Annotated in this window: 44 protein-coding genes (1 of these 44 only partly in view); 27 read left to right on the forward strand and 17 right to left on the reverse strand. The window is 59.5% G+C overall.

Going from position 1 to position 57,671, the window contains the following annotated elements:
- The 3 genes in view from ACYQ6M_RS18520 to ACYQ6M_RS18530 are tightly spaced (at most 51 nt apart) and all read right to left on the reverse strand, a layout consistent with a single transcriptional unit that may run on beyond the window.
- Positions 1–486: the 5' portion of an N-acetyltransferase family protein gene (locus ACYQ6M_RS18520; RefSeq protein WP_460074907.1), read on the reverse strand. The gene continues 147 nt to the left of window position 1, outside the view; the window shows 486 of its 633 coding nt (coding positions 1–486); its start codon is at positions 484–486; its stop codon lies beyond the left edge, outside the window.
- A gap of 51 nt (positions 487–537) precedes the next feature.
- Positions 538–1,860, reverse strand: coding sequence for an NAD(P)/FAD-dependent oxidoreductase (locus tag ACYQ6M_RS18525; RefSeq protein WP_460074909.1), 1,323 nt, complete (start codon positions 1,858–1,860; stop codon positions 538–540).
- A 1-nt stretch (position 1,861) separates the two neighbouring features.
- Positions 1,862–3,187 carry an NAD(P)/FAD-dependent oxidoreductase gene (locus ACYQ6M_RS18530; protein ID WP_062490063.1) on the reverse strand — a complete coding sequence of 442 codons (1,326 nt, stop codon included), beginning with the start codon at positions 3,185–3,187 and terminating at the stop codon, positions 1,862–1,864.
- Between the two features lie 202 nt (positions 3,188–3,389).
- Here ACYQ6M_RS18530 and ACYQ6M_RS18535 point away from each other — a divergent pair, with 202 nt between their 5' ends.
- Both ACYQ6M_RS18535 and ACYQ6M_RS18540 read left to right on the forward strand, forming a co-directional pair.
- Entirely contained in the window at positions 3,390–3,620 is a 231-nt protein-coding gene (locus ACYQ6M_RS18535) for a hypothetical protein (RefSeq protein ID WP_208984440.1), read from the forward strand.
- On the forward strand, positions 3,610–5,982 hold the full coding sequence (locus ACYQ6M_RS18540) for a fatty acid cis/trans isomerase (RefSeq protein WP_460074911.1): 2,373 nt from the start codon (positions 3,610–3,612) through the stop codon (positions 5,980–5,982). The genes ACYQ6M_RS18535 and ACYQ6M_RS18540 overlap by 11 nt, the downstream gene beginning before the upstream one ends.
- A gap of 303 nt (positions 5,983–6,285) precedes the next feature.
- Here the strand turns inward: ACYQ6M_RS18540 and ACYQ6M_RS18545 are convergent, their stop codons facing one another.
- Positions 6,286–7,215, reverse strand: a complete 930-nt coding sequence (locus ACYQ6M_RS18545; protein WP_460074913.1) for a LysR substrate-binding domain-containing protein — start codon at positions 7,213–7,215, stop codon at positions 6,286–6,288.
- 179 nt (positions 7,216–7,394) lie between these two features.
- Between ACYQ6M_RS18545 and ACYQ6M_RS18550 the strand changes: the two genes are divergently transcribed.
- From ACYQ6M_RS18550 to ACYQ6M_RS18560, 3 genes are read left to right on the forward strand one after another with little or no spacing between them, the layout of a single operon-like run.
- Positions 7,395–9,011 (forward strand): GMC family oxidoreductase, encoded by a 1,617-nt coding sequence (locus ACYQ6M_RS18550; RefSeq protein WP_460074915.1) that lies wholly within the window; start codon positions 7,395–7,397, stop codon positions 9,009–9,011.
- Positions 9,008–10,495, forward strand: coding sequence for an aldehyde dehydrogenase family protein (locus ACYQ6M_RS18555; protein WP_460074917.1), 1,488 nt, complete (start codon positions 9,008–9,010; stop codon positions 10,493–10,495). The genes ACYQ6M_RS18550 and ACYQ6M_RS18555 overlap by 4 nt, the downstream gene beginning before the upstream one ends.
- Positions 10,496–10,505: 10 nt before the next feature.
- Positions 10,506–11,717 carry a mandelate racemase/muconate lactonizing enzyme family protein gene (locus ACYQ6M_RS18560; protein WP_460074919.1) on the forward strand — a complete coding sequence of 404 codons (1,212 nt, stop codon included), beginning with the start codon at positions 10,506–10,508 and terminating at the stop codon, positions 11,715–11,717.
- A 93-nt stretch (positions 11,718–11,810) separates the two neighbouring features.
- Here ACYQ6M_RS18560 and ACYQ6M_RS18565 read toward each other — a convergent pair whose 3' ends face one another.
- Positions 11,811–13,913 carry a putative bifunctional diguanylate cyclase/phosphodiesterase gene (locus ACYQ6M_RS18565; protein ID WP_082809826.1) on the reverse strand — a complete coding sequence of 701 codons (2,103 nt, stop codon included), beginning with the start codon at positions 13,911–13,913 and terminating at the stop codon, positions 11,811–11,813.
- Positions 13,914–14,211: 298 nt separating this feature from the next.
- Positions 14,212–16,374, reverse strand: coding sequence for a malate synthase G (locus tag ACYQ6M_RS18570; RefSeq protein WP_075283297.1), 2,163 nt, complete (start codon positions 16,372–16,374; stop codon positions 14,212–14,214).
- A 229-nt stretch (positions 16,375–16,603) separates the two neighbouring features.
- On the opposite strand from ACYQ6M_RS18570, the gene ACYQ6M_RS18575 reads away from it, so the two are divergent.
- From ACYQ6M_RS18575 to ACYQ6M_RS18585, 3 genes are all read left to right on the forward strand, one after another.
- Complete coding sequence (locus ACYQ6M_RS18575) at positions 16,604–17,515, forward strand: DMT family transporter (protein WP_031269674.1); 912 nt, start codon at positions 16,604–16,606, stop codon at positions 17,513–17,515.
- A 109-nt stretch (positions 17,516–17,624) separates the two neighbouring features.
- Positions 17,625–19,163 carry a hypothetical protein gene (locus tag ACYQ6M_RS18580; protein ID WP_460074922.1) on the forward strand — a complete coding sequence of 513 codons (1,539 nt, stop codon included), beginning with the start codon at positions 17,625–17,627 and terminating at the stop codon, positions 19,161–19,163.
- A gap of 96 nt (positions 19,164–19,259) precedes the next feature.
- Positions 19,260–22,253 carry a cation:proton antiporter gene (locus tag ACYQ6M_RS18585; protein WP_460074924.1) on the forward strand — a complete coding sequence of 998 codons (2,994 nt, stop codon included), beginning with the start codon at positions 19,260–19,262 and terminating at the stop codon, positions 22,251–22,253.
- Positions 22,254–22,313: 60 nt separating this feature from the next.
- Here the strand turns inward: ACYQ6M_RS18585 and ACYQ6M_RS18590 are convergent, their stop codons facing one another.
- The 3 genes from ACYQ6M_RS18590 to ACYQ6M_RS18600 form a co-directional block, all read right to left on the reverse strand.
- Positions 22,314–23,120, reverse strand: coding sequence for a mechanosensitive ion channel family protein (locus tag ACYQ6M_RS18590; protein ID WP_023001850.1), 807 nt, complete (start codon positions 23,118–23,120; stop codon positions 22,314–22,316).
- A 96-nt stretch (positions 23,121–23,216) separates the two neighbouring features.
- Positions 23,217–24,764, reverse strand: a complete 1,548-nt coding sequence (locus ACYQ6M_RS18595; RefSeq protein ID WP_460074926.1) for an ankyrin repeat domain-containing protein — start codon at positions 24,762–24,764, stop codon at positions 23,217–23,219.
- A gap of 170 nt (positions 24,765–24,934) precedes the next feature.
- Entirely contained in the window at positions 24,935–25,345 is a 411-nt protein-coding gene (locus tag ACYQ6M_RS18600; RefSeq protein ID WP_023001852.1) for a winged helix-turn-helix transcriptional regulator, read from the reverse strand.
- A gap of 135 nt (positions 25,346–25,480) precedes the next feature.
- Between ACYQ6M_RS18600 and ACYQ6M_RS18605 the strand changes: the two genes are divergently transcribed.
- The gene (locus tag ACYQ6M_RS18605) at positions 25,481–26,047 is read left to right on the forward strand and encodes an NADPH-dependent FMN reductase (protein ID WP_023001853.1); all 567 of its coding nucleotides are present in this window, start codon (positions 25,481–25,483) and stop codon (positions 26,045–26,047) included.
- A gap of 67 nt (positions 26,048–26,114) precedes the next feature.
- Here the strand turns inward: ACYQ6M_RS18605 and ACYQ6M_RS18610 are convergent, their stop codons facing one another.
- From ACYQ6M_RS18610 to ACYQ6M_RS18620, 3 genes are all read right to left on the reverse strand, one after another.
- Positions 26,115–26,978, reverse strand: a complete 864-nt coding sequence (locus tag ACYQ6M_RS18610) for an SDR family oxidoreductase (RefSeq protein ID WP_460074929.1) — start codon at positions 26,976–26,978, stop codon at positions 26,115–26,117.
- A 73-nt stretch (positions 26,979–27,051) separates the two neighbouring features.
- Positions 27,052–27,795, reverse strand: coding sequence for a crotonase/enoyl-CoA hydratase family protein (locus ACYQ6M_RS18615; RefSeq protein ID WP_173017451.1), 744 nt, complete (start codon positions 27,793–27,795; stop codon positions 27,052–27,054).
- Between the two features lie 21 nt (positions 27,796–27,816).
- Positions 27,817–29,598 carry an acyl-CoA dehydrogenase gene (locus ACYQ6M_RS18620; protein WP_460074931.1) on the reverse strand — a complete coding sequence of 594 codons (1,782 nt, stop codon included), beginning with the start codon at positions 29,596–29,598 and terminating at the stop codon, positions 27,817–27,819.
- Between the two features lie 314 nt (positions 29,599–29,912).
- Here ACYQ6M_RS18620 and ACYQ6M_RS18625 point away from each other — a divergent pair, with 314 nt between their 5' ends.
- The 14 genes from ACYQ6M_RS18625 (at position 29,913) to ACYQ6M_RS18690 (ending at position 45,763) form a co-directional block, all read left to right on the forward strand.
- Positions 29,913–30,908 carry an L-threonylcarbamoyladenylate synthase gene (locus ACYQ6M_RS18625; protein ID WP_460074933.1) on the forward strand — a complete coding sequence of 332 codons (996 nt, stop codon included), beginning with the start codon at positions 29,913–29,915 and terminating at the stop codon, positions 30,906–30,908.
- An 830-nt stretch (positions 30,909–31,738) separates the two neighbouring features.
- Positions 31,739–32,668 (forward strand): histone deacetylase family protein, encoded by a 930-nt coding sequence (locus ACYQ6M_RS18630; RefSeq protein ID WP_460074935.1) that lies wholly within the window; start codon positions 31,739–31,741, stop codon positions 32,666–32,668.
- A 139-nt stretch (positions 32,669–32,807) separates the two neighbouring features.
- Complete coding sequence (locus ACYQ6M_RS18635; RefSeq protein ID WP_006933521.1) at positions 32,808–33,056, forward strand: exodeoxyribonuclease VII small subunit; 249 nt, start codon at positions 32,808–32,810, stop codon at positions 33,054–33,056.
- Positions 33,057–33,509: 453 nt separating this feature from the next.
- Positions 33,510–34,676, forward strand: coding sequence for a helix-turn-helix transcriptional regulator (locus ACYQ6M_RS18640; RefSeq protein ID WP_460074937.1), 1,167 nt, complete (start codon positions 33,510–33,512; stop codon positions 34,674–34,676).
- Between the two features lie 346 nt (positions 34,677–35,022).
- A complete protein-coding gene (gene dxs, locus ACYQ6M_RS18645) occupies positions 35,023–36,984 on the forward strand; it encodes a 1-deoxy-D-xylulose-5-phosphate synthase (RefSeq protein ID WP_055658032.1) in 1,962 nt (653 codons plus the stop codon).
- A 225-nt stretch (positions 36,985–37,209) separates the two neighbouring features.
- The gene (locus tag ACYQ6M_RS18650) at positions 37,210–38,607 is read left to right on the forward strand and encodes an MFS transporter (protein WP_460074939.1); all 1,398 of its coding nucleotides are present in this window, start codon (positions 37,210–37,212) and stop codon (positions 38,605–38,607) included.
- A gap of 523 nt (positions 38,608–39,130) precedes the next feature.
- Positions 39,131–39,649 (forward strand): copper chaperone PCu(A)C, encoded by a 519-nt coding sequence (locus ACYQ6M_RS18655; RefSeq protein WP_460074941.1) that lies wholly within the window; start codon positions 39,131–39,133, stop codon positions 39,647–39,649.
- A 124-nt stretch (positions 39,650–39,773) separates the two neighbouring features.
- A complete protein-coding gene (locus ACYQ6M_RS18660) occupies positions 39,774–40,400 on the forward strand; it encodes an SCO family protein (protein WP_075283310.1) in 627 nt (208 codons plus the stop codon).
- A 27-nt stretch (positions 40,401–40,427) separates the two neighbouring features.
- The gene (locus ACYQ6M_RS18665; RefSeq protein WP_006933515.1) at positions 40,428–40,562 is read left to right on the forward strand and encodes a hypothetical protein; all 135 of its coding nucleotides are present in this window, start codon (positions 40,428–40,430) and stop codon (positions 40,560–40,562) included.
- A 7-nt stretch (positions 40,563–40,569) separates the two neighbouring features.
- Positions 40,570–41,310, forward strand: a complete 741-nt coding sequence (locus ACYQ6M_RS18670) for a TlyA family RNA methyltransferase (protein WP_460074943.1) — start codon at positions 40,570–40,572, stop codon at positions 41,308–41,310.
- A gap of 127 nt (positions 41,311–41,437) precedes the next feature.
- Positions 41,438–42,670: a class I SAM-dependent RNA methyltransferase gene (locus ACYQ6M_RS18675; RefSeq protein ID WP_460074945.1), complete on the forward strand. Its 1,233-nt coding sequence runs from the start codon at positions 41,438–41,440 to the stop codon at positions 42,668–42,670.
- A 14-nt stretch (positions 42,671–42,684) separates the two neighbouring features.
- Entirely contained in the window at positions 42,685–43,794 is a 1,110-nt protein-coding gene (locus ACYQ6M_RS18680) for a class I SAM-dependent methyltransferase (protein WP_460074947.1), read from the forward strand.
- Between the two features lie 71 nt (positions 43,795–43,865).
- Complete coding sequence (gene ribB / locus ACYQ6M_RS18685) at positions 43,866–45,185, forward strand: 3,4-dihydroxy-2-butanone-4-phosphate synthase (protein WP_031269683.1); 1,320 nt, start codon at positions 43,866–43,868, stop codon at positions 45,183–45,185.
- A gap of 23 nt (positions 45,186–45,208) precedes the next feature.
- Positions 45,209–45,763 carry a hypothetical protein gene (locus ACYQ6M_RS18690; protein ID WP_055658017.1) on the forward strand — a complete coding sequence of 185 codons (555 nt, stop codon included), beginning with the start codon at positions 45,209–45,211 and terminating at the stop codon, positions 45,761–45,763.
- A 133-nt stretch (positions 45,764–45,896) separates the two neighbouring features.
- Here the strand turns inward: ACYQ6M_RS18690 and yghX are convergent, their stop codons facing one another.
- Together yghX and aroC are read right to left on the reverse strand one after the other, a co-directional pair.
- Positions 45,897–46,784 (reverse strand): YghX family hydrolase, encoded by an 888-nt coding sequence (gene yghX / locus ACYQ6M_RS18695; protein ID WP_460075713.1) that lies wholly within the window; start codon positions 46,782–46,784, stop codon positions 45,897–45,899.
- Positions 46,785–46,924: 140 nt separating this feature from the next.
- A complete protein-coding gene (gene aroC / locus ACYQ6M_RS18700) occupies positions 46,925–48,010 on the reverse strand; it encodes a chorismate synthase (protein WP_023001871.1) in 1,086 nt (361 codons plus the stop codon).
- Between the two features lie 312 nt (positions 48,011–48,322).
- Between aroC and ACYQ6M_RS18705 the strand changes: the two genes are divergently transcribed.
- Positions 48,323–50,596, forward strand: coding sequence for a putative bifunctional diguanylate cyclase/phosphodiesterase (locus tag ACYQ6M_RS18705; protein WP_460074950.1), 2,274 nt, complete (start codon positions 48,323–48,325; stop codon positions 50,594–50,596).
- Here the strand turns inward: ACYQ6M_RS18705 and ACYQ6M_RS18710 are convergent.
- Complete coding sequence (locus ACYQ6M_RS18710) at positions 50,587–51,771, reverse strand: DUF3095 domain-containing protein (protein WP_075283314.1); 1,185 nt, start codon at positions 51,769–51,771, stop codon at positions 50,587–50,589. The genes ACYQ6M_RS18705 and ACYQ6M_RS18710 overlap by 10 nt on opposite strands.
- Positions 51,772–51,984: 213 nt before the next feature.
- Between ACYQ6M_RS18710 and ACYQ6M_RS18715 the strand changes: the two genes are divergently transcribed.
- Positions 51,985–52,638, forward strand: coding sequence for a hypothetical protein (locus ACYQ6M_RS18715; protein ID WP_460074952.1), 654 nt, complete (start codon positions 51,985–51,987; stop codon positions 52,636–52,638).
- 152 nt (positions 52,639–52,790) lie between these two features.
- Here ACYQ6M_RS18715 and ACYQ6M_RS18720 read toward each other — a convergent pair whose 3' ends face one another.
- Together ACYQ6M_RS18720 and fabI are read right to left on the reverse strand one after the other, a co-directional pair.
- Positions 52,791–53,435 carry a histidine phosphatase family protein gene (locus tag ACYQ6M_RS18720; protein ID WP_460074954.1) on the reverse strand — a complete coding sequence of 215 codons (645 nt, stop codon included), beginning with the start codon at positions 53,433–53,435 and terminating at the stop codon, positions 52,791–52,793.
- Positions 53,436–53,522: 87 nt separating this feature from the next.
- Positions 53,523–54,341 carry an enoyl-ACP reductase FabI gene (gene fabI, locus ACYQ6M_RS18725; protein ID WP_023001876.1) on the reverse strand — a complete coding sequence of 273 codons (819 nt, stop codon included), beginning with the start codon at positions 54,339–54,341 and terminating at the stop codon, positions 53,523–53,525.
- A gap of 169 nt (positions 54,342–54,510) precedes the next feature.
- On the opposite strand from fabI, the gene ACYQ6M_RS18730 reads away from it, so the two are divergent.
- Both ACYQ6M_RS18730 and ACYQ6M_RS18735 read left to right on the forward strand, forming a co-directional pair.
- A complete protein-coding gene (locus tag ACYQ6M_RS18730; RefSeq protein WP_370199819.1) occupies positions 54,511–55,923 on the forward strand; it encodes an FAD-binding oxidoreductase in 1,413 nt (470 codons plus the stop codon).
- Positions 55,924–56,228: 305 nt separating this feature from the next.
- Positions 56,229–57,509: a glycoside hydrolase family protein gene (locus tag ACYQ6M_RS18735; protein ID WP_460074957.1), complete on the forward strand. Its 1,281-nt coding sequence runs from the start codon at positions 56,229–56,231 to the stop codon at positions 57,507–57,509.
- Positions 57,510–57,671: the final 162 nt, after the last annotated feature.

Below are 57,671 nucleotides of genomic sequence, written 5' to 3' on the forward strand. Positions count from 1 at the left end.
TTTGGCAGCGGCAATCCAGGCGTCCAGCAGCCTGGTGCCAACTCCTCTCCCGCGCGCACGCGGCAAGAGGTTCATGTGAATATGCGCCGGATATTCATCGATGACGGCCTGTGGCACGGGCGACGGATTGTGGATCGTGCGGATCCGCTGATCATCTGCTGACTGCTCGGTTTCCTGCTGCACCGGTTTCGGGTAACGTTCCCGCAAAGCCGGCCACCATTCCCGCTCCAGTTCGTGCTCGAAAGCCCGTGTATCGCTCACGCCGACGGCATAGCCGAACACGCCGAGATCATCTTCAGCGACAAAGCTGATCGGACCTTTCAAGGCCACATAGGGCCCTGCATAGATATGGCCGATCAATGCGGGGTCAGAATAAAGATCCGTGGCGTCGCGCCCGGCATGGCCGGTTTTCAGGCAGATATCGTAAACGGCTTCCAGGTCTCGAAGCTCGGCCCGCCGAACGATCATGGTATCAGTCATAAGCATCCGATTTCTGTCTTCAATGGTCCCGGATCATGGCGAATGCAGATCTGCGGTTTACCTGTCCTGCCAGCCGTACCACCAGTAAGCGCCCTGAAGATAGAGTTTGCGCAGTGACGGTAGGGGAAACCTTGCAAAAGGCCGGCGCAGGGCAACCGGCAGATCTTCCGGCTGAAGCTTGCCCAGGATCAGTCCGGCGACCTTCTCCCCCGAGATCGATGCCATTGCTATGCCGCTGCCATGCCACCCCATTGCGGCATAGACGCCGCCGAGACCGGGCACTTCCCCAACAAAGGGGGTCAGATTTCGCGCCAGGCACACATGTCCATACCAGCTGTGTTCGGCCTCAATGCCCGCCCAGGCAGGAAACATCTCGTCGAAATCCGACCTTGCACGCTTGTACATCGCCGTGAGCGACTGGGCATTTTCGAAAATGCCGCCGCGCGTTCCGAACAGGAACCGCCGGTCAGGCAACAGGCGGAAATAATGCAACAGGTAACGAGTGTCGGCAGCCATGGTGTCGGAGGTCCAGCCCTGTGCGGCGAGTTCACCCTCGCTCAGGGGGCGGGTCACCAGGATTGACGACATGACCGGCAGCGTACGCCCGTGCAGCCATTTGGGTGCATCCTCGCGTGCATAGCCATTACCCGCCAGGACAACCTTCCGGGCCCGGATGAAGCCGTGTTCGGTCTCCAGTTGCCAGCGGTCATTGTCCCGGGTCATCCCTGTCACCGGCGACTTGCCGAAGATCTTGCCACCGGCTCGGCGCACCTGATCCGCCAGAGCCTGGACATAGGCCATAGGATTGAGTGCAAAGCCGTAGGGTACTTGCAGTCCGCCGTGGAATGTTGGCCCACCATAGCCTTCCGCGTCCAGGTCCGTCTTGGAAAGCACCCGGGCCTTGATACCGAAGTTCTCCTTCAGGAACGCTGCTTCCGCCTGAAAGCCGGCGAAATCCTTCTGCCGGTGGGCAAGATAGATTTCCCCATTGGAATGGCGGTCGGCGTCAACACCCCAGCTGTCGAGCCTCTGGGCAACCAGATTGACGCCCGCGACCTGATAGGCAACGAAACGGCGCGCTTCCTCGAGGCCGAATTTCTTGATGAGGCGGCGCTCGTCGAGCTTGGTACCACCCAGGCAACAAAATCCGCCGTTGCGGCCCGAGGCGCCGTAACCAACGTGTTCCGCTTCCAGAACGCACACGGAAACGCCTGCCTGCGCGAGCCGTAGCGCAGCGCTCAGCCCGGCGAACCCAGCGCCGATAATCGCCACGTCGAAAAGCGCGTTGCCGATGAGCTGCCGGTCCTGCTTGACCTGCGGAACACTGGCTTCCCAGTAACTGCCGATCGTCCGGCGCGCTTCTGTGCGGCTCTGCGGCATCTCAGAACCCGAGCCTGTCCCGCAGAGAGAACCACGTCATGGCAAGTACCAGAAGCGGGAAGCGGAGCCGGTCTCCACCGGGGAATGCCGGTACGTTCAGTTTTTCAAAGACATCGAAGCGACCCGCAGTTCCCGTTACGGCTTCCGCCAGCACCTGACCACCGAGGGTTGCCATGGCAACGCCGTGGCCGGAGTACCCACCTGCGGTCAGCATGTTGGGCGCAATCCTTGCGAAATAGGGCATGCGCTTGGGCGTAATCGCCAACGTACCGCCCCAGCCGTAATCGATGGCCACGTCGCTGAGCTGGGGGAAGATTTCCAGCATCGGTTCGCGCACGAAGGCCTTGATGTCTTCCGGAAAGCGATAGCCGTAGTTCTCACCGCCACCGAAAAGCAGCCGGCGGTCTGCCGACAGACGGAAGTAGTTGATGACGAACTTGCTGTCGGCCACGGCAACGTTGTTGCGGATGATCTTTTGCGCCTCGTCTTCCGAAAAGGGCTCCGTTGCGACAATGAAATTGTTGATCGGCATGACGTGCGCGGCGGTCTGCCGGTCAAGGCGGCCGAGATAACCGTTGCACGCCAGAATGACGTGCTCTGCACGAACGTCGCCCTGCCCCGTCCTCACGGTGATCCGTCCCGTGCCCTGGCCGTCAATGCCGGTGACTTTGGTTTCCTCGAAAATCCTGGCCCCTGCAGCTTCGGCTGCCTGCCCGAGACCCAGTGCGAAATTGAGCGGATGCAGATGGCCTGCGCCCGTGTCCAGAGAGCCGCCGTAGTACCGGGGACTGCCGACCTGCTCGCCGATTTCATCCGGACCGACAAAGCGAATGTCCTCATAGCCGTAGACGAGCCTGAGATGCTCGACATAGTCCCGGCTTTCCTCGACAAAACTCTTGCGGTGATCGGCATGCAGTATCCCCGGCGTGTAGTCGCAGGCGATCTGGTGCTTGATGATCAGGTCCTTGACCAGTGCCTTGGAATCCTCGGCAAGGTCCCACAGCAATCTGGCGTGAGACTTGCCGTGGCGTTCTTCCAGAACCGTCTGGTCCATGCGCTGGCCGGAACCGACCTGGCCGCCATTGCGGCCCGAGGCGCCCCACCCGATCCGGTTGGCTTCCAGGAGGATGACGTCAACACCCCGTTCAGCCAGATGCAATGCAGCCGATAGCCCCGTATAACCGCCACCGATGACGCAGACCGTGCAGGTGTGTGAGCCATCGAGAACCGGGTGAGCCGTTTGCCTGTTGGCAGTTGCAGCGTAATAGGAAGGTGGGTGTTGACCTGGCGTGTCATTAGCTGTCAGGAGATCAAGCGCAGTCAGCATGTCGGAAGCCAGGCTCCTCTTATCAACATGAAATTCCGTGGCCGGGAGTGGTACGCCACATTCCCTTGTTCAGCAGCCAGTTTCAAGGTGTAATCAGGTGATGGCAGGCAAGTTTTGCCTGATTTTGCAAGCTCTTGAGGCTCCCGCTACGTCAGCAAGCCCGGGCAGCTCGGCTCAGATGACGCAAAAGGAAGGCAAAACTGTGTTTGGTCCCGTAGAACATCCCTGGTTTGATGCGCTTTGGCGCAGAATTGTTCTGGTCGCTTTTTGCGCCGGCTGGACCGGAGTGGAATATGCATTCGGCAATATCACCTGGGTCTACATCATGGCGGCAATCACCGCCTATGCCGCCTGGGCGTACCTGTTCAACTACAAGGGGCCTGACGACCCGAGCCGGGTGACCCGTCCACGGATGGAAGACGATGAAGGTTGATGCCTCTGGCATGAGTGCGGCCGGCCGCCTTCAGGCTCTCTGGTCCCGGATCCTGAAACAGGCGTTTCGCGCCATACTTCTGATTTGCTGTGCCGGTGCTGCATCGGCGCAGGAGGATACGTCAGCTCTCGATGTCCTCAACAAGCGCTGCGTCGTCTGCCACGGCTGCTATGACGCGCCCTGTCAGCTCAAGCTGTCATCCGCCGCGGGCTGGATGCGCGGAGCAAGCAAGCAGAAAGTCTACGATTCCTCGCGTCTGGAAGATGCTCCGATGACACGCCTGGGGATCGACGCAAAGTCTGTTCCGGGCTGGCGCGCCAAGGGTTTCTTCGACGTTGTCGGTGCACAGGACGGGCCATCCGTTCTGGAACAACTGCTGCTGGCCGGCCGCAAGAATTCGTTCAAGCTCGGAGCGCCGCTTCCTGACGACATCGACATTTCGACGCTGCGTGCAAACACCTGCGCCATGCCCGGCAAGGTGAAGGACTATCTCAAGGAACACCCGCAGGGCGGCATGCCGTTTGCCATGGCGCCGCTTGCAGATGGCGACTACGAGACCCTGCTGTCCTGGGCCAGGGATGGGGCACCTGCACCGGACGCCGGCAAAGGATTGCCACAGAGTGTCGAACAGTCGGTGCACACCGTCGAAACGTTCTTCAACCGCGGCGACAAACGGTCGAAACTTGTCGCGCGCTATATCTATGAACATCTGTTCCTGGCCCATCTGCACCTGGAAAGCGATGACCCGAACCGCTTCTTCCGCGTAATCCGTTCCAGAACCGCGACCGGCTCGCCTCCAGATGAGATTGCCTCGCGCCGCCCCTTTGACGATCCAGGTGGCCCCTTTCATTACAGGCTCATCCCGATTGACGGCACCATCCTGCACAAGGAGCACATGGTCTATGAGATCGGCCCCAAACGCCTGAACCGCTATGAAGACCTGTTCCTGAAAAGCGACTGGGAGATTGCGAGCCTGCCGCCCTATTCAACGGCTGCAGGCGGCAACCCGCTGTCGACCTTCCGCGCCATTCCTGCGCGCAGCCGCTACCAGTTCCTGCTGGACGAAGCGCTTTATTTTGTCCGCTCTTTCATTCGTGGTCCGGTCTGCTACGGCCAGGTCGCGGTGAACGTGATCGAGGACCGTTTCTGGGTCTCCTTCCTGACACCCGACGCCGATCTCTCCGTCACCGACCCGAGCTTCCTGGAAGCCGCGACCCCGATCCTCGAACTGCCGGTTGCCCAGTCAAAGGGAAAACTGTCCAAGCGTCTGGAAGGCTTCCTGTCGCTCGGACCGGTCAAGTATCAGGAGTTTCGCAAGGGGCGGTATGAACGCAAGTTCCTGGCGGAAGGCGGCCCCGACTACGGTGACATCTGGCAAGGTGATGGCTCCGAAGTCGATGCCCGTCTGACCGTCTACCGTAATTTCTCTTCCGCCTCGGTGGTGACAGGCTTCGTCGGCGCGGTGCCCGAAACCGCCTGGGTAATCGATTTCCCGCTGTTCGAGCGGATCTACTACAATCTCGTTGCCGGGTTCGATGTCTTCGGCAACGTGGAACACCAGCTCACGACACGCCTTTACATGGACAGCCTGCGCCGTGAAGGAGAGCGAACCTTCCTGTCGTTCCTGCCGCCACAAGTGCGCAAACCCATGCACGAAAGCTGGTATCAGGGTCCGCTAGTCAGCATGGTCGATCTCTGGAAGGAAAGCGCGCTCGACACCAGGTCTCCGACGGGTATCGCCTTTTCCACCAGCGATCCCAAGGAGGAGTTCCTCACCGAGCTGCTGCGCGAACCTGCTGGCCTGTGGGCTGAACAAGACCCTATAAACCGCTGCACCGGCAATGCCTGTGCGTCCAGTGACACGCCTGCCGGGCAACTACGCCCGCTTGCCCAGAAACCTGCGCCATATGCAAAGTTCCTGCCTGATATCTCTGTTCTGCTCGTGGAAACGGAACGGGACACGCAGGTCTTTACCCTGGTGCATGACATGGCCCACAGCAACGTTGCCTTCATCTTCAACGAGGATCTGCGCCGCGAACCCCAGAACGACAGCGTGACGGTCGTGCCCGGCCAGTTCAGCAGCTATCCGAATTTCATGTTCAAGGTGAAACAGGATCACCTGCCGGCCTTCGTGGAAACGGTTCGGGAGATCAGGTCACAAGATGATTTCCTCAAGCTCGTCGACCGTTTTGGCGTCCGCAGAACCGACCCGGAATTCTGGACCGACTTCGACCGGATCCAGACCGCCCTGAAAGACCAGGATGAACTTCAGGCAGGCCTGCTAGACCTCAATCGATACCGCGATCCCAAACCGCTCGACCCGATTGACCGGTTGTTCGAGTTCACCTTCTCGCTGGATTAATCTTGCAGCTTGAGCGGGTGAGCTTTTGCTCAGCCAAACTCACTTCCTTATCCTGAGTGTCTGATCCGAAAGTGGTTCCCGCGGCGACTGCCACAACCACACTTGTCATTCCCGCGAAGGCGGGAATCCAGTACACCGTGAGGTGAGAATTATATTTCCAAAGCAAATTCATGTTGTTACTGGATCCCCGCCTTCGCGGGGATGACAACTGAGGAGGGCGGAAGTTCGTTACACGAACCACGTCAACTGCGCCCTCTGACACTTTCAGTCCAGACGTCCAGTTTGAACCGGAGTTTGTCGTGGTCAGTCCGACAAACTTCTCATATCCTTGATCCTCCCTTCCCCCGCTTCGCCGCCAAGTTCCCGGAACATCCAGTCGCAAAAGATCTGGGCGTCGGGGCCGAGTGCCTGACGCGAGCCGTCGGTGACGAGATAGTAGCTGTGCCGGCTCTTTATCTTCTTGTCCGATGAACGGATCAGCCGGCCGCTGTCGAGATACGGTTGGGCCAGCGTTTCCAGAACCAGAGCGTGTCCATGGCCGAGAGCAGCCAGTTCCAGGGCAGAGAGGGTCTGGTCGACCTGCAGGCCGTTGCGTTTTGGAACCGCATGACCGTGGCTGCGGAAGAAGCTCTCCCAGGTGTCGATCACGCCCATGATGTCGAGCCGGGTTGCTTCCGCCAGCGCCTCGATTTCACGCTTGCCAGGGTCAAGCGCCAGATCCGGATGACAGACCGGGATGATCGGGTCGTTCAACAGAAACGCCACCATTCCGTCAGTCCAGCTGCCGTCGCCGAAGCGGATATCTATGTCGAACAGTTCCGGGCTGAGAGTTTCCGCCCAGGAGGCCGAGATCATCTGCAGGTCGATGCCCGGATGTGCCTCCTGAAAAGAGCGCAGACGCGGGATCATCCAGAGCTGGCCGAAGCTGTTGAGGCAGCGAAAACGAACCGGCTGCCTGTCCCGCTCGCCAAACACCGAGACGGTGGCGATGGAAAGATCCGAAAACGCCTTCTCGACCGTCGGCAGGTAAGTCTGCCCCAGTCTGGTCAGGGCCAGTTCCCTGTGAACACGGTCGAACAGCGGGTAGCCGAGGAGCTGTTCCAGCTGGCGAACCTGGTAGCTGACAGCAGCCGGAGTGATCAGCAGCTCCTCCGCCGCCCGGGTGAAGTTCCCCAGGCGCGCAGCCGCCTCGAAGGCGCGCAGCCATGTGAGCGGTGGCAGGCTGTAGGCCATTTCGTCTTCCTTCCATCATCAGGTGCGGAAGCTGTTTGCATTTTCTGAAACGAATTCGCACCTGTGCAACAAGCGTCTCCTTCAAATTTTTTCAAAGTTATACCAAATATTTTTTCGTTTCAGGAATTTTCGATCCTCGCAGACACTTCTCCGAAACAGCGGTCAACCGGCAGCGCATCATGGACAAGGTCGATTACATCATCGTGGGAGCCGGCTCGGCCGGATGTATCCTGGCGGAACGCCTGAGCGCAGATCCGCAGACGCGTGTTCTGCTGCTGGAGGCCGGTGGGTCCGATGCCTCACCCTGGGTGTCGCTGCCACTCGGCTATGGCAAGCTGAATTCCGACCCAAAACGCACGTGGCGCTTCATGACCGAACCAGACGAAGGCCTCGGCGGGCGCAGTGTCTACTGGCCCCGCGGTCGATTGCTGGGTGGCTCCGGCTCGATCAACGCCATGGTCTATTGCCGAGGTCTGCCTGGCGATTTCGAAGACTGGGAGGCCTCCGGCGCGGCAGGTTGGGGCTGGGCGAATGTAAAGGCAACTTACGAGCGCCTTGAAACCCGGGTGACCTGCGAGGGTGTGAAGCAAGGCGAGGGACCGATCCATATCCAGAATGTGTCCGACCAGATCCACAGGGTGAACCGGCACTTCTTTGCCGCGATCCGCGAAGTGGGCCTGCCCTGGAGTGACGACTTCAACGGTGATGCTCCTGAAGGTGGCGGCATTTACCAGATCAACACGCAAGATGGCCGCCGGTGCTCGTCCGCACGCGCCTATCTCCATCCTGCCCTTGCCCGCAAGAACCTAAGCGTCCGGACACAGGCCCAGGTTGCCCGCATCCTGTTTGAAGGAAGAACGGCTGTCGGCGTCGAACTCCTGAGCGGGGAAACCCTGCTTGCCAGCCGAGAGGTCATCCTGGCGGCAGGCGCAATCGGTTCGCCGCAACTGCTTCAGGTTTCCGGCATCGGCCCGGGAAGGTTGCTGAATGAGCTCGGCATTCCGGTGATCCAGGCCAATGACAATGTCGGCGGCAATCTGCAGGATCATCTGGCTGCGAATTTCACCTTCCGCGCCAAGGAACCGACACTCAATGCGATCCTGCGCCCCTTGCTGGGCCAGGCCCTGTCCGCCATGCAATACGCAGCAACCCGCAAGGGTCCTCTGGCTTTATCCGTCAACCAGTGCGGCGGGTTCCTGCGCTCGCGTCCCGAGCTGAGCCGGCCGGACCAGCAGCTCTATTTCAATCCGATCAGCTATCGCCTGAGGCCTTACAAGGACAAGACACGGCTGAGCATCGATCCGTTCAACGGCTTCATCATCTGCGCACAGCCGGCCCGCCCGACAAGCCGCGGCCGCATCGACATCAAAAGTGCCAATGCCAGTGCAGCGCCTTCGATCCAGCCCAATTCGCTGGCGACCGAGGAAGACCGCCAGACCGTGATCGACGGCGGCAAGCTCTGCCAGAAGCTGATGGCAAGCCAGGCCTTGAGCGCACTTGTCGAAAACCCCATCGCTCCGAACCTCGGAGACCTTGACGGCGACGGCATCCTGGCGGACTTCCGCGCCCGGGCCAGCACCGTCTTCCATCCGGTATCGACTTGCCGCATGGGCGAGAACCGCGAGACAACCGTCGTCAACAGCCGGCTGCAGGTGCACGGAATTGAAGGGCTTCGCGTTGCCGACGCCTCCGCCTTTCCGAACATAACCTCCGGCAACACCAACGCCCCGACCATGATGCTGGCTCTCAAGGGAGCCGATCTCATTCTAGAAGACCAGAAGCGAGCCCTCTCATGACCGTTCAGGACATCGCCCAAGACTATCTGACAACCGGCAAGCTGGATGCCTTGCCCGACGGGCATTTCATAGCCGGCAAACGCACTCCGGCCTCGAACAAGAAGATGGAAAGCTTCGATCCGGGCCGGGCGGAAGCCTTTGCCGAATTTTCTCTCGGGTCCGACACCGATATGGATAACGCCATCGACGCTGCCGAGAAAGCAGCCCTGCATTGGCGGCAAGTCTCAACGGCAGAGCGCTGCCGTATCCTCAACAATGTTGCCCGGGTCTTCCGAGACAACGCAGACCGGCTGGCCGTGATAGAGGTGGTCGACAGCGGCAAGACGCTGGCGGAGGCCCAGGGTGACGTTCAGTCCTCCGCGCGCCTTTTCGAATATTACGCCGGCGCTGCCGACAAGCTCGATGGCCGATCGGTCAATCTTGGTCCGGCCTATACCGCCTTCACCGTGCGCGAACCGGTCGGCGTTACAGGACACATCATTCCCTGGAACTATCCCACCTCGACCTTCGCGCGCGGTGTCGCCCCTGCCCTTGCCGCGGGCTGTTCCGTTGTTGCCAAGCCGGCCGAGACCACGCCCTTTACCGCGCTGGTCATGGCGGAACTGCTTTGCGAGGCCGGGGTGCCGGAAGGGCTGGTGAATGTGGTCACCGGCCTGGGCAGTGATGTCGGCGCGCAGATGGCGCGCGATCCACGCATCAAGCAGCTGACCTTCACTGGCTCCGTCACCACCGGTATCAATGTTGCCCAGATGGCTGCCCCGAATGTGACCCGCCTGACGCTGGAACTTGGCGGCAAGTCACCGCTGATCGCCTTTGCCGACGCCGATCCGGAAAAGGTCGCCGACGGAGCCTACTGGGCAATCTTCTCGAACGCCGGTCAGATCTGTTCGGCCGGATCCCGGCTGATCCTGCATAAATCGATCCGCGACGAAGTGCTTTCCATGCTTGCCGAACGAGCCGCCAAGATCAGGACCGGTCACGGACTGACGGCTCCGGACATGGGGGCCATCAATTCCGAGCTGCACCTGTCCCGCATCAAGGCCCATGTGGATGCCGCAAAGGCGCGCGGTGCCAACATCCTGACCGGCGGCGACGCTACCGGCGACGCGGAGACGGGCAAAGGCTGGTTCTTCCAGCCAACGGTAATTGCGGACCTTGCACCGAACGATCCGGCGGTTCAGGAAGAGATTTTCGGCCCGGTCCTGTCGGTGCAACTGTTCGAAAGCGAAGAAGAAGCCGTCGCCCTTGCCAACGGCACAGACTTCGGCCTGATTGCCAGCGTCTATACCAATGATGTCGGGCGGGCGATGCGGGTTGCCGGCGCAATGGATTGCGGCCAGGTGTCGGTCAACGATTACTGGGCCGGGGGGCTTGAGCTGCCTTTCGGCGGCAACAAGAAATCAGGTTACGGCCGCGAAAAAGGCTGGGAAGGCCTCGATGCCTATACCAAGGTAAAGTCCATCACGATCAGCAACGCGAGCTAAGCGGACCACCATGAAACTCGACCAAATCGAGACCTTCGTCGTCGAAAACGCCCCGCCGCGCCATGGCGGGCGCTACTTCATCTTCGTCAAGCTGGTGACCGCTTGCGGCATCACAGGCTATGGCGAGATCTACAACGCCACCTTCGGCCCGCACCTGGTGGCCGAGATGGCGAAGGACGTGTTCCAGCGCCAGTTCGAGGGCGAAGATCCGCATCATATCGAGAAGCTGTGGAACAAGACCTATGGTGCCGGATATACGCAACGTCCTGATGTGACCGTGATGGGCGTTTTGTCAGGTCTGGAAATGGCTTGCTGGGACATCATCGGCAAAGCTGCCGGCAAGCCGGCGTATCAGCTTCTGGGCGGCAAGGTGCATGAGCGCCTGCGCTCCTACACCTACCTTTATCCCTCCGATGGCGATGTCTATCCGGACCCGTCGAAACCCAATGTCTACAACGATCCGGACATGGCGGCCGAAGCGGCGGTCAAGGCCGTCAGCCAGGGTTTCACGGCGGTGAAGTTCGATCCGGCTGGTGCCTATACGATCTACGATGGCCACCAGCCGAGCCTTGACGATCTGGAACGCTCGGAAGCCTTCTGTCGGCAGATCCGCAATGCCGTCGGCACGAGGGCCGACCTTCTTTTCGGTACCCACGGACAGTTCACCGTTTCCGGGGCCAAGCGGCTTGCACGCCGGATCGAAGGATATGATCCGCTCTGGTTTGAAGAACCGATTCCGCCCGAAAAGCCGGAAGACATGGCCGAGGTTGCGCGGTTTACATCCATGCCAATTGCGACGGGTGAGCGTCTGTGCACCAAGTATGAATTCGCCCGCGTGCTTGAATCCGGTGCGGCCAGTATCCTGCAGATGAACCTTGGTCGCGTCGGCGGCCTTCTGGAAGCCAAGAAGATTGCCGCCATGGCGGAATGCCGATCAGCGCAGATCGCCCCTCACCTTTATTGCGGTCCGCTGGTGGCGCTCGCAAACATCCAGCTGGCAACCTGCAGCCCGAATTTCCTGGTGCTGGAATCGATCCGGACCTTCGACGGTTTTTATGCCGACCTCTTGAAGACGCCTATTCGATGGGAAGACGGCTATGTCATTCCTTCAAGCGAACCGGGCCTCGGGCATGATCTGAACGAAGACGTCGCGCGGGCCCATCCCTATACCGGCAACGAATTGCACCTCGGGTTTCAGGAAAGCCCGGCTTTGCCGCTATAAAGGGATCAGGGTCGGCAAGGCGGTTTTCTTTACCCGGCCCATGCCCTTGTCATCTCATGGTCAAGCCATGGGATGACGGGAATGAAGGTTGCCTCAGGCCACCTTGCTGATCAGCGTCATGTCCTGCGCGGGCTCAGCGGGCGGAACCGGTTCTTCGACCCGGATGGCGGTTGATGCCATCAAGGCACGGCGGACGTCGGCCACCGGCATGGGCCTGCCAAACAGGAAGCCCTGAACCTCGTTGCACCCTTGCGAAGCAAGAAAGCCGAGATGGTCTTCCGTTTCCACACCTTCGGCCAGCACCGGAATATTGAGACTTTCACCCAGAATGATCGTTGCCTTGATGATCGCTTCTGACTGCTTGTTGCCCCCGAGATCCTTGACGAACTCCCGGTCGATCTTGATCTTGTCGAACGGAAAGGCCTGCAGTGTGGCAAGCGACGAATAGCCGGTGCCGAAGTCGTCCATGGCGATGCGAATGCCGAGACGTTTCAGCTGGTGGATGATCTGAAGCGCATGCGATGTGTCGGCGATGATGCCGGTCTCGGTGATCTCCAGTTCGAGACGCTCCGGCGACAGGCCGCTTTCCTTCAAGGCGTGGGCAACGATATCCGGAAAGCTGCTGTCAGCAAGTTGCACTGGCGCCACATTGACCGCGATCTTGACCCGGTTGTCCCAGGAAGCCGCCTCACGGCAGGCGGTACGAATGATCCAGGCGCCGATTTCGCGGATCTGGCCGGTCTCTTCCGCAATCGGGATGAACTCGAACGGCGGGATCATGCCGCGCTGCGGGTGGTTCCAGCGCAGCAGAACTTCCGTGCCGGTGACTTCCCGGGTCATGACATCGTTCTGAAGCTGATAATAAAGCTCGAACTCTCCGTTCTTCAGGGCATTGCGCAGGTCCATGGCAAGGGCGCTGCGCTCGCGGGTCTGTTGATCCAGCTCGACGTCATAACAAAGCGCGGCATTGCCGCCGGCCGCCTTGGCACGATGCATGGCCCGCTCCGCGGCTTCGATCAGCTGCGCCCCCGACGATGCGTGATCAGGATAGTTCGCGTAGCCGACACTGCAACTGACGCGGATTTCTTCGCCCTGCCATAGCAGTGGCCGAGCGACCAGCTTCTGGATGCGCTTGCAAAGGTCAAGGATGTAGCCCCGGTAGTAGACCGGCTTGCCGACGATCACGAATTCGACACCGCCGTTCCTGGCGATGTATTCATCGGCCTCCAGGTTCTCCGACAGATGCTTGGCAACGTGCCGCAGCAGAGCATCTCCGCACGCATGGCCATGAACTTCGTTGACTTCCTTGAACCGGCTCAGACTGCAGTTGAGCACGACGACCCGGGCATTGTCGGCAGCATACCTTGTCAGGAAACTATCGAGATGGCGGTCGAGTGCCCGGCGGTTCGGCAGACCGGTCAGCGGGTCGTGATGGGTAATGTGGTTGACCCTGCTTTCGGCAACCTGGGAGTTCGCACTGTCGATCGAATAGGTGATCATCGCCGACAGCAACAGGACGCTCATGGTGAAGACCACCGAGATGCCGATCAACTGGTTGGAGACAAGGTCCTTGACGCTGCCATCCAGTCGCAGGGGCAGAATTTCGACACCAGCCATCGCAACAAAGTGCAGGCTGGCCACAGCCAGGATCAGGCTGAGTACAGCACCGTATTTGCAGTAGCGCGTCACCGGGCGGGCGACACGGCTGGTGGCAATGAGGCAGAAGACGCAGGCCAAAACGACGGAAACCACCACGAAAGGCGTCGACAGCATCATGATGCCGGATATCTGAAGCGCCTTGATTCCGATGAAATGCATCGCCGCAATAGAAGCGCCAAAGATGACACCCCCAACCTCGATAAGTGCCGAACGCTGGGAGATGCTACTGACGAGAAGTCCTGCTGTCGTCCCGGCAATGGCGATAACCAGCGAGAAGGCCGTCAGTTTGAGATCGTAACCCAGAATGAACGGGCTCTTGTAGGCGATCATGGCAACGAAGTGCGTGCTCCAGATCGTACCGCCGGCAATCAGGCCGGACAACAGCAGCCAGAGATACTTGAGATCGCCCTGCGTCCGCCGGACACGGGCGAACAGCCGCATAGTCAAAACGGCACCGACCGTCAGGATTATTACCGCCAGGGCAACAAACAACGGGTCATGCTCGAAAGCTATGCAAGACAGGACGGTTAGCATCATCAACTCCAGATGATGCAAGATAGCGTTTTTCTGCTCTAAAGTAGTAAAAACACCTATATCCCATGCAATATGGATAACAGTTGGTAAATTGTTTTAACTGATTGTAAATGCGAGAGTATTTTCCGGAAACTGTACGCTTTCGATCCAAGACAGTTTGCTTCGATTTTTACCCGTTTACCATTCCCGTATTGCGCAGCACAAAACGAAGAAACACGCCCTGCGGGAACAGGGGATCATAACGATTTCGGCCGCCGGGATCGCTCCCGGCGGCCGAAACTTCAAGACCTGGTGACAAATGTCAGGCTGCGGTTTTCGCCTTGAACTCGATCCTGCGGCGATGCAGCACCGGCTCGGTGTAACCATTTGGCTGGCTGGTGCCTTCGAACACCAGTTCGCAAGCTGCCTGGAAAGCGACCGAACCGTCGAAATCCGCCGCCATCGGCCGATAGAGCGGGTCGCCTTCATTCTGGCCGTCAACGACAGCGGCCATGCGTTTCATGGTTTCCAGAACCTGCTCACGGCCGACAACGCCATGGTGCAACCAGTTGGCGATGTGCTGCGAGGAAATGCGCAGCGTTGCGCGATCTTCCATCAGGCCGACATCGTTGATGTCCGGCACCTTCGAACAGCCAACGCCCTGTTCAACCCAGCGGACGACGTAGCCCAGAATGCCCTGGGCGTTGTTGTCGAGTTCTGCCTGAATGTCTTCCGGAGCCCAGTTGGGACGTTCGGCGACAGGAATGGAGAGAATGTCTTCCAGCTTGGCGGAAGCGCGGCTCTTCAGCTCGTTCTGACGATCCTTCACGGCGACCTTGTGATAATGCAGCGCGTGGAGCGTTGCAGCGGTCGGTGACGGAACCCAGGCCGTGTTCGCTCCGGACATCGGATGACCGATCTTCTGCTCCAGCATGGCATGCATCAGGTCCGGCATCGCCCACATGCCCTTGCCGATCTGCGCGTGGCCCGGCAGGCCGCAGGCAAGTCCGACATCGACGTTGTTGTTCTCGTAGGCGCTAATCCAGGTCGCGGCCTTCATGTCGCCCTTGCGGATCATCGGGCCAGCTTCCATGGACGTGTGCATTTCATCGCCGGTCCGGTCGAGGAAGCCGGTGTTGATGAAGAACACCCTGTCCTTGGCCTGGCGGATACACTCCTTCAGGTTCACCGTGGTGCGGCGTTCCTCGTCCATGATGCCCATCTTGAGCGTGTTGCGCTCGAGGCCCAGCGCATCTTCAACGCGGTTGAAGATCTCGCAGGCGAATGCCACTTCTTCCGGTCCGTGCATCTTCGGCTTGACGATATAGACCGAACCCGCGCGGCTGTTGAGCTCCCGGCCGTTCGGGCCAATGTCGTGCAGCGCGATCAGAGAAGTGATCATGCCGTCGAGGAGGCCTTCCGGCACTTCGTTGCCGTCCTTGTCGAGCACGGCATCATTGGTCATCAGATGGCCGACGTTGCGGATCAGCAGCAGCGAGCGACCGTGCAGCGACAGCGCGGAGCCGTCGGGAGCGGTGTAATTGCGATCGCCATTCATGCGGCGGGTAACGGTTTCGCCGCCTTTGACGAAGGTTTCTTCCAGGTCGCCCTTCATCAGGCCAAGCCAGTTGGTGTAGACGACGACCTTGTCTTCCGCATCGACAGCGGCAACGGAATCCTCGCAGTCCATGATCGTCGACATGGCCGATTCCAGGATCACGTCGGCGATGTGGGCGGCATCGGTCTTGCCGATCGGATGCTGCGCATCAATGTCGATTTCAAGGTGCAGACCGTTTCTGACCAGCAGGACCTTGTAGGGAGCCGCGTTGTCCCCGGAATAGCCGGCAAACTGCGAACCGTCGGCAAGGCTCGTTGAGCCCGTCTTGGTGGAAAGAACCAGAGCTTCGCCTTCAACGGCAAATCCGGTCACGTCGGACCAGCTCCCATCAGCCAGCGGTGCAGCCTCATCCAGGACCTTGCGTGCATAGGCGATCACCTCGGCACCGCGTGCAGGATCAAATCCCTTGCCTGCCGGCAAAGAGCCCATCGCATCGGTGCCGTAAAGCGCATCGTAAAGAGAACCCCAGCGGGCGTTGGCGGCATTCAGCGCATAGCGCGCGTTCATCACCGGAACGACAAGCTGCGGGCCCGCGACAGAGCCGATTTCCGGATCGATGTTGGCGGTACCAACAGCAAAGTCTGCACCTTCCGGCACCAGGTAACCGATTTCCGTCAGGAAGGTCTTGTAGCCGTCCATGTCCGGAGTACCGGGGTTGGCCTTGTGCCAGATATCGATCTTTTCCTGCAGGCTGTCGCGCTTTGCCAGCAGTGCCCGGTTCTTCGGTGCCAGATCGTGGATCAGGCTGGACAGGCTTTTCCAGAAATGGTCCTGATCGACGCCGGTATCCGGAAGGGCCTTTTCATTGACGAAGTCATAAAGAACCCTGGCAACTTGCAATCCATGGGCATCGACGCGGCCTGTCATCTGTCAGCTCCCCTAAACGAACTTGAATGTCTGATATTAGCCCGTGTTTTGGGGTCTTAACACGCAATCGTCAATTGCCGGGTCGATTGGATGACTTTTTCCATTTTGGAAAAGATCCAGATCATTATCTCCAACAGTATAAGTCGGTATACAAAAAGATAGCCCTTTGCCTGCGCCCGCCAATCCGTTACCGATGGGTTTCCACTCCATCTTCCACGCAACGGTTTTCATGTTTTCGCTGGTTAAACGTGTAGGCGACCTGACCTACGGCAACGCCCTGTTGATGCTGGCCCTGACCACACTGTTCTGGGGCGGCAACACCGTCGCTGGCCGCCTTGCGGTGGGGGAAGTGTCTCCGATGGTGGTGGTGTTCCTGCGTTGGGTGATCGTTGCCGGCATCCTGGTCCCGCTGCAATGGCGGCACATACGTGCGGAGTGGCCCCTGATGCGGCCCTATTCCTTCCGCATGGTGCTGATGGCCGTCTTCGGGTTCATCGGGTTCAACACCCTTTTCTACATCGCTGCGACGGAAACCACGGCCGTCAACCTTGGCATTATCCAGGGGTCCGTCCCAATTCTCGTTCTGATCGGTTCCATGATTGCCTTCGGCAGCAGGATCCGAGCCCTGCAGGTGATCGGCATTCTGCTGACGCTTGCCGGGGTGACGCTGATTGCAGCCCAGGGCAGCCTGGACGTGCTGCTGGCGCTTGCCGTCAATCCGGGCGATGGCGTCATGCTGATCGCCTGTGTGCTCTATTCCGGCTATACACTTGCCCTGCGTGACCGGCCCCAGGTCTCACCGCTGGCCTTCTTTGCGGTTCTGTCCGGCATTGCGGCCATCACATCTCTGCCCGGACTTGCATACGACATCGCTGCCGGCACCGTTCAGTGGCCGTCACTCCAGGGCTGGCTCGTGGTCCTTTATATCGCGCTGTTTCCCTCCTGCCTCGCGCAGATTTTCTTCATGCGAGGTGTCGAACTGATCGGGCCGGCGCGCGCGGGGGTCTTTATCAACCTCGTGCCGATCTTTGCCGCCATACTGGCGGTCTCCATCCTCGGAGAACCGTTCAAATGGTACCACGGCACCGCTCTGGCGCTGGTAATCGGCGGCATCTGGCTGTCGGAGCGCAAGGCAGGTTAAGCGGATCGGCACAGTGCCGCTCCAGTTGCAACCGGGTCGTAGCCCATTATCCTTGCTGCCGTTTTGAGTTTTTTGGAAACACCTTTTCTATCTGACCGGGATTTCAGGCGTGTTGCGCAGTTTCAAAGGTTCTCTCCGCGTGTTTGCCCTCGTGGCAGCCACCTTGTGTGTTGTCTCGACCGCCCACGCCGGGCTGTTGTCGCGGCTTGCGCGGGAAGCAGGCGATGCGGCGGGGTCCGCAGGCAAGCATATCGACACGCCCAAGCATCTTCTCGATGAAGGCGCTTCCCTTGCAAAGCGGTTGCCCAAGGTCACTGGTGCTGCATCCCTTGCCCGGATGCCGGCACCAGGCAACGCCTGGCAGCTTGTCACGCCTGACGGAAAAAGCCTTCAGCTCGCCTCCCTGCACGACTTGCCGAATGCCCTGGATGATGCCGCCAGACAGACCCACCGGCCACTGGCGGGTGATCTCCCGGGCAAGGCTCCTGTGCCCGACGCCCTGCAACTTGCGCTTCGGGAAACCGATTTTTTCAAACTTCGGGACCAACTGGATAACCTCCCCCCCAAAGCCCGGGCGGTGATGGTGAGGCCAAATGGCAAGACCTACGACCTGAAACCGATCAGCACTTCAAATGGCACACGGCTTGCGGTTGCGCTTTCTCCAGGCGTCCTGATCAACCCGGCAACCGCAAGGGCGCTCGACGGAAACATCAGGTTCCTGTCCCGGCCGGTTAAACGCGCGGATCTCAAGATGGCGCGGTTCAACAGTTCCGAAGCAGCCAATGCATCAGGTCCCGGAGACATGATTGCCGATCTGAATGCCGACATTCTGGCCTCCAGCCTGGCGAAGTACAAAAACAGGACGCTGGTTGTCACCGGCCGCATCACCCCGCACCCGCAAACCGGTCGGCCTCAGCTCAGCGTGCGTGACGGCAAGTCCATGCGGGAAATCGACCTCGACGCATTTCAGAAGGCGGCTGAAAGCCAGCGGGTCAACCTGATGCTTGTGGAAAGCAAGTCACTGGTGCAGCCCGGCAAAAGCTGGTTTTCAAGAACAGCGCTCGAAAAACGCTTCGAGGCCGCGCAGTCGGCAATGACCCAGGCGGAGCTGCTCAAGGCACTTTCGCCTCCGAACAGCACGACACTGATCCACGCTGCCGATGAACGAAACTTCCGCCTTGTTACCGCAAGCCGTTTCAGCGCGGAGGCGCCCCCCGTAACGACCTCGCCTCAGGTGTCTGCCACTGCCGGAGACGACTATACGCTCGCAGGCTGGTTGCTGGACGCAAGCTTGCGCACAAGTGTCAGGACCATTCACCGCAATGGCGAGGACCCCGAGCACACGGAAGAAGTGGAAAGCCGCTGGATACCCTGGATATCAAATTTCGACCTGATCCTGCTCTCGGTCCTTTCCGTCATGACACTGTTCATAAGCTGGTATCTTTGGCGCTGGTGGAACCGCTTCTGGCGCTTCGTGCTGGGGAACCGTGCTGCCGCCAATGCTCCCTCTTTGCCGCTCAAGCTCGTGAAGATCGTCTTCTTCCTACCGTTTGCACTGATCATGCTGGTTCCGGCAATGATCTGGCTCTTTATCGGCGACTGGGTGAGATTTCTTACATGGCCGTTCCGAAAAGCATTCGGACGTTAACGCATTTGCGCGTAATCCTGTGCCCTATTGCCCGTGGCGGCAATAATTTTGGAAGGCCAATTTGAAATTGCCGCAATCGCGGTGCACCATAACGACATGGAAACTCCATTAATTACAGGCGCTTTCGCGCTGCTCCTGATTACGATTTCCCTGCTGCAGCCCCTTGCCAGACGGCTTGGGCTGGCGCCCAGCGTTTTGCTGGCAACGGTCGGCACCATGATCGGCATTCTGGCGATCTATCTGCGCTACACTGCCGAAACGAATGCCTTCAACGCTATTGCGGACGTCTTCATCAATCCCCCGCTGGATTCGGAGATGATCCTCTACATTTTTCTGCCCATCCTTCTGTTTCAAACCGCCCTCACCCTGGAAGTTCGACGGATCGTCGAGGACATTGCCCCGATCCTGCTGATGGCGGTTGTCGCCGTCTTCGTCGCAACAGCCTTCATCGGCTTTGCCCTTTATCCGCTGGCAACGCTGTTTTCGCTCACCGACATCACGTTGATCGCCTGCCTGCTGCTGGGCTCGATTGTCGCCACGACGGACCCGGTTGCCGTTGTCGCCATCTTCCGGGACATTGGCGCGCCCGCGCGGCTCGGCCGAATCGTGGAAGGCGAGAGCCTGCTGAACGATGCTGCCGCCATCGTAATCTTCGTCATCCTGCTGCACATGCTGGCCGGTCACGAGACCATGACCGTCGGCGAAGCCGCCATTGCCTTCTGCCGCTCTTTCGCCGGTGGCATCATCGTGGGTGCGCTGCTTGGCCGGATCGCGGTTTCCCTTCTGCCGATCATGCGCGACATTCCGCTGGCACAGGTGACCCTGAGCCTGGCACTGCCCTATGGCACCTATGTGCTCAGCGACCAGTTCGTTGATGTTTCCGCCGTTGTTGCCGTCGTCTGTGCGGGCACTGTGTTCAACCTTTACGGCCCGGCCCGCATTCAGCCGGCCAGCTGGCAATTTCTCCATGCGGTCTGGGAGCAGATCTCCTTCTGGGCTGCTTCGCTCATCTTCCTCCTGTCCGCCATCCTGATCCCGCGTTTCGTGGAAGGCTTCACGCCTGTCGACATCCTGTTGCTGTTCGTCGTCATCGTCGCCGCATTGGCCGCCCGTGCGGTCGTCATCTTCGGACTGCTGCCGGTGCTCAGCGTTTTCCGGATGGGACAGGCGGTCAACGACCGATACAAGACGGTGATCCTGTGGGGCGGCATGCGCGGCGCCGTCACGCTGACACTGGCGCTCAGCGTGTCCGAGCATGCGATGCTCTCGGACGAAGTGTCGGTCTTCGTCACCAAACTGGCGACGGGCTTCGTCCTGTTTACGCTGCTGGTTTACGGCACCAGTCTGAAGCCGCTGATCCGGCTGCTCGGTCTCGACAAGCTGAATGCCCGCGACGAGGCCTTGCGAACACAATTCCTGGCCCTGGCTTTGTCAGACGTCCGGCACGAACTGGAAACCGCCGCCCGCAACTATCACATTGCACCGCGCGTCACGGACGATGTGCTGAAAGACTACGAGAGCCGTGCGGAAGCCGCAGCTGCGGAAACCAACAAGCTGGAAGAACTGAAGGACTGGGACCGCGTCCGCATTGGCCTGATCGCCCTGGCCGACCGGGAACAGCAGCTCGTGCTGGAGCATTTCCACGAAAAGACCATCTCCGGACGGTCTGTTTCGCGGTTCCTGGCCCTGACCGGACGTACCGGCGACCTGACACGAAGCGACGGCCGGTCCGGCTATAATCAGGCTGCGCGTCAGCCGTTGAAATTCGGCCTCGGCTTCCGCCTCGCCCAGACACTGCAGCGGCGGCTCAGGATTGCCCGGCCACTGGCCATCCGGCTTGCCGACCGGTTCGAATTCCTGCTGGTTTACCGGATCCTTGCCGACGAGCTGGTCGACTTCAACAACAAGCGGATACGCCCCCTGCTCGGTGACCGTGTTGCCGACATTCTGCAAGACACCCTGGCGATCCGGCAGGACGAGACCCTTGCAGCCATCGATGCCCTGCGCCTGCAGTATCCGGATTACGCCGACGCCCTGGAAGGACAGTTCCTGCGCAAGGCCGGCGTCCGGCTGGAAGAAACCGCCTATGACGAAGCCAAGGAGCAGATGCTGATCGGCACCGAACTGCATCGCGACCTTCTGCGGGATGTCGAGCGGACCCGAAAAGCCTGTCACACGCGGCCTAAACTCGATCTTGGCCTGAAGACCCGCGAACTCGTCAGCGCGCATCCGCTGTTTGCGGACCTCACCCGCAAGCAGCAAAAGGCCATTCGCCGGATGATGCGGCCGCAATTCGCGACCCCGGGCGAGAAACTGATCCGCAAGGGTGACCGCGGTGATGCTGCCTATTTCATTGCGTCCGGCGCGGTGGAAGTGCGTGCACCCAGCCACAACATCCGTCTTGGTCGCGGCGACGTGTTTGGTGAAATCGCGCTGATGACCGGCGGCCGCCGCAGCGCGGATGTCGTCGCACTCGGGTATTGCCAGTTGCTCAGCCTCAGGGCGCAGGACTTCAAGGCGCTGCTGGCCGAAAACGAGGACTTGCGCAACCACGTTGCCATGCTGACCAAACGGCGTCAGCTGATGAACCTGGACGACGGCGAAACGGAAATGGAAGACCCTGTCTTTCCCATTTTCACCGAGATCAGAACCAGCAACCAGACCGGTGAGGAGCTGTCCCCGGAGACCGTTCTTGCGGAGCCTGATGCAGGAGAAACAGAAACCGAAATTCTCACCTTCGATGAGGCGGACGCACAGAATGACCCGTCGCTCATGGAGAAGTTGAGCGCGGCGGATACCGTCACTGCAACACCTGAAGAGCCGTCTCAGTTGGAGAAGGACAAAGACAGCCACGCCGAAGAAGACGAAGAAGTACAGGAAGTCGCCAAGAGCGACGCCGGCTCTTCCGATGCGGAACCGGAACAGGGTGGCGCTGAAGGCACGCAGCCACACTCGAAAGGCTTCGAAGCTTCTGCAGCGGACGCATCAACGCCGGACCAGGGCAAGTCGGAAGCAACTGAAGAGGCCACCGCCACGAGCGAGCCTGATGAAACTCGAAAGCCGAAGACCAAGACCCGCGAGACGGCATAGGCCTCTGATCGGAATACAATCGCCGCAGCGGACGTTCCCCTGCGGCGATGGTACGCCGTATTATCCAGCTTTCTGAATTTCGACCGAATGCGGATAGGGAATGGAGATGCCACCGGCATCAAACGCTTCCTTGACCGACTTCAGCATGTGGAACTTCAGTTCCCAGTAGTTTGCGGCATCACACCACAGCCTGACGCCAAGATCGACCGAACTGTCTCCCAGATTGGTCAACCGGACCCAGGGCTCCGGATCCTTGTGAACGCGTTCGTCCGTGTTGGCGACATCGAGAATGATCTGCACCGCCTTGTCGATATCGTCGCCATAGTCGATGCCGAAGGTCAGATCGAGACGCCGGGTGGAATGAGCCGAGAAATTGGTGATGACCGTGCCCCAGGCCTTGCCGTTCGGCATGATGATCTGAACGTTGTCCGGCGTCACAAGCTCGGTGACGAAGATGTTGAGATCCTTCACCGTTCCGGACGTTCCGCCGATATCGACATATTGGCCCATCTTGTAGGGCCGGAAGATGATCAGCATCACGCCTGCGGCGATGTCGCTCAATGTTCCCTGCAACGCCAGGCCGATGGCCAGTGTACCGGCGCCCAGCACGGCAACGAGACTGGTGGCCTGAATGCCGAAGAGCTGCAGAACCGCGATAACCGTGATGAGCAGGATGAGCCAGCGAACGATGGATGCGGCAAAGCTGCCGATCGTGTCGTCGATGCGCGGGTGAGCCACGATCCTGCTCTTGACGATGCTCGACAGGAAACCGGCCAGAAACCAGCCGATCACCAGAACGATGATGGCTTTCACTGCGTTGATGATCAGTGGCGTATAGACACTCACCTGGTCGATTGCGCTTTCCATGAAGTCCCTCCGTTCCCGTACAATCACTTGAATACGTGGAAGTACTAACAGCAGATTTGGGCACTGGCCAGCAATGCACCCTGAGATTGCTGTAACTTACCGGAATATTGCCGGGGAGCCGGCTTCATCGGCTGAACCGGCAAGCCAGTCCTCGAGAAACTGTGCCATTTCCTCGTTGCCGCATCCGCTGATGTAGCGCGGATCAAGCAAGCTGCCGGCTTCAAGCAGCAGACGTGCACAGGCAATATGATCGGCTTCACGGCGTTTCGGGGCAAATTCCGAACCGTGGACGACAGTGTCGAGAGCATCGCCGCCAAAGCGGTTCTTGCGGGTAAGATCCGGTCCAAGCGAGAGGAAATAGGCCATTTCATCCGCAAGGCCGTTCCAGCCTGCCACCTGCAATGGTGGCAGCCCCATGTCGTCGGGCTCATTCGGGTCCAGTCCGGCCGCAATCAGCGCCTTCATGTGTTCCAGCTTGCCTGGAATGAAGGCGAGCCGCGTCAGCAGGCTTTTGTCTTCCTTGCTCAGACGCGCAATATCGAGACTACCCGGATTTGCCTTTCCCTCGGCGCAGGCGGCCAGAACCTGTTCGTTCCGGTCCAGCTTGTGCGCATGACCTTTCTCCACCAGGTATTTGGCGACCGGCAGATTGCCGTAAATCAACGCCATGGCGTATCCGGTATGGCCGTCCCAGACCGTGTCCGGATCAGCGCCATGGGCAAGCAATAGCTCGACAATCTTCACCGAGCCACCGCGCCGGGCTGCCTGATGCAGGGAAGGAATCGTGTTCATGGGCTGGCCGCTCGGATGGTCCGGTACGGTGATGTTCGGATCGGCTCCGGCTTCCAGAAGCAGACGGACCTTGATTTCATCGTCAAAGTCGAGTGCGCGCGGCAAGGCATTGGTCCCATCCGGCTGCGCGCCATGCTTCAGGAGGAGTTCGAGCGCACGCGGATGCTCAAGCTCGGTGGCGTGATAGAGGCTTTCGTTGTCGTTGGGACTGGCTCCCTGTTCCAGCAACCAACGGCCAAGTTCGAAATTATCCGCGTGACACAACGCGCCGTAGAGTGCGGACAGCATGTGTTTGTCGCCCGGCCTTTCCGGGTAACCGTCATTCACGTCCGCTCCGTTGGCGACCAACAGTTCGGCAATGGCGATCATGTCTGCCGCCCGTTCCGGACGCCGATGTATTTCCTTCGAAAATGCCAGATGCAGGATCGGCGAGCGCACACCGACCAGGCGCGTGGCGGCTGCAGCGTCCGCTGCCACCACCCCGCGAACGGCGTCGAGGTCGTACAGGGCAACCTGAAGACCGAAATTGTCGTCTTTCAGCGTCGGGTCATCGGCAAGCAGTTTTTCCGTAACCCAATGCTGGCCGAAATAGAGCGCCTGTTTCAAACGCTCTGCCCGCTCTTCCCTGCTCAGGGATGCTGCTTCGAAAGTGAATTTCAGCTTCGGCCAGCTGTCATGACCGGCTTCACGGGCAATGACATGAAGAAAATCCGCGTGGCGAAGGGGCTTTGCCGGGTCTACGTGGGCGGATACACGGTCAGTGGCTCCCGCCTCGCCTTTCAGAAAGGCTTTTCTGAGACGGCGTGCGGATTTCTTGAAGTCGTCGAGGGAAGTTGCAGGTCCTGCGGACATGGCTTTTCTCCTGTGTCGAAAGCCCGGGCGATCCGCTGGTGTCGGGCGCAGGTGAAAAACCGGCATATGTCGTCAGAAGTCAGGGTGCTTTCGCTTTCCGCGGATCCGGCAGCCGCCCTCGTCGGCGACGCCAAATTGCATGAGGACACAACGGATTGCAACCCCGGAGGTCAGTCCGGACCGTTCTCCCGCTCGAACCGTTCGCGAGCCGAGGAGACAGCGGCTTCGTTCTCGATCGCCCAGTTGGTGAGCGCTTTCAGCGGCACCAGAAGCGTCCGGCCGAGCGGCGTCAGCGAATAGTCGACACGCGGGGGAATGCTGGGGGTCACGACGCGGTTGACCAGGCCGTCCTTTTCAAGTTCACGCAAGGTCGCTGTCAGGGATTTCTGGGTCACGCCACCAATCGACCGCTTGAGATCGGAAAACCGGCGCGGCTCATATTCAAGATGGGCAACCACCAGGCTGCACCATTTGCTGCCGACAGTTTGCAGCAGTCTTCGTACCGGCACGCAGCGCGGATCCTCGTGGTGCGGCAGCTGTTCGCGCGGCAGCTCTTCGACGGGTTTCGCCAGCGGTTTCATCAAGGATACCTCGGTTTCCAAAAAGTGCCGTCTTGCGGCCGGCTCAGTCTTACATCATTTCATACCAGTATCCAACGTATACCGAGGTATCGTCTGGATACTCCTCCCAAGCTTTTGTTTCTCAAGGAATTCATCATGTCGCTGAAACTGAAGATCATCTCCGGGTCGACCCGGCCTGGCCGGGTCGGGCCGACGATCGCGAAATGGGCAGCCAGTGCCGCCGAAGCGCATGGCGGCTTCGAGGTGGAAAGCATCGATCTCGCCGACATCAACCTGCCGCTTCTGGACGAGCCGGCGCATCCAGCCGCCCAGCAATACACCCACGACCACACCAAGCGCTGGAGCAGTATTGTCGCCGACGCAGACGCGTTCCTGTTCCTGACCCCGGAATACGACTATTTCACGCCGGCATCGCTGGTGAATGCCGTTCAGGTGCTTTACCGCGAATGGAACTACAAACCGGCCGGCATCATCAGCTACGGCGGCATTTCCGGTGGCCTGCGCGCGTCGCAGACGCTGCGCGAGCTGCTTGGCAACGTCAACGTAATGGCTCTGCCGCAGGTGGTTCCTGTTCCCTTCTTCCCGGAATTCATCAACGACGAAAGCGTTTTCACGCCGAACGACAAGATGAGCGAAGGCGCCACGCAGCTTCTGGGCGAGCTGACCAAATGGGCGACCGCCCTGAAGACCATGCGCGGTTAAATGACAAGGCCGCCGGATGTCTATCCGGCGGCCCCTAGATCTTCTGAACAGTCTGGAAGACCAGATTCTACTTCTTGACCGGCCCCAGGTCGCACGGCGCCTTGCTCTCGTCAGGGACGAAGAAATCAGGTGCCAGTGCCAGACTCGGGTCCACCCGATACTTGTCGAAATCGGTGACACCGCGACTGGCCAGAAACGTATCGTCAATGACGAACTGTCCGGTAAATTCCTTCGACGATGTGGTGAAGATCTCATAGGCTGCATCGGCCAGAATGTCCGGCGTCCGGCTCTGCTGCATCATCTTGTCACCACCGATGATGTTCTTGATTGCCGCCGTCGCGATGGTCGTACGTGGCCATAGCGCGTTTACCGCAATTCCCTTGGAACGCAGCTCGCCTGCCAGCCCCAGCACCACCAGGCTCATTCCGTATTTGGCGATCGAATAGGGTGTGAAGGGCGCGAACCATTTCTCCTGCATGTCCAGAGGGGGCGACAGCATCAGGATATGCGGGTTGTCGGACTGTTTCAGATGTTCGATGGCATGCTTGGAACAGGCAAGCGTTCCACGGGTGTTGATCTGGTGCATCAGATCGAACCGCTTCATGTCGGTCTGCTGCAGCGGGGTCAGTTGAATGGCACTGGCGTTGTTGACCAGAATGTCGAGCCCGCCGAAATGCGCCGCGGTCTTGTCCATTGCTTCCTTGACCGCTTCGTCGTCGCGCACGTCGAGCAGCACCGGCAGTGCCTTGCCACCTGCCGCCTCGATCTCCTCGGCAGCGGAATAGATCGTGCCTTCCAGTTTGGGATGTGGCTCGGCGGTTTTGGCGGCAACCGCAACGTTGGCTCCGTCACGCGCGGCCCGCAGCGCAATAGCCTTGCCGATCCCGCGCGACGCGCCAGTGATGAAAAGTGTCTTGCCCTTCAGGGACATGGTCGTTCCTCCGTATGCCGCTCTCCGGCGACAACCTTGCGGTCTGAAATTTTCTCACCCGAGCAAACGTGGCTCAGGCCTTCTTTTTCGTCATGAAAGCCTGGAAGGCAGCTATCGTTTCCGGCGCACTCAGCCGGCTGGCGAAGATCCTGATTTCTTCCTCTACGCGCTCGGACAGCTGAGACGTGTCGCCGCGCAGAAGCTTCCTGGAAAGCGCCATTGCTTCGGGCGGCTTTGCGGCGATTTCCTTCGCGCAGGCAAGTGCTGCCGCGTCGACGTCACCTTCGACAACCTCGTTTACCAGTCCGGCCTGTGCCGCCTTTTCGGCCGAAAAGGCGTTGCCGAGGCAGAGCAGCTCAAAGGCCCGGGCCGGCCCCATGATCTGTGGTCCGAGCAGGCTGGACCCTGCCTCCGGAACAAGCCCAAGATCGACGAAGGGGGAACGGATGAGGGCGCGCGGGCTGGCAAACACCATGTCGCAATGCATCAGCAAGGTGGTGCCGACACCGATGGCGATACCGTCTATCGAGGCAACCAACGGCTTTTCGTTGCGAACCAGAGCCCTCAGGAACCGGACGACCGGTGTTTCACCAAGCCCGGTCTTGCCAGCGTATTGCAGGAAGTCGCCAATATCGTTGCCGGCGGTAAAAACTTCCGGCAGGCCGCAGATCAGATGACAGCGAATATCCGCATCCGTATTGCCTGTTTCCAGAGCTTCGGCGAGATCACTGTACATCTGCCCGGTCAGGGCGTTCTTCTTTTCCGGCCGGTCCAGACGCAGGGTCTGGACACCGTCTTCAAGGGACTTGCGGATCATCATCTACTCCGATCAGGCGGTTCAGGACGCCAGGGCTTCGGCGTCGAACGCCTGAATGGCTTCGGCGGACAGAAGAATATCCGACTTCAAACCGGCGGTTTCCCCCATTGTGGTTTCACAGAAACTGCGGGCAAGCAGCGTACGTTCTGAAAGCCGCTGTGCCGGTTCACCTGTCGAGGCAAGCGCACCCTTGGCAAGCAAGGCGCCGCCCAGGGTCAGCCCGGCCAGTCGCAGATAGGGCGTCGCCCCGGCCAGGGCATCGCCGACCCTGCCGTCCGCCTGCGCGCTCAGCATGAAGCTTGTTGCGTCCTCAAGATCCCGGATACTGGCCGAGAGCCGATCTGCGGCGGCACCGAATTCCGGGCGGTTGGAGGCAGCAACCTCGTCGGCCACGGTTTGCAGTTCCGCGATAAAGCCCTTGATGTGCTCACCGCCGGACAGCGGCAACTTGCGCATGACCAGGTCGATGGACTGGATTCCGTTGGTGCCTTCATAAATCGGGGCGATGCGGGCGTCGCGCAGATGTTGTGCGGCGCCGGTTTCCTCGATGAAGCCCATGCCGCCGTGTATCTGAATACCCAGCGAAGCGACCTCGACGCCGAAGTCGGTCGGCAGCGCCTTGGCGATCGGCGTCAGCAGGCTTGCACGCTCGTTCCAGAAGGTCTTGCCAGCTTCGTCTTCGGCAATCTTCGACATGTCGATGGCGTGGGCGCAGGCGTAACAGATGGCGCGGGCAACCTGCGTGCGCGCCTTCATGCCCAGCAGCATGCGTTTGATATCCGGATGGCGGGCAATCGGGCTCATGCCTTCGCCGGTCTCGCCGGGAGCCCTGCCCTGCTTGCGCTCCAGCGCATAGGCAAGCGCATGCTGATAGGCGCGCTCGGCCACGCCAAGCCCCTGAATACCGACTGCAAGGCGAGCGTTGTTCATCATCGTGAACATGCAGGCCAGACCGCGATTTTCCTCACCGACCAGCCAGCCGATGGCACCGCCCTCGTCGCCATAGACCATGGTGCAGGTGGGCGAACCGTGAATGCCCATCTTGTGTTCGACACCGGCCACCTTTACGTCGTTTCGCTCGCCCAAGGAACCGTCGTCGTTGACCAGGAACTTCGGCACAAGGAACAGCGAAATACCCTTGGTGCCTGCGGGCGCATCCGGCAGGCGCGCCAGCACCATGTGGACGATGTTGTCGGTAAGATCGTGGTCGCCGTAGGTAATGAAAATCTTCTGGCCGAAGATGCGGTAGGTGCCGTCGTCCCGACGCTCGGCCTTTGCCTTGAGCGCGTTCAGATCCGAACCTGCCTGCGGTTCGGTGAGGTTCATGGTGCCCATCCACTCGCCGGAAACCAGCTTCTCCAGGTATTTTTCCTTGAGCTCTTCCGAAGCGTGTTTTTCCATCGCCTCGATAGCGCCGATGGTCAGGGTCGGTCCGATGGCGAATGCCATTGAGCCGGAATTCCACATTTCCAGAGCCGCCGCCGACATCATGACCGGCAGGCCCTGACCGCCGGACTCCGGATCGGCAGTCAGGCTGTTCCAGCCTCCCTCGATCCATGCATGATAAGCCTCGCGCCACCCCGGAGGAGTAGACACCTTGCCATCGGAAAGCGGTGTGCCGTGCTTGTCGGCAACTGCATTGAGAGGCGCGATTTCCTCGGCGGCGAACCGGCCCGCCTCGGTCAGGATGGCATCGACAAGATCGTCGCCGAGTTCGGCATGACGGGCACTCTTTTGCAGGTCGGACAGACCGCAGACATGTTTCAGAGTGAAGGCAATCTCATCGACGGGTGCGCGATACATTCAGGTCCTCCCAAAACCAATTGGCTTTCGATTCTTGCCGCCGGATGGCGGTTTTCGCTGTTCCGAGCTTGACGGCGGCAAGGCTACTCCGCAAAAGGCGCTATCGACAGCGGTTTGAAAGGACAATAGACCCGTTGACGTTAACGTCAACCCGTATCGCAGCGGCAGGTCATCGTCTTTTTGGTCAATTGCGGAAATGACATGTCCGGTCGGCTCGAGCCCTTCCGGAACTCATTGTACCGTCACTGTCGGAATCGAAATCTTCGCACATCCGGGCAGCTCTCGGCTGCCGGGTACGCAAGCGAGTGAGGCACATGCGGACTTGGACGCTCGACATCGCGGCACCTGACTGGAAGGAAGCGCCTGAAGCAGATGCGGTGTGCGCTGCGCTGATGGCGGGTGACCTTGTGGCGGTGCCGACCGAAACCGTTTACGGCCTTGCCGCCGATGCCACCAACGGCACGGCCTGTGCGAAGATTTTTGCCGCCAAGGGCAGGCCCCAGTTCAATCCGCTCATCTCCCACGTCCAGACGCTGGATGTAGCACTGGAACATGGTGTTTTCGACGAACGCGCACTTGCACTGGCTGAAGCCTTCTGGCCCGGCCCCTTGACGCTGGTCGTGCCCAAACGCCCGGCCTCCCCGATTTCCGATCTGGCCACTGCCGGACTTCAGACTGTTGCGCTTCGGGTGCCGGTCGGTCCGGTGATGCGATTTCTGGCGGAAAAGACCGGCAGGCCTCTCGCCGCGCCTAGTGCAAACCGCTCAGGCAAGATCAGTCCGACGCGCGCAGAAGACGTCGTTGCCGATCTCGGCCCTTCGCTCAGCTTCGTCATTGATGCGGGCGCTTGTGCCGTCGGTATAGAATCCACCATTGTCGGCCTGGTTGACGGCACACCGCGCCTGTTGCGGCCAGGCGGCCTTGCTCGCGAGAACATCGAACGCGTACTTGGCCAATCGCTGCAAGGCGCCAGCCCCGACATGCGGCCGGACGCTCCCGCGGCCCCCGGTATGTTGACGTCTCACTATGCCCCCGACGCTGCGATGATACTGAACGCCAGCGAGGTGAACGCCGCAGACGGACTGCTCTCATTCGGAGCTGATCGTTTGCCAGGGGCTGATCGTGCACAGGCTGAATTCAACCTGAGCCCGGCAGGTGACCTTGCCGAAGCTGCCGCAAATCTGTTTCGCGCGATGCGATTTCTGGACGCCAAGGGTGTCCGCGTCATCAAGGTGCAGTTTATCCCCAGCTTTGGATTGGGCGAAGCGATCAACGATCGGCTGCGCCGTGCGGCAGCACCACGCGACTGACCCCGACCAACGCTTGCGATGGAATGAGCCGGCTAAATTCATCCGGCAATGTTTTGGCGCATTCTTCGGCACCAAAACAAAAGGCCTTAAAAAACAGCAACTCGGAAGCAGGCGCTAAAATTCAAGCTGAATCCGGATCGCCTTAAGTTAACCGAAAAGAGACGCAAGTTTCCGCTTTAACGGACAAGCAACCGTCGCCGTCGCAACTCGATTTTGGTTAAGCAAATCATACAATATCTATCGAGATACGACCCTCTACTGCAAACTTATCAACACCATGCCCCAAATGGATTACGGTAAAAAGCTCGCATTCCCTTACTGGAATCACGTAGTTTAAGAATCAGATTTGAGATGCAGCGGACCTCCCCTCGGGCATTGCGGTGCTCGCACCTCGGTAAGGGCCGGCAAAGAGCCGGCCCCTTTTTTTGACCCTCCCTTTCATGACCCAAGTCCGATCAGACGAAGCTGAAGCCGGTACACCGGGACGCGTGCGACACTCGCCCAGTCAGCTGCCTCATGTACGACACCTGCCTCAAACGCACTCAACGCGGTGGCGAAAGTTTTCAAGCGAAGTTCAAGCGAATTCCCAGATCAGACTTAAGCCACCTCTCCCGCGATGCGGGACAAGCCCCATGTGGAACCGGTATCGGGGTCCGAGTTCAGCCTGACCTGACTTTCTAAAATGCCCCCCCCGAACTCCCGGCTTTCCTTTCCGCGGTTCACCAATTTTGCCGCAGTCGTTATTCCAATGCGGGAATTGACAGCCTGTCCGGCAACCGTTCTGATGCAGAGCCGACAAAAGATAACAATCGACCTTCCGGAAACGCCCCTTGTCTACCTTGCTTCTGCATCATTCGTCCTATCTCGACCACCTGACACCCGTGGGGCATCCGGAGCGACCGGACCGAATCCGGGCGATCGACAGGATCCTGGAGCACGAAAAATTCCAGTCCGTGGAACGCGACCTCGCGCCCATGGGAACCGTTGAGGACATCGCCCGCGCCCACCCGATGAGCTACGTCGACCAGATCCACCGGCTCGCGCCGGCGGAAGGAACAGCCCGGGTTGATGCGGACACCACCATGTCGCCCGGCACCTGGGAAGCAGCGCTTCGCGGCGTTGGCGGTGCATGCCGTGCCGTCGACGAGGTCTTGACGAAAAAAGTCAACAACGCCTTTTCCGCCTCGCGCCCACCTGGCCACCACGCGGAAAAAGACCGCGCCATGGGCTTCTGCTTTTTCAACAACGCAGCGGTGGCCGCGCGTTATGCGCAGGCAAAGTTCGGACTGGAGCGGGTGGCCATCGTCGATTTCGACGTTCACCACGGCAACGGCACGCAGGACATTTTCTGGGACGATCCCACGGTAATGTATTGCTCCACCCACCAGATGCCGCTCTATCCGGGCTCTGGAGCCGCCTCGGAGACCGGAGAAGCCAACACGATCGTAAATGCACCTCTGGCCCCGGGGGAGGATGGAACCGGCTTCAAGGAAGCGTTCGAAGTCCTGTTGCTGCCTCGCCTCAATCACTTCGCGCCGGAGCTGGTCATCATTTCCGCAGGTTTCGATGCGCACATGCGCGACCCGCTTGGGGGCCTTAATCTGGTCGAAGCCGACTTTGCCTGGGCAACACGGGCGCTGTTGGACGTTGCCGATGCCCACAGCAACGGTCACCTGATCTCCGTCCTTGAAGGCGGATACGATCTCGAGGGCCTGGCGCGATCGGTCGCAGCCCATGTCATGACGTTGATGACGGGTTAAACGATCCCGCTTCGGCGTAGCAAGACCGAAAAGCACGGGGATGACCGTCTGAAGGCCCAAATGAAACCTTGACCTTCGGCCCTCAGACCGCAAGTTTCCCTCAAGACCAGATGCCATCCAGACAAACGGGATCCGACCGATGACCGATGCTGCCAACGATATTGCCGGCCTTTCCTTTGAAGAAGCGCTGAAGCAGTTGGAAACCATTGTGCGGGAACTCGAGCAGGGGAACGTACCGCTGGAGCGAAGCATCGACATGTACGAGCGCGGTGATGCGCTGCGCAAACATTGCGACACACTCCTGAAATCGGCGGAAGCCAAGGTCGAGAAGATCCAACTGGGTCAAAATGGCGAAGCCAGCGGTACCGAAGCACTCGACCCGCAGTAATCCGACAAGGTTATTTTCCAGTCCGGCCAGACGCCATACAGTCAGATTGCAGTCAGAACAGCCTTGAAACGTGGCCTGTTCAACCGGCAGACGCTTTTAGCTTACGTCATCCCTCATCGTTTTGACCGGCTTGCGGCTGCCCCACCACCATCCGGAGCAACGCAGACTTTACGAGCGCGTCACCTCGTTGAAGTGTCGACCACCTTTATCCAGACGACGGCGTCAACTACGTCCAATTTAGCTGTACAAGCCGACATTCACTTTGTTCATTTTAAAGTAAGTTCAAGTTCCGCCCTGATCCTGACACAATAAATTTCATACTGTTCAACGATCATTCTGTCATTCGTACGCTAGGTTATCGTTGGTGTATTTATTGCCATTTATTCGATAATTTGATAAATATATTGTCAAATAGAACCCTGACAATGTAATCATTAATAGACGCAGCAGAGCATGCCGGCACTCAGCCAACGCGACCACATAGAACTACTTATGCAGATGCTCAAGCGCCCGCTACAACCTGAAGGTTGGCCCCCGGTACTGAACTTCATCGACGGCAAACTGAACTGCAGAACCTTTCTTGCTGAATACGATGGAGACGGGACGCCGTTAAGGTCCCTGGGCGGTGAAGAGCAGGCCAGAGAGCTCGCGACCCTTTTGAGCCGCATTGAAACGGTGAACGGCAACACCGCATTTCAGTTCCTGCTCACCGAAGCCTCCCCGCTTTACCCCTATTCAAAGACATCCTTGGCGAACCATCGACAGACGGCATCCGACCCCGCCACCGGATCGCAGGAAACTTCGCACCCAGATGCGAATATGGCAGGCAACTGGCCGGAAAATGCTCCCGGGCTGGTTACCCCAGTCAGGCGCACTGCACACTCTTTCGTCCTGTTTGGCTGCCTTTTCAGAGGATACAGCACCGAAAGGATTGACGCGGACCGGGCCAGCGCGACCTTTCACATCCTCGTCAGTGCGCTGCTGCCCGCACTCGATCTGCATTTCCAACTGGAAAAACAACGGCTCGAAAACCAGCTCCAGGAATTGATGCTTTTGGAACAGGAGAGCGCTGCGGTTCTTGTCGACGCCAACCGGGTGATACTTGCCGAAACGTCAGAGGGGTTGGAAAGGTTGAACGAACTGGATATCGCCGTCCGTCGGCAGCGACACCTGGCGATCAACAGCAGACGCCTTGAGATTGCCCTCCAGGAACAACTGGCGACAATCGAAGAAGGTGGCATCGCAGACCCGACAAGCGTCCTTTTTTGTCCCGCACCGGAGAGCGGGCTTGTCTGCCGGGTATCGCTGGAGACCGTTTCGTGCCCGGGCCTGCCGCCGGACGCCTGCGCACAACCTTTGTTTTTGATCCGCACGACAACATCAAAAGACCCTCCGGAAGAGGTCGAAATTTGCCTTCAGGATCACTACGAACTTTCACATTCCGAAGCACGTCTGGCATGGCATCTGACCATGACCGGCGCACTGAGCACCACGATCCAGGATCTCGGCATCACGCAGAACACTGCAAAAACACATCTGCGACGGATATACGAAAAGACCGGAGCGCACACACAACTTCAACTCGCACGGCTCGTCCACCGGATCGCCCGCCTGTTTTGAAAGTACTCAGGAACGCAGAATTTTGTGTTGAAGCGAGTTGCTATCACTATTGTTTAAGCAACCGGAAAGCGGCCAACGCACAAAAAAATGGAGCCGTGGATTACGACTCCCAGTTGATCACTGTGCACGTGGCCCCATCGACCACACCCATTCCCTAGGCCAGTTCCAAATGCTTTGCATCACCCAATGGGGTGATTGCGCGTATTTTCACTAAAAATTGCACGGTTTCTGCCAAACACCATCTTAAGTCTTTTGATGCAAAGGCGCGGTAAATTTTCGACCGAAATCATGAGGCCAATTTGGCGCATACCCCCTGCCCGATTTGCGCCCTATATCCGGTTGGTGTATGCCTGCCCGCCATGTTTCAAATCGTGGAGCTATCTCCAGAGTGACTTCCAAGCTCGATACCCCGCTTCTTGACAAGGTCAAGTCCCCGGCCGATCTGCGCCTGCTCGATGAAAGCGAACTCAAGCAGCTCGCCGAAGAGTTGCGTGCGGAAACGATTGACGCCGTGTCGATTACTGGCGGACACTTGGGCGCCGGGCTTGGCGTCGTGGAACTTACTGTCGCGCTGCACTACGTGTTCAACACGCCGGAAGACAAGCTCATCTGGGACGTCGGCCACCAGTGCTATCCGCACAAGATCCTGACGGAACGCCGCGACCGCATTCGCACGCTTCGCCAAGGCGATGGCCTGTCCGGCTTCACGAAACGCGCCGAAAGCGACTTTGATCCGTTTGGTGCAGCGCATTCCTCGACGTCGATCTCGGCAGGCCTCGGCATGGCCGCCGGACGGGATCTGAAGGGCGGAAACAATAACGTCATAGCGGTGATCGGTGACGGCGCCATGTCCGCCGGCATGGCCTACGAGGCGATGAACAACGCCGGCCATCTCGGCTCTCGCCTTATCGTCATCCTGAACGACAACGACATGTCCATTGCGCCGCCGGTCGGCGCCATGTCCGCCTATCTGGCCAGGCTCGTTTCAGGCCCGACCTACCAGACCCTGCGCGATGCGGCCAAGAACCTGGTGAAGAACCTGCCCAAGCCCATGTTCGAAAAGGCGGCTCGGGCTGAAGAATATGCCCGCGGGTTCTGGACGGGCGGCACGCTCTTCGAGGAACTCGGCTTCTACTATGTCGGTCCGGTGGACGGTCATAACCTGGAACACCTGCTGCCTGTTCTGAAGAATGTCCGCGACACCCACCATGGCCCGATCCTGATCCATGCGGTCACGCAGAAGGGCAAGGGTTATGCTCCTGCCGAAGGGGCCAAGGACAAGTATCACGGCGTTGCCAAGTTTGATGTCGTCACCGGCAAGCAGTCCAAGCCGAAGGCCAATGCGCCCAGCTACACCAACGTCTTTGCAACTTCCTTGATCAAGGAAGCGGAAACGGACGACAAGGTGGTCGCGATTACAGCTGCCATGCCGGACGGCACAGGCCTTGATCTGTTCGGCGAAGCCTATCCGAAACGCACCTTCGACGTTGGTATCGCCGAACAGCACGCGGTCACTTTTGCTGCGGGTCTCGCGACCGAAGGCTTCAAGCCCTTCTGCGCGATTTACTCCACGTTCCTGCAGCGCGCCTATGATCAGGTTGTCCACGATGTGGCGATCCAGGGTCTGCCGGTGCGTTTCCCGATTGACCGTGCAGGCCTCGTTGGTGCGGATGGCCCGACCCATGCCGGCGCTTTCGACACCGCTTTCCTGACCTGCCTTCCCGGCTTTGTCGTCATGGCGGCTTCGGACGAAGTGGAGCTGCGCCACATGGTGGCAACTGCCGTTGCCTATGACGAAGGCCCGATCTCCTTCCGCTATCCGCGCGGCGAAGGTGTCGGCCTGGAGATGCCGGAACGCGGCAGCGTACTTGAAATCGGCAAGGGGGTCATCCGCAGGGAGGGCACCAAGGTTGCCCTTCTCAACTTCGGTGGCCGCATGAGCGAATGCCTCAAGGCTGCGGACGAACTGGATGCGGCCGGTCTTTCGACCACAGTCGCTGATGCCCGCTTCGCAAAGCCGCTCGACATGGACATGATCCGCCGCCTTGCCCGCGAGCATGAAGTTCTCGTGATGATCGAAGAAGGCTCCGCCGGTGGTTTCGGCAGCCATGTGCTGACCCGGCTTGCCGAGGAAGGTTTGCTGGACAACGGACTGAAAGTGCGAGCCCTTGCCTTGCCGGATGCCTATCTCGACCACGACAAGCCGGACCTGATGTATGCCCGGGCAGGCCTCACCTGCGACGGCATCCTGAAGACCGTCTTCACCGCACTCGGAACGGCCTCCGTCAGCGCGCCGCAACGCGCCTGACCGGTCTTCAGGCTACCGGCTCCAGCACGCGACATGCTGCAATGGACAAAGTCGATTGGGGAGCGGGTTTCAAACCTGATTGACACAGGCCGCCATACCTGAAAAGGCTGGTCGAAAGAAACAGACGCGTCGGATCAATCCGGCGCTTTTGTTTTATTTCTGGAGCACGATACCGGCCGCGACGCTTCTGTTGGAGCTGCGGCGATCCATCGTCAGGATGCAGCCATGGCTCAGACCCTTCTTTCCGTGTCCGCTCTCTTGTTGTCCGTTGCCCTGCTCATATTCGGGCACGGTCTGCAGACGACACTGCTGCCGCTGGCCGCCGAACGGTTTTACTTCACCGACTTCGAAATCGGTCTGGTCTCTTCGGCCTATTTCTTCGGCATGGTGCTTGGCTGTCTCGGCGCGCCTCTGGTGATCATGCGGGCCGGGCACATTCGCGCCTTTGCCGCACTTGTTTCGCTGATGTCGGCCGCCGCAATCCTGCATCCCGTGCTCATCGATCCCTATGCCTGGATGATCATCCGCATGATCTCCGGTTTCAGCCTTGCCGGCTTCTACATGATCGTCGAAAGCTGGCTAAACGAAAGCGCATCCAACGAGAACCGCGGCACGGTGATGTCGTTCTACATCGTCATCCTGTTCGGCGCCCTGATGCTGGGCCAGATCTCGATCGCGTCGATGAATATTGCCGATTTCATCCCCTTCGCGATCGCCTCGGTGATGGTGTCCCTTGCGGTGATGCCCGTATCGCTGACCACCTCGACCCAACCTGCGCCGATCACGCTGGTGCGGTTCCAGCCCGTCAAGCTCTACAAGAACTCCCCTGCCGCCTTCATCGGCGTGCTGTTTATCGGCAGTTCGCAAGGAGCCCTGCTGACGCTGTCTTCGCTCTATGGGTCCCAGATCGGCCTCTCGACCAAGGAAGCCGCCTTTTATGCGGCAGCCATCGTCGGCGGCGGGCTTATCGCACAGTGGCCGGTTGGGCGTTTGTCCGACCGCATTGACCGGCGACTTGTGATCGCAGGGCTGGGGATCGCGACCGCTGCCGTCTCGGCTGCTATCGTGTTCTTCTCGCCGAAGGACTTCACGGTTGCCATACTGAGCGCCGTGGCCATGGGCATGGTCGTCCAACCGCTTTATGCAATCGCGGTTGCGCACGCCTTCGACCACGCGGCAGCGGAAGATTTTGTCGCCACGTCGTCCGGCATGCTGCTGTCGTTCGGTATCGGATCGATCATCGGGCCGCTGGCCGCCTCGATGATCATGAGCAACACCGGCCCGTCCGGGCTCTACATCATGATCATCGGTTCGAATATCCTGATGGTGATCTTCATCCTTGCCCGCGTCCTGACCCGTCAGGCACCGACAGCGGAAGAAAAGACCGACTTCGAATACGCCTCCACGGCACAGGTCGGTTCGGTTATCTCGGCTGAACCGCTGGATGCAGCAGCAGAAGAATACGTCATCGCGCCTGAAGATTTCCCCGCCTACGAAGACGACATCTACAATTTCGAATCGTCATCCGATGCAGAGGCAGAGGAAAACAACGCGTCCGCTGAAGGCGCCGGAACGGAAGAAGCGCCGGATGCGACTGCAGACAAGACATCGCCAAAGAGCTGACACCGCCACGTGGCGGGTGACAGGCCTCAGCCCATGCACCTGCGCGGTTTCGCCCCTCGACACGGCATTGCAACCGGCTTATAGCCGCTAGCATGAATGCGCGCGTCACAAAGCTGCAACAGCTGAGGCAGGAGCGCCACCCTCTGGTGGCGCTGGCAACCCTTGCCTTTGCAATGCGGCTTGTTCTGCTGGTTCTCGCCAGCGCACTGACGCCGGACGCAGCTGTTGCTGCAGGCCTTACCAGTCTCTGCCAGCCCTCCGGGCAGGAACAAAGTCTTCCTGGGCCACACAACCCGCTGACATGCCAATGCGGCCCGGTCTGTGCTCATGGCTGCGCTGTCGCACCCTGCCTTGCGAGTGCTTTCGCCCCTCTGAACCTGTCACCCGAGATTTCCGCCACTGACCGTGTTCCGGCAGGGCAACAGGCTGTTCTGGCCGTTCCTCATCGAGCCACCGCCATCAGGGCTCCTCCTTCCTTGATCTGAAAGAATATCCAACTTCTCAGACCTCAAGGAATAGCATTATGAAACTCTGGAAATCCGTTGCGGCTGCAGCCGCCCTTTCGCTTGTCTCCCTGTCCGCCCTTGCCAGTGACTACAAGGTTGGTGATCTGACGCTGACCCAACCGTGGACCCGCGCGACACCGCCCAAAGCAAAGGCCGGTGGCGGTTTCGTCGAGATCGTCAACAACGGTACCGACGCAGACCGCCTTGTCGCGGTCAGTTCAGATGTTGCCGCCAAGGTGGAAATCCACGAGATGGCAGTCACCGACGGCGTGATGAAAATGCGCAAGATGGAAAATGGCATCGACATCCCGGCTGGCGAAACGGTTGCACTTCAACCGGGCGGCTTCCACATCATGTTCATGGGCCTGAACCAATCCTTCGAAGAAGGCACCAGCATTCCGGTCGTCCTGACCTTCGAAAAGGCCGGGGACGTTGCCATCGAACTTCCTGTTGCCAAGATGGGCGCCAAGGCACCTGATGGCGAAGCTGCGCATGGTGCGATGGACCATAGCAAGATGGATCACGGCAAGAACTAAGCCCAGTCAGCGGGCGCTGTCTCGGTGAAGAGACAACGCCCGGCAATTTCTTTTTCAAGCGTCAGAGCCGCCAGCCCGTCTCGAAGCCGGCACTGAAGGCTCTGGCCAAAGCAGGACGAAACCGATGTCTGGTTTGAAACTCTTCCGGTATGTGGCCTGGGCTGCTGTTGCCGTGCTCGCTGTCGTGTCCGGTGTTCTGGTCTATCAGCAGACTGCCGGCAACAAGGGCACCGGAGCCTTGATCGAGCCGCTTGCGGCCATTGGCGGCCCGTTCGAACTTGTCAGCGGCACCGGCGAAACGGTGACCGACGAGACCTTCTCCACCAAGCCGACAGTGATGTTCTTCGGCTTCACCTTCTGTCCGGACGTCTGCCCGACCACCCTTTCCGAACTTCAGGGCTGGATGGCCGAACTCGGACCGGATGCGGACAAGCTGAACTATGCTTTCGTCACTGTGGATCCGGAACGCGATACGCCCGAAGTCATGCGTGACTATGTCTGGGCATTCGACAAGCGCATCGTTCCGCTGACCGGTTCGCGGGAACAGATCGATGCGATGCTGAAGGCCTATCGGGTCTATTCCAAGAAGGTGCCACTTGACGATGGCGACTATACGATGGACCATTCCGCTGCCGTCTACCTGATGAGCGCCGACAACAAGTTCGTCGGGACCATTGCCTATGGCGAGGCGGAAGAAAATGCCCTGAAGAAGCTGCGCAGGCTGATCGACAACGCGCCTGCCTCTTCCTGAGGCGATAGCTGGAGCACGCCGGACACGATGCGCATGCCGCTGTTCATGGGACTGACCGCCGGCGCGACGGGCCTCGTCGCGCTTTCGGCGTTTCTGTGGCTGTATGCCGGTGAGCGGGTTTATGCCGACCGCCTGATCTCGGCGATCGCCGGCTGCTTCTGAAGGCTGCATGTCCAAACAACGCCTCGACCAGCATCTTGTCGATACGGGTGTCTTTCCGAGCCGCGCACGGGCGCGTGACGCAATCCTGCGCGGAACGGTGAGCGTCGATGGTCATCTATGCACCAAACCGGCGCAGAAGACTTCGGCGGACGCCAGCATCACGGTTGAAGATCCCGCTTCCGGTTATGTCAGCCGGGCCGCGCTGAAGCTGATCGAAGGCCTCGACCGGTTCACGGTCGACCCCGCAGGCCGGATCTGCCTCGATATCGGCGCGTCCACAGGCGGATTTACACAGGTTCTGCTGGAACGTGAGGCCAACAAGGTTCACGCCATCGATGTCGGGCATGGTCAGTTGCACGACAGTCTGCGATCAGACCCGAAGGTGGCCGCGCGCGACGGCCTCAACGCCCGGGACCTGACCTCACAGGACCTTGGAGGAGACGCCCCGGCGCTGCTTGTCTCGGATGTCAGCTTCATCTCGCTAAAGCTTGCCCTTCCTCCCGCTCTTGCGCTGGCTGCACCGGGTGCTGAAGGCGTCTTTCTGGTGAAGCCGCAATTCGAGGCGGGCAAGGACAAAATCGGCAAAGGCGGTCTGGTCGATCCGGCAATTGCCGAAGAGACCGCAAAATCCCTGCAAGCTTGGCTGGGCACCATTCCCGGCTGGCAGGCAGGCGACCTCGTCCCCTCGCCCGTCAAGGGTGGTGACGGCAATGCGGAATGGCTGCTCTACGGAAAGAAAGCCGACTGAGGGCTGTCGCCTTTCATCTCCTTCGACGTCTGGTGAAAGCGCAAAAGCCTGTTTCCATCAAGGGAGCGGAAAGCACGTACCATGATCAAGACTTGCCCAAACCCCTACTTGGCGTTATCGCTCGCCCATGAGCGAGAGAGAGATTGAAATCACCACGCTCGGTCACCGCGGCGACGGCGTTGCCGAGACGGAGACCGGGCCGATCTACGTGGCCGGGGCCCTGCCCGGGGAAATCGTCCGGGCGAAAGTCGTGGACGGGCGCGCCCAAAAGCCTGTGATCGAAAAGCCGTCGCCGGACCGGATCGAACCCGTGTGCCGTCATTACTCCGCCTGCGGCGGCTGTTCCGTACAGCACCTTGCGGAAGAGCCATACCTTGTCTGGAAAAGCGGGCTGGTCGAAAAGGCCTTGCGCGACCGTGGCATCGAGACCGAAGTTTCCGGGACGGTAGCTGCGACCATGGGGGGGCGCCGCCGGGCTGTACTGACGGCCACCCGCGCCGGACGCCACACCTTGCTCGGTTACCATGAAAAGGCCAGCCACAGGCTGGTCGATATCGCCGAATGCCCGGTGCTGGACCCGGTCATCGTTGAAGCGCTGCCCGGCCTCAAGTCCCTTGCCTCGGAAGTGCTTCCGAAAAAGGGTGAACTGCGGATGACCGTTCTGGTAACGACCACCGGTCTGGATGTGGCTCTCGACAAGGCCGACAAAGGATACGAGCGCAAGATTCCAGCCCTGTCGCAAAAGGTCGTCGATCAGAACCTTGCGCGGCTTTCGGTCAACGGTGAAGTCATTCTGGAGTTGCGCCCGCCGCTGCTCGACATGGGCGGCATCGGCATTGTTGCCGCGCCCGGCGGGTTTGCCCAGGCGACACTGGCGGCGGAACATGCGCTTTCCAAGCTGGTAATTGACGGTGTCGGCAAGGCCAGGACAATTGCAGATCTCTTTTCCGGCGTCGGCACATTCGCGCTCAGGCTCGGCCGACAGGCAAATGTGCATGCGGTCGAAGGCGATGCTGCGGCACTGGCCGCCTTTGACAAGGCCCTGCGCAAACCCCAAGGCCTGAAGAAGGTGACGTTTGAACGGCGAGACCTGTCACGCAGGCCGCTGGTGAAGGAAGAGCTGGAGCCTTACGACGCCGTGGTTTTCGACCCGCCGCGCGCAGGCGCTCAAGCCCAGGCAGAGCAACTGGCGCTTTCCAGGGTCAAGACGATTGTTGCCGTCTCCTGCAATCCGGCGACGCTTGCCCGGGATCTGCGCATCCTGCTCGACGGCGGCTACGTGCTGCAAAGCGTCACACCAGTGGACCAGTTCCACTATTCGCCCCATATTGAAGCAGTGGCGGTGTTGACCAGACCTTGATCAGGGAGTGAGCCATGAGCGCGGCGGATGAGGAATTCGGACCTGTCAAAGGAACCCGCAGCCTGCCGCCGCTCCTGAGCCTTGCCCGGCGAACGCGCTATGCGCTTTATCAGGGCAGCCGGGTCGCGCTCTACACCCTTCATTCCGAAGCCATGCGGCGGATGAACCGGGATCTCCAGAAACAGCTTCCGGAAACGCCGAAGGTGGTGCCGACCGGCCCGGTGCCGAGCCAAAGGCGCATGCTGTCGGACATCGTCAAGCTGTTTGCGGATGATCTGAAGTCCGTCGAGGACGGGATTTATCCGCTGCCTTCCGATGGCACCATGACGCCGGGCGAGCTGATCGCGACCAGCCGTGCCTTCTTCAAGGACGTGCCGGAGGTGGCACGCCGTCGTGCAAGCGGTGCGCATCAGGAAGTCAATTCCACCGAGGGATTTGCCGCTGCACTGCCGCGCTATTACCGGCAGAACTTTCACTTTCAGACCGATGGCTGGCTGTCGGAGGAAAGTGCCAGGCTCTATGACTTCCAGGTGGATGTGCTTTTTTCAGGTGCCACTGCCGCCATGCGTCGACGGGCCCTGGTACCTTTCGCCAGGATCTTGCGCCGCAAGGACCAACGCCACGTTTCGTATCTTGATATCGCCTGCGGCACCGGAGGTCTCTTGCGGCCTGCCCTGGCCGCATTTCCGCGCCTCAAGGGCACGGGGCTCGATCTGTCGGAACCCTATCTGAACGTTGCCCGTGAGCGCCTGCCGTCGCGCCGTGCCGGCTATATCTGCGGCCTGGCCGAAACCCTGCCGTTTGCGGACAATTCTCTCAACGTCGTATCCTGCGTCTTCCTGTTCCATGAACTGCCGCCGAAAATCCGGCGTCAGGTCATCTCGGAGGTCGCACGCGTTCTGAAACCCGGCGGCTCCTTTCTTTTCGTCGACAGCCTGCAAACCGGAGACGTGCCGGAATATGACGGCCTTCTGTCGGTCTTTCCGCAGCTTTTCCACGAGCCCTATTTTACCTCTTATCTCAGCGAAGACCTGACGGGTATCGCCAAGGCCGCAGGGCTTGAAGAGAGCTGGATGGTGCCTGCCTTTGTCTCCCGCGTCGCGGAGTTTATCAAAAGCGACTGATCTTTCAGTAATACTGAAAAATCTCATTCCTTCTCTTGAGGCTGAAAACAATCAGGCGTATATCGAACGCCATGAGATTGGATCTATGGCTCTTGCAGACAGGGGAAAGCCGCAGCGCCTTTGCGCGCCGCGCCAACCTGTCGCCTGCCTCCGTAACCGCCCTATGCAATGACCCCAATGTCTGGGTCTCGCGGGATATGGCCCGCAAGATCGCCATTGCCACCAATGGCGCCGTAACCCCCAACGACTTTCTCGGACTGTCTACAACCAAGGAGCATCCCGTGTCCCAGGCCCGTGTCGCAGAAGCAATCCGCGCATTCGAACGTGGAGAAATGGTGGTCGTGACTGACGATGACGACCGCGAGAACGAAGGCGATCTGATTGTTGCCGCCGCCAAGGTCACGCCGGAACAGATGGCCTTCATGGTGCGTCACACCTCAGGCATCATCTGTGCGCCGATGACGGTTGCCCATGCACGGCGCCTGCGTCTTGACCCTATGGTTGCCGAAAATGATGCTCCGCTTGCGACCGCTTTCACCATTTCCGTGGACTACCGCCAGGGACTGACCACCGGCATTTCGGCCGAAGAGCGCTGCTCTACCGTACGCGCACTTGCAAACCCCAATGTCGGCGCTGACGACTTCGTCCGCCCCGGGCACATCTTCCCGCTGGTGGCCAAGGAAGGCGGTGTCATGATCCGCTCCGGCCATACGGAAGCTGCCGTCGACCTGTGCCGTCTCGCCGGACTGGAGCAGGTTGGCGTCATCAGTGAGCTGGTCAACGACGATGGCACCGTGAAACGCGGCCAGCAGGTTGCCGAGTTTGCAGCAGAGCACGACCTGAAGATGGTTTCTGTTTCCGACCTGATCGCCTGGCGCCAGCGTACCGAGAAACTGGTGGAACGGGTCAACGAACAGCCCGTCGACACGGTTTTCGGCCCGGCCTATGCCACCACCTATTCCACCCCGTATGACCCGATGCACCATCTGGCCATCGTCTACGGCGACATTCTGGACGGCCGCAGCGTCCCGGTGCGCCTGCAACTGGAATCCGTGCTCGATGATGTCTTCGGAGACGTCCAGCCACTCGACCAGATCATGAAACACTTTGCGGATCGAGGCCGGGGTGTCATCGTCTATCTCCGCGAAGGGTCGGTGGGCGTTGCCCGTCAGTCCAAGCGGCCGAGATCCGACTTTGAAGCCGCTGATTCCGAGGAACACAGCTCCGCACAAGCTAGACAGGAACAATGGCGTGAGGTCGGGCTTGGTGCACAGATCCTGAAGGACCTGGGCGTCAGTTCAATTCGCCTGCTGGCCTCCCGTGAGCGTCATTACGTTGGGCTGGAAGGCTTCGACATCAAGATTGACGAAACAGAGATCCTCGACACCTGAGGATCCTTCGGAAGGGGCCTTTCATGGCGGCGAACAAAGAGGCAGTCAAACAAGAGGAAAACGTGAAGCCGACACCGGTGCCCTTCACCGTCGGCTTCAACCGCAGTCAGAGCGAAAGCATTGTCTACGGCAGCCTCATCCTCGGCATTCTGTTCGCCGTGATCGGGATTGTCGGCAATCTTCCCTTGCTGGCCCTCGCCGCCCTCGCCCCGCTCGCAATTGCCTTCTGGCACTATCCGATGATCGAAAAAGGCAAGCCACAGCTCGGCGCCAACGAAGACGGGCTTTATGTGGAACGCATCGGTTTCATCGACTGGGCCGCAATCCGGATGACGGACGTCAAACGGACGTCCGTCCGCAACATCGAGCTGGTCCGGCTGGACGTCCTCCTGACCCGTTCACTGGATGACGCCGTCACCAAGGCACAGACCTTTCCGGTCTGGAAAAAGTTCATGATGCGCAACTGGAAGCGCACGCCGCGCGAGCATGGCCGGGAGCTGATTGCGATCAACCTGCACACGCTTGCAGCCGACCCGGAAGAAATCCTGAGCCGCATCCGCGCCTTCAAGTTTGTCTGAGATATCGCAGCCCCGGCACCAAGCCGGGCCGCAATTTATTGGAAGACGACCAAACCAAGCCTGCTCATCATGATCATCCCGGCCGGGCAAAGCCGGAACCGGGATGAGGTGAGACGAGCAGACCCAGGCAACCCTACATCAGGTTTTCCTTGAAGAAGTCGACGGTTCTCTGCTCTGCGAGCTTTGCAGCCTCTTCGTCGTAGCGCGGTGTCGTATCGTTATGGAAGCCGTGGTTCACGCCCGGATATATATGCGCCACGTAGGTCTTGCCGTTGGCCTTCAGAGCTTCCTCATAGGCCGGCCAGCCCGCATTGATGCGCTCGTCCAGCTCGGCATATTGCAGCATCAGGGGCGCTTCGATCTTGGAGACATCCGCAGGATCCGGCTGACGTCCATAGAAAGGAACGCCCGCGGCAAGCTCCGGATAGGCGACCGCAATTGCATTGACCACACCGCCGCCGTAGCAGAAACCAACCGCCCCAACCTTGCCGGTGCTGTCGTCACTGTTGAGGAGATACTCGAAGCCGGCGAAGAAATCGTTCATCAGCTTGGTGCCATCGACCGTACGCTGCAATTCGCGGCCCTGATCGTCACTACCCGGATAACCGCCGACCGAGGTCAGTCCGTCCGGCGCCAGCGCCATGAACCCGGCCTTGCCGAGGCGGCGCGCGACATCCTCGATATATGGATTGAGACCGCGGTTCTCATGCACGACCAGCACCGCCGGAAGCTTGCCGGTCGCACCTGCGGGCTTCACCAGATAACCGTTGACCTCGCCATGGCCGTTTGGTGACGGGTATGTGATGCGTTCGGTGACGATCCCCGCATCATCGGGAGCAACCTGTTGTGCCAGCGCATAATTGGGCGAAAGCTGATCCAGCAGCATGGCCGCCGTCAGTCCACCAACCGCGAATTTTGCTGCCCCGTTCATGAACTCGCGCTTGGTAATCTTTCCATGCGCGTAGAAATCATAAAGATCCAGAAGCTCCTGAGGAAAGTCCTTTGCCGTCATACGGCGCACAGGCGTCATTTCATTCATGTCATTACTCCCTGAAATGCATGAGACGTCATGCTGGAGTTAAAACTAGAGAGATGACGGGCAAGGTCCATGGCCCTTGCCTTCCGGAATTGTAACGAGTTGTAACGCTGCGAAGCTGCCCGTCAGCCGATCTGGCCGCGATGACGCAGGAAATGGTCCGCCAGAACGCAAGCCATCATCGCTTCGCCGACCGGCACCGCGCGAATGCCGACGCAAGGGTCATGCCGGCCCTTCGTCATGACGTTGACCTCTTCACCCTTGCTGGTGATTGACTTGCGCTCGGTGAGGATCGAAGACGTCGGCTTGACCGCGAACCGGACGACCAAGGGATCGCCGTTGGAGATCCCGCCCAGAATGCCGCCTGAATTGTTGCTCAGGAAGACGGGCCGGCCGACATCATCAAGGCGGATCTCGTCTGCATTGTCTTCACCTGTCAGGCTTGCGGCATCAAACCCGTTGCCGACCTCGACCCCCTTGACCGCATTGATCGACATCATCGCAGCAGCAAGGTCCGTGTCCAGCTTGCCGTAGATCGGCGCACCCCAACCGGCGGGGACACCTTCGGCAACGACTTCGATGACGGCACCGACGGAAGACCCGGCCTTGCGGATGCCGTCCAGGTAGTCCGCCCAGAATGCGGCTGCCTTTGCGTCCGGAGAAAAGAAGGCGTTGTTATCGACTTCCGCCCAGTCCCAGTTGGCCCGGTCGATCTTGTGCGGTCCAACCTGCACCAAAGCGCCGCGAACGGTTACGCCCTGCAATACCTTGCGTGCGACGGCCCCGGCGGCAACGCGCATGGCGGTTTCGCGCGCCGAGGACCGTCCACCGCCACGATAGTCGCGGATGCCGTATTTGGCGTCATAGGTGAAATCGGCATGGCCGGGACGGAACCGGTCCTTGATCTCCGAATAGTCCTTGGAGCGCTGGTCGGTGTTTTCGACAAACAGTGAAATCGGCGTCCCGGTCGTTTTCTGGATACCGTCCTCGTCAACCATGACGCCAGACAGGATTTTCACTTCATCCGGCTCGCGCCGCTGCGTGGTGAAGCGGGACTGGCCCGGCTTGCGCTTGTTCATGAAGCCCTGAATATCAGTCTCCGTCAGGGGAATGAGCGGCGGGCAGCCGTCCACCACGCAACCGATAGCGGGACCGTGGCTTTCGCCCCAGGTGGTGACCCGGAAAAGATGACCAAAACTGTTATGCGACATGAACGGTGACCGAGGCTTGCAATTGAACTGTCAGGCGCCGAGCGATACGCCATCGCGCCCGCAAGCTCAAGCCCGCAGCCGGGAATACAGGTATTTTTGGCAAGTCCATTCGTCCACCACCCCTGTCAAAATTAAAGACAAGTAGATTTCGAATGGAAGCTGGCGTCCTTGGTACGCGTTTCACGATGCCTTGAATTAACGACCTAGGAAATCGCGCGAACCGTTCGCAAAAATTCGACCCTTGATTTGCTAATCCTTAAATCTCTACCGTTATTACACGTTGGGATCTAATAAACACCAAGAGGCAAAACGTTGCGGATCAGGGGCTGGCTGACTGGACTGATCGTATTTCTGCTGGCACCCAGCCTGCTCTTTGCCTCACTCTGGTTTCATAATAAATTCGAGAAGGTCAACTCGATCGACCACAGCCTGGCCGGGCTGCACCTGATCGAGGCACTCGGGCCGCTGATGCAGGAGAAAGCGCTCACCGGCAAGATCAGGGAGACGCCGGTCCAACTGCGCGAACGCCTGGAAACACTCGGCGGAGATGAGCTTTCCGCCGACCTCGTTGAGCCGCTCGACACCTTCCTGAACGAAGGCAACATTCCGCTCGCGCTTCGGCAGGCCCGTATCCTCGCCTCGATGATCTCCCAGGTCACCAGGCTGAGTTCGACTTCATCCTTCGAGACCGCAAAACTTCCGCATCTGATCACCGACACCATGCCGACCGTCGTGATCGAATCCGCGATCATGGCAAGCAATGCAAAAAGCATTTCCAGCCGGGGCGAGATCAATGTCTGGGACAAGATGCTGATCCCCGTGCAGGGAGGCCAGTACAAGATTGCCGCCGACGGGGCGTCGAGGGACACGGTTGATTACTTTAACGACCTGACCGGTGAGCAAGCCGATCTGCTGCAAAAACAGGCGAGAGCCTTCCGGACAACGAACGTCGCCTTTCAGACCGCAGGTTCGAAACTGCTCTCTTCCACAATCACCGCCTCAAAGGGGGCGGATGTCATCGCCCTGCCCGTGGTGGAGATGCAGCCTGCCCTGGTCAGTGCCGCTTTCGACCTTTGGCAGTCCACCGTCGACTATCTCCTGATGGACCTGCAGAGGCAGCGATCCGAGACACTGTTTGCCGTAACACTTGCCGGTCTTGTCGGCGGACTGGTCATTGTTGCGGCCTTTGCAATTGCCATCGCCCTGTCGCGCGCACTTGCCGACAGGACGCAGCAGGAATTCGAAAATCTCGGATTTCACGATCCCCTGACCGGACTGCCGAACCGCCGCGCCCTTCTGAATACGATACGCAACCTGCCACCGGCAGAGCCGGGAACGCGCACGGGTGCAATCCTGATCGACCTGCGCCAGTTCAAGAAGGTGAACGACCGGTTCGGGGACCACAACGGCGATTCACTTCTGCGCCAGGTCGCCGAACAGCTGACCCAGCACGCGGAACCGGAAGACTTCCTGTGCCGGACTGGCGGAACGGAGTTCCTGTTTCTGCGTCCGCGCCTCAAGAAGGCGGCGCAGTTCGAGCAACTGGCTTTCACACTTCTCCAGGAAATTGCAACCGACCGGATCATCGGCAACAACAGATCGGCGATCGAGGCGAATGCGGGCATTTTCATCAGCAGTCCGGGCGAGCAGGTCTTCGATCATTTGCTGACCGATGCGGCTCTGGCCCTGAGGGCGGCCAAGCAAAAGGGGCCGCGCAAGTTCGATCGCTTCACCCCGGCAATGCGCGCTGCCTTCGAGGAAAGCGACGAGATTGCCAAAGAGCTGCAGAATGCGCTCAAGAACGGCAATATCGTTGCCTGGTTCCAACCGCAGGTGAATATTCACACGGGCGAAGTTGTCGGCGCAGAAGCCCTCGCCCGGTGGATTGATGACGACGAGATCCGGTATCCAGGCTCTTTCCTGCCCGCCGCAATGGAAGTCGGGTATCTGGAGGAGATCGAGGAGGCCGTGCGCAGCCGGGCGCTGAAGTTTGCCGCCAGCCTGAGCGGCAAGACAAGGCCAGCCATACATCTGGGCCTGAACGTGACCGCCAGTCTGCTGACAAGCGCCAAGGCGGTGGATGCGCTCCACAGGCAGGTGCTTGACCTGGGACTTCAGCCTGCAGATGTCAGCCTGGAAATCCTGGAAGCGGTGATGATCGACGAAATCACGGCTACCCCAATCAAGCAGAATATCGCCCGCCTGTCGGAACTGGGGTTCTTCATCGAACTGGACGACTTTGGAACCGGCCATTCAAGCATTTCGAGCCTGCGAGATCTGAAGGTTGACCGGGTCAAGATCGACAGGAGCTTCATTTCCGGCGTCGATGCCGATCCCGCCCTGCAGAAATTCACCAGTGCGCTGATCAATCTTGCCAAGAGCCTCGACATCAGTGTCCTTGCCGAAGGTGTGGAAACCGAAGCCGAGCGTGACTGGCTGAAACGCCACGGGTGCGACGTCATCCAGGGGTTCCTCATATCAAAGGCCGTTCCCGACAGCGACCTTGCGATGATGATCCTGAAACAGAATTTTGCACACCCGATGCCCGCCCTGGAACGACACGGTCCCCTGCGCAGTCAGGCCTGACCGACCGCCTTCGGCACCATGTTCGCCTGCCGTTTCTTGAATTCGGCAGCTGCCAGAGAAAACCCGCCGTCAGCCCCGTCGACGAAATGGATATGCCGGCTTTTGCCGATATCCTCGACAAAGCAGGTCATCAGGGCGGACGTGGACACATGCAGCCCGAACACCAGATCCCCGGCGGCATAGCCAGCTTTCAGATAGTCTTCGACCCCTGCAAACTGCTCCGGTGTCAGATCCAGCACGAGCTGCAGGCTGTCGCCGACCTTGCGATGGTCAGTGTTGAGGCCAAGTTCGGGAAAGTATCGTTTCGGGTCAAAAGGGCCGATGCGCCAGCCCGTGTGATAGCTGATGACGAAGACCATCGCCTCCAGCAACGCCTTTGCCCATCCGCGGAAGTCTTTTCCCGGAGAACCGAGGCGCACCTCATGACGCGTACCGGTTGGCGGAAAGCGAAAACGAAGACGCGTCTTGTCCGCCAGTCTCATCCGGCTGTCATCCCTCGAGGGATCATAGCCGAGTTTATCGGCCAGCCCCCGCAGGACATCCTGCATTGGAATACGTCCGGTCGGCTTGACGATCAGGGAAACGATGTGTCCGTTTCGTGAAGGAAGCGGTTCCCATCTGCAGGAAAGCCCGTCGAGCGGCGGTAACGCGGCATCGGGGAGAGAGATCTCAAACGGCCGTGCTTTTTCCGGATCTTTCAGAATATTGTCCGCGACGGCCAGGCCCTCCCCCAGGATCATGGCCAGGTGATTGCCCGGGCTGAGCTGGTACTTGCGCACACGGACGTCGCCTCCAAGATCCCGCAGATGAGCGACCGGAATCGCAGCGGCGCGCAGCTCCAGTTCCATGACCTGGCGCGCCAGACCGACAACGCCGGCCAGCGCGTCGCTGGCTGCCTCGACATCGTGTTCGGACACGACCAGCATCGCGCCATCTCCGCCGAAGACAAACGGTACACGGTCGCTGCCGATCCGGTTCAACACAGCGGCGATCACCGCGGCGCCAACCATGTTGACTTCCTTGTACCGGCCCTGTGCGACCGCATCGCTGGAGCGGACTATGTCGGCAGCAAGAACGTACCAGTCGTCCGGCACCGGCCGGTAATCGGCCAGATCCCCGACCGTGCTGAAATCTGAAAAGCTTGGCAGTTCGCTATAAAATTCATTGGCGGACACGGCACCTGACCCGGATTGTCTCCAGGTTCCCTCGCAATCGCTGTAAACATCTACGCCGCAGCTGCTTCGCCCGATCACCGTCACTGGACAAGCCCGAGGCACGGATGGTCGGGGGCTCCTTTGCAGTGCCCAAGGTCACACGTAAAGCGGCCTTCACATGCGTACATTTCGAACAGCAAACGCTCATGGCCCGTTGTACCAGAGGAAACCGAAATGACGTATTCAAGAACCGCTTTCGATCAGGATCTACTGACACTTTCCTACAATCACTATGAGCTGAACGAGCTGAGGCAGAACCCCTGGGAGACCAACCGGACCCAATTTGAATCACCTGGAGATGCAAACAGCAAGATCAGCCTGTCACACATATCAAGACACACCGCGTGGGCCGTCTACGACAAGGTCGCCCGTTCCGGTGGCGAGATGTATGTCGGGAGACTGGCGCAGACCCAACAGCTTTACCGGCGCTTCAACCTGGAAGATCCGACGCATTTCAACCTGACCCCTGGTCTTCCGATCAATGTCCAGAAGCTTGCCCGCTGGTCGGTGTGCATCAACGACTGCTGGATCCTGGGGGCGATTCACACCCACAAGAAATTCTGTCTCGTTACCAAGATCCGCAATCCGGGTGAAATTTACGATTACGGACGCGGCTTCTTCATCGTGACAGGGCGTGAGCTTTATGGCCTGAGCAAGTTCGGCTACGAGCCGGAACGGGAATGGGGAAGCGTGATGACCTTTGTCTGCACCAACAAGCAGAAGGCCGACCGTGCGACGCTCACGAATTACGCCAACCTAATGGGACAAGCTGCCAATAGCGTTGTCGCAAAAGCGAAGATTTCCCTGTATGCCCAGGGTATCTACTGAGCCAATGGAGGAATGCCGCAGATCCTTGATATGGCGGATTGGTTCCGGCTTATTCTATGGATTGATTGGTGATTTCCGCAGACGGAACTCTCCCTCACGCAGACCTGCAACAGGCTGTCGCAAACTACGACCGAACGCCGATAAGGGGGCTGTCAAACGATCTCGAAAGCGCCCTTACGCCAGACAAAGACCTTGTCCTGCGGCACATCCAGCTTGGGAACGGAAACCGAGTCCAGCCCTTCCAGCAAGCCGCGCAGAACGCGGAAGACACCGCCATGCGACACGACGACCGAAGGCCGATCAACGGTCACCAGCCAGCGCCCGATGCGTTCGGCCAACATCTTGTAGCTTTCGCCCTTGGGGGGAACGAAGCCCCACTTGTCGGCGCGGCGCTGCAGGATCAGATCCTGCTCTTCCTCTGCCAGTTCTTCCAGCGTGAAGCCTTCCCAGTCGCCGAAGGTGATCTCCTTGAGCTGGTCCTCAAGGCGGTAGGCCTCCACCGGAAGATCCATGGAATGGCGTAGCAACTCCATTGTCGAGCGCGTGCGGTGGAGCGGTGAGGATACGAAATCCAGACCGGTGGGATCGATCATCTCCTGCTCCAGAAACGCTTTGAGACGCTTGCCATTGCCGCTGGCCTGGCCGCGCCCCGTGTCGTTCAGCGGAATGTCCCTTTGCCCCTGCATGCGCCCTTCGAAGTTCCAGTCCGTCTGGCCATGGCGGACAAAGATCAGGAACTCCGGATCGTGCAGCCTGGGCAGCAGGTCGGATTTCGGAGCACTCAGCACAGATGTCATTTCAGTTTCCGGAATGCGGGATCACCCCTGGCGGGCGGGGCCGGACAATATGAAAATGGCCGGTGTGAAACCGGCCATTCGAAACGGTCAATCCTTGACGACGGAAATGTCCGGGGCGTCCACCGCCTTCATGCCGACAATGTTGTAGCCGCAGTCAACGTGCTGGATCTCGCCGGTAACACCACGGCCGAGGTCTGACACCAGGAACAACGCGCTGTCGCCGACTTCCTCGATCGTCACCGTGCGGCGCAGAGGCGAGTTGTATTCGTTCCACTTCAGAATGTAGCGGAAGTCGCCGATACCGGAGGCAGCCAGCGTCTTGATCGGTCCGGCGGAAATCGCGTTGACGCGAATGTTCTGCGGGCCGAGGTCCATCGCCAGATACTTTACGCTGGTTTCCAGCGCGGCCTTGGCAACGCCCATGACATTATAATGCGGCATAACCTTCTCGGCGCCGTAATAGGTCAGCGTCAGAATGGAGCCGCCGTCGGGCATCAGCTTCTCGGCGCGCTGGGTGACAGCCGTCAGCGAGTAGCAGGAAATGTCCATGGTGCGGGCGAAGTTATCGGAAGACGTATCGACGAAACGGCCGGTCAATTCGGATTTGTCGGAGAAGGCAACGGCATGGACGAGAAAATCGATCTTGCCCCATTTGTCTTCCAGCGTCTTGAAGACCGCATCGATGGAGGCGCCATCGGTCACGTCGCAATGGCCGACAACAATGGCGTTCAACTGGTCTGCCAGTGGCTCCACGCGCTTCTTCAACGCATCACCCTGGTAGGTCAGAGCCAGTTCAGCTCCCGCGTCGGCCAGTGCTTTGGCAATGCCCCAGGCAATTGACTTGTTGTTCGCCACACCCATGATCAGGCCGCGTTTGCCATTCATCAGTCCGCGCGTTTCCGCCATCGTCGTCTCCGAAAGAATTCCAATACCACCCCAGCGGGCTGGCTTCCTATGGCACAAGGGGTTTGTTCCTTCAAGAGACACGGTGACGGAATGAACCGTCGACGCCAGCGCTTTCAGACACTATGTTGGCGCCCGAATTTTACTGTCAAACTTCACGAGGACCCCGCTCATGGAGCGTACTGCCCATGCCGACCGCTTCGCCGAGATGATCGGCGCAGCCAACGTTCTGACAAGTCCGGACGATCAGGCTCCCTACCTCACCGAATGGCGCGACCTGTATCAGGGCGTCACTCCCATGGTGCTGCGCCCGGGCAGCACCGAAGAGGTGAGCGCCGTCATGACCTATGCGTATCAGAACGATCTCAAGGTCGTGCCGCAAGGCGGCAACACTGGCCTTGTCGGTGGCCAGATTCCGCAGGAAACCGGGGATGAAATCGTCCTTTCGCTGTCACGCCTCAACAAGGTTCGTGCGGTAGATCCGGCCGGCTTCACCATTACGGCCGAGGCCGGTGTGGTGCTGGAGACGCTTCAGAATGAAGCTGAAAACGTCGACCGGCTGTTCCCGCTTGCGCTCGGGGCTCAGGGCTCCTGCCAGATCGGCGGCAACATTTCCACGAACGCGGGCGGCACCGCCGTTCTGGCCTATGGCAACACGCGCGATCTGGTTCTGGGCCTCGAGGTGGTGCTGCCGACAGGGGAGATCTGGAACGGTCTCAGAACCCTGCGCAAGGACAATACCGGTTATGATTTGAAACAATTATTTATCGGTGGTGAAGGTACTCTGGGCATCATTACAGCCGCAGCGCTGAAACTTTTCCCCAGGCCCAAGAAGCTGGAGGCCGCTTTTGTCGGCCTGCCGGACCCGCACGCCGCCCTCAAGCTGTTCACCCTTGCCAAGGCACAGGCCGGACCGGTTCTGACCGGCTTTGAAATCATGCCGCGCGTTGGCGTCGAATTCTGCCTGCGCCACCTGGAAGGCGCACGAGACCCGCTCGAGGGAGAACATGCCTGGTACGTGCTGATGGAGCTGTCCAGTGGTTCTGAAGCCTTTCCGGTGCGGGACCTGATGGAGAGCATTCTCGGCGAAGCATTTGAAGAAGGCCTGGTGGAAGACGCCGCCTTTGCCCAGAACCTGACCCAGGTTCAGGATTTCTGGCACATCCGCCACGGGATGTCGGAAGTGCAGAAGCCCGAGGGAGGCTCGATCAAGCATGACGTTTCCGTGCCGGTTGCCTCGATCCCGGACTTCCTGGACAAGGCCATGGCCGCGGTAGAGAACTTCGTGCCCGGATGCCGGCCTGTTCCGTTCGGTCATATCGGCGACGGCAACATCCACTTCAATGTCAGCCAGCCGGTGGGCGCCGACAAGGAAGACTACCTGGCGAAATGGGATGAGATGAACACCATTGTTCATGGCATCGTCGGCGAGTTCGGCGGCAGCATCTCCGCAGAGCACGGCATCGGCCGCCTCAAGCGCGATCTCCTGAAGGACGTCAAGCAGGGGATAGAGCTGGATCTCATGAAGCGGATCAAGGACGCATTCGACCCCAAGGGACTGTTGAACCCGGGCCGCGTCCTCTAGGGCGCTTCGCCTGCTCTTGAAGGCAGACATTACGTCCGCACGTTTGAAAGCCGGTCATCGGCAGATTTCGACAAACAGGAAGTGCCGGTGCCAAAAGCGCCGGCATTTTTTTGCGCTGTCCGAACCTCTCTTGTCAAAGCGGCTTTGCCAGCGTGGCCTGCATTCCAAACCCGCTTCAATGAGGGATGTATTCTTAAAGCTTTATTCAGCACTCTTTGGTTGCATTATTGTGAGATTGCACGAAAAAGTATCTCATTTCTGAGCGCAAGACTTCCGCAAAAACCCTTTGTTTCAGGCGACCCACCATGACGACAACCAAATGGACATGTTCCGTCGACAGCAATGGAACCGCAAATCTTTACTGCGAACTCACCGAAGACGGACGACAGCCCACGACCGAGAAGGTCAAATTGAAAGGGGTCTGCTATTCCCCGGCCCCGATCAACGGTTCCAACTCCTATGCCCCTGCCCTGGGGGACTGGTATTGGGACGACTTCGAAGCAGGCTCCACTTTCATTTCCAGCTGGTCACCCATGCTGTCCCGCGACTTCCCCAATTTCAGGAACCTCCACAACAATGCACTGCGGGTCTACTGCATGCTGTCACGGCAACTGGAAGGCAACGGAACCTTCCCTTCCCCCTGGGACAACGGCCACTATTTCACGCATAAGAACTTTCTGGACCTGGCCTGGGACAAGTCTGCTCCGCCAGAAGCAAAGATGCGCCGGTCCGTCCTGGTCGGCATCCCCCTGCCTGCCACGATGTTCTGGAAGACCCAATACGACCAGGCCTCACAGGTAGAGATCGACTACTGGACGAATGTCCTGCGGGAAACCGTCAGGTCCGTAGCAGATCATCCGGCGGTGATGGGGTTCACCATTCAGAACGAACAGGACGGCGCCGACGTTTGCTACAACAATCCGGAATGGGCCACTTTCTGGTGGGGCCAGGTGGAGAAAATGGCCGCCATCGTCAAGGAAGAAGCTCCTGGCAAGCTGGCCGGCATGGCCACCCACGACGACCCGAACATTCCCCTAAAGGCGTCCTCCTACATGGAGAACTGCCCGAGCATCGACTTCTGGGGCGTCAACACCTACCAGACCGAGACCTTTGAAAGCATCTTCAAGGACTACGGCAGCCTGCCGCCAAAGGCGTTGAAACCCGTTCTCTTCACCGAGTGGGGCATGCCGGCAACCAGTCACCGGGACCCGAACAACCCAGGAACCATTTATGCAGACGATCAGACCTGCAGCAAGGCGGCGCAAGTTGCGCAGAAAATGCTGCCTCAGGCCTTTGCTCATCCGCTTTGTATCGGGCTTTACTACTTCGAATATTGCGATGAACTGTGGAACCAGCCTGAAGCCCCCAACATCTACACCTGGTGGGGCGGTCCGCCTGCACCCGGTTTTCCCAACGGGTACTGGGACAACGACGGCTTTGGCCTCGTTTCGGTGCAACGGGGTCCTGGCCTGCCCAACGACGCGCCCATCTGGGCGAACACCGGCCCAAAGTTTCCGATAGATGTGCACACGAACAGAAACAATCTGTTCTCGACTGTTGCGAATGTTTTCAAGACGACAACTTGAGCTGACAAGCTGCGGAGCCGGCGCACCCCAAGCCGGTTTCGCCACGTCGGCGTAGCCGAACTTCGTGATTTACTGATCTCTACTTGGAAAGCGCCAGGTATCGGCTATGTAAAAGCACCTAGTGCCGGGAAGGCCTGCTCCGCCCGCAACAGCCTCAAGGGA

The sequence above is a fragment of the Roseibium sp. ROS1 genome (genome assembly GCF_054658215.1).

Bases quoted from the DNA above. Each gene is read 5' to 3' on its own strand.
- fabI (WP_023001876.1), bottom strand. From the start codon at position 54,341: ATGGCGGAAACGCGCGGACTGATGAATGGCAAACGCGGCCTGATCATG.
- ACYQ6M_RS18715 (WP_460074952.1), top strand. From the start codon at position 51,985: ATGACGTATTCAAGAACCGCTTTCGATCAGGATCTACTGACACTTTCC.
- ACYQ6M_RS18585 (WP_460074924.1), top strand. From the start codon at position 19,260: ATGGAAACTCCATTAATTACAGGCGCTTTCGCGCTGCTCCTGATTACG.
- ACYQ6M_RS18730 (WP_370199819.1), top strand. From the start codon at position 54,511: ATGGAGCGTACTGCCCATGCCGACCGCTTCGCCGAGATGATCGGCGCA.
- ACYQ6M_RS18615 (WP_173017451.1), bottom strand. From the start codon at position 27,795: ATGATCCGCAAGTCCCTTGAAGACGGTGTCCAGACCCTGCGTCTGGAC.
- ribB (WP_031269683.1), top strand. From the start codon at position 43,866: ATGAGATTGGATCTATGGCTCTTGCAGACAGGGGAAAGCCGCAGCGCC.
- ACYQ6M_RS18670 (WP_460074943.1), top strand. From the start codon at position 40,570: ATGTCCAAACAACGCCTCGACCAGCATCTTGTCGATACGGGTGTCTTT.
- ACYQ6M_RS18665 (WP_006933515.1), top strand. From the start codon at position 40,428: ATGCGCATGCCGCTGTTCATGGGACTGACCGCCGGCGCGACGGGCCTC.
- ACYQ6M_RS18610 (WP_460074929.1), bottom strand. From the start codon at position 26,978: ATGTCCCTGAAGGGCAAGACACTTTTCATCACTGGCGCGTCGCGCGGG.
- ACYQ6M_RS18680 (WP_460074947.1), top strand. From the start codon at position 42,685: ATGAGCGCGGCGGATGAGGAATTCGGACCTGTCAAAGGAACCCGCAGC.
- ACYQ6M_RS18565 (WP_082809826.1), bottom strand. From the start codon at position 13,913: ATGATGCTAACCGTCCTGTCTTGCATAGCTTTCGAGCATGACCCGTTG.
- ACYQ6M_RS18605 (WP_023001853.1), top strand. From the start codon at position 25,481: ATGTCGCTGAAACTGAAGATCATCTCCGGGTCGACCCGGCCTGGCCGG.
- ACYQ6M_RS18620 (WP_460074931.1), bottom strand. From the start codon at position 29,598: ATGTATCGCGCACCCGTCGATGAGATTGCCTTCACTCTGAAACATGTC.
- ACYQ6M_RS18560 (WP_460074919.1), top strand. From the start codon at position 10,506: ATGAAACTCGACCAAATCGAGACCTTCGTCGTCGAAAACGCCCCGCCG.
- ACYQ6M_RS18525 (WP_460074909.1), bottom strand. From the start codon at position 1,860: ATGCCGCAGAGCCGCACAGAAGCGCGCCGGACGATCGGCAGTTACTGG.
- ACYQ6M_RS18640 (WP_460074937.1), top strand. From the start codon at position 33,510: ATGCCGGCACTCAGCCAACGCGACCACATAGAACTACTTATGCAGATG.
- ACYQ6M_RS18530 (WP_062490063.1), bottom strand. From the start codon at position 3,187: ATGCTGACTGCGCTTGATCTCCTGACAGCTAATGACACGCCAGGTCAA.
- ACYQ6M_RS18635 (WP_006933521.1), top strand. From the start codon at position 32,808: ATGACCGATGCTGCCAACGATATTGCCGGCCTTTCCTTTGAAGAAGCG.
- ACYQ6M_RS18720 (WP_460074954.1), bottom strand. From the start codon at position 53,435: ATGACATCTGTGCTGAGTGCTCCGAAATCCGACCTGCTGCCCAGGCTG.
- ACYQ6M_RS18735 (WP_460074957.1), top strand. From the start codon at position 56,229: ATGACGACAACCAAATGGACATGTTCCGTCGACAGCAATGGAACCGCA.
- ACYQ6M_RS18625 (WP_460074933.1), top strand. From the start codon at position 29,913: ATGCGGACTTGGACGCTCGACATCGCGGCACCTGACTGGAAGGAAGCG.
- ACYQ6M_RS18545 (WP_460074913.1), bottom strand. From the start codon at position 7,215: ATGGCCTACAGCCTGCCACCGCTCACATGGCTGCGCGCCTTCGAGGCG.
- ACYQ6M_RS18555 (WP_460074917.1), top strand. From the start codon at position 9,008: ATGACCGTTCAGGACATCGCCCAAGACTATCTGACAACCGGCAAGCTG.
- ACYQ6M_RS18540 (WP_460074911.1), top strand. From the start codon at position 3,610: ATGAAGGTTGATGCCTCTGGCATGAGTGCGGCCGGCCGCCTTCAGGCT.
- ACYQ6M_RS18650 (WP_460074939.1), top strand. From the start codon at position 37,210: ATGGCTCAGACCCTTCTTTCCGTGTCCGCTCTCTTGTTGTCCGTTGCC.
- aroC (WP_023001871.1), bottom strand. From the start codon at position 48,010: ATGTCGCATAACAGTTTTGGTCATCTTTTCCGGGTCACCACCTGGGGC.
- ACYQ6M_RS18575 (WP_031269674.1), top strand. From the start codon at position 16,604: ATGTTTTCGCTGGTTAAACGTGTAGGCGACCTGACCTACGGCAACGCC.
- ACYQ6M_RS18600 (WP_023001852.1), bottom strand. From the start codon at position 25,345: ATGAAACCGCTGGCGAAACCCGTCGAAGAGCTGCCGCGCGAACAGCTG.
- ACYQ6M_RS18590 (WP_023001850.1), bottom strand. From the start codon at position 23,120: ATGGAAAGCGCAATCGACCAGGTGAGTGTCTATACGCCACTGATCATC.
- ACYQ6M_RS18595 (WP_460074926.1), bottom strand. From the start codon at position 24,764: ATGTCCGCAGGACCTGCAACTTCCCTCGACGACTTCAAGAAATCCGCA.
- ACYQ6M_RS18690 (WP_055658017.1), top strand. From the start codon at position 45,209: ATGGCGGCGAACAAAGAGGCAGTCAAACAAGAGGAAAACGTGAAGCCG.
- dxs (WP_055658032.1), top strand. From the start codon at position 35,023: ATGCCTGCCCGCCATGTTTCAAATCGTGGAGCTATCTCCAGAGTGACT.
- ACYQ6M_RS18660 (WP_075283310.1), top strand. From the start codon at position 39,774: ATGTCTGGTTTGAAACTCTTCCGGTATGTGGCCTGGGCTGCTGTTGCC.
- ACYQ6M_RS18570 (WP_075283297.1), bottom strand. From the start codon at position 16,374: ATGACAGGCCGCGTCGATGCCCATGGATTGCAAGTTGCCAGGGTTCTT.
- ACYQ6M_RS18550 (WP_460074915.1), top strand. From the start codon at position 7,395: ATGGACAAGGTCGATTACATCATCGTGGGAGCCGGCTCGGCCGGATGT.
- ACYQ6M_RS18655 (WP_460074941.1), top strand. From the start codon at position 39,131: ATGAAACTCTGGAAATCCGTTGCGGCTGCAGCCGCCCTTTCGCTTGTC.
- ACYQ6M_RS18675 (WP_460074945.1), top strand. From the start codon at position 41,438: ATGAGCGAGAGAGAGATTGAAATCACCACGCTCGGTCACCGCGGCGAC.